Source organism: Rhodovulum euryhalinum (genome assembly GCF_004342445.1).
GTDB lineage: Bacteria > Pseudomonadota > Alphaproteobacteria > Rhodobacterales > Rhodobacteraceae > Rhodovulum > Rhodovulum euryhalinum.
Window position 1 is genome coordinate 167,401 of sequence record NZ_SLWW01000005.1, and the last position, 54,678, is coordinate 222,078.

A 54,678-nucleotide genomic window follows, 5' to 3' on the forward strand; every position below is an offset into this window, starting at 1 on the left:
ATCGCGGTGAAGAGCGAGGACTGACCCGAGAGGGTGACAAGCGCAGTGGCGGCGGTGAAGAGGATCAGTGCCTCGAAATGGTTGTTCAGCGCGCGTTGCAGCCGGGCGGTGCGGGGCGAGAGCGGCCGGTCGGGCGGCGTGTCGCGCGGGCCCGCGGTGTAGTTGGCGCCCAGTTCCATATTGGCGGGGATCGCCAGAAGAATGAGCTGGACGGCCTGGAGCAGGATGGCGAGGGCGAGGGCGGTGAGTTCGGGGGTCATTCCGTCGCGTCCCGGGCTTGACCCGGGACCTCCTTGGGGTGGGTCGGAGCGAGGCCCCGGATCAGGTCCGGGGCGGGGTTGGGTTGGGCGGTGAGGTCGGGGGTCATCTCACCTCAACACCTGAAAGTACGGTCCAAACGGCAAACGAGAACGCCGCAAGCGACAGCCAAGCGATGATCAAATAGGCGGGAATTACAAACCAATCCGCTAGGGCGGTCCGGCCTGTATATGGATTAGAAGTCAGCGCCACAACATACGCCAGTGCAATTACCAAGAAGGCCAGCACAATGCCCGCTAGAAAGCTCAACATGGCAAGTTTGATTGCCCCGAGTGTGACCAAGAAGGCAGTCTGTGCTGATGAATTTCCTAAGAAAGTCAGGAGGACGACGAACCCGCCACTATTTAGGGTCATGAGGGTCTTTAACGCGAACATTCCAAGTTCGCGCCGTTCCTGAATGGACGAACGATACCATTCTCCTCTGACTTTTTCCTCCGTGATTTCTTCCATCACAAATCCATCAACAGCCTTCTCGGATCCTCCAGCGCCTCCTTCACGCGGACGAGGAAGGTCACCGCGCCCTTGCCGTCCACGATCCGGTGGTCGTAGCTGAGCGCGAGGTACATCATCGGGCGGATGACGATCTGGCCTGCGACCACCACGGGGCGGTCCTGGATCTTGTGCATGCCGAGGATGCCCGATTGCGGGGGGTTCAGGATCGGCGAGGACATGAGCGAGCCGTAGACCCCGCCATTCGAGATGGTGAAGGTGCCGCCCTGCATCTCGGCCATGGACAGCTTGCCGTCGCGGGCGCGGATGCCGAGTTCCGCGATGCGCTTCTCGATCTCGGCGAAGCCCATGGAATGGGCGTTCCTGAGCACCGGGACCACCAGCCCCGAGGGGGTGCCGACCGCGATGCCCATGTGGACGAAGTTCTTGTAGACAATGTCGGTGCCGTCGATCTCGGCGTTGACCTCGGGCACCTCGGAGAGCGCGTGGCAGCAGGCCTTGGTGAAGAAGGACATGAAGCCCAGTTTCACGCCGTGCTTCTTTTCGAAGAGATCCTTGTATTCGCGGCGCAGTGCCATGACGCCGGACATGTCGATCTCGTTATAGGTGGTCAGCATCGCCGCGGTGTTCTGCGCGTCCTTGAGGCGGCGGGCGATGGTCTGGCGCAGGCGCGTCATGCGCACCCGTTCCTCGCGGGCGGAATCCTCGGCCGGGATCGGGGCGCGGGCGGCGTCGGGGGCGGGTTTCGGCGGTTCGGCGGGCTTGGGGGCGGGTTTCGGGGCCTCGGCGGCGCGCATGACATCCTCTTTCATGATGCGGCCGTCGCGGCCGGTGCCCTTGACGTCGTCGGGCGCGAGACCCTTTTCGTCCATCAACTTCTTCGCCGAGGGGGCGTGTTCGACATCGCGCCTGGCCTGCGCGGGCTTGTCGGTGGCGGCTTCGGCCGCGGGTTTCGTGCCGGCCCCGGTGTCGGTCCCGGCCCTGGCAGGTTGCGCCGCGGCGCCGTCGCCCGAGAGCATCAGCGCCAGCCGGGCGCCGGCCGCGACCGTCTCGCCCTCGGCGGCGATGATTTCGGAGAGCGTACCCGAGGCAGGCGCCGGAACCTCGACCGAGACCTTGTCGGTTTCCAGTTCGCACAGCATCTCGTCGCGCTCGACCCGGTCGCCGGGGGCCTTGAACCAGGACGCGACGGTGGCCTCGGCCACGCTTTCGCCAAGGGTGGGGACCATCACGGCGATTTCCTTGCCCGAGGGCGCGGGGGGGGCGTCGGGCTCGGCGGGGCTGGCCTTGCCCGCGGCGGGTTTCGCGGCACCTTCGGTGATCGTGGCCAGCAGCGCGTCGACCGAGACGGTCTCGCCCTCGGGGGCGACGATTTCGGCCAGCGTGCCGGCGGAGGGGGCGGGAACCTCGACGGTCACCTTGTCGGTTTCCAGTTCGCACAGCATCTCGTCGGCGGCGACCGCATCGCCCGGCTTCTTGAACCAGGTGGCGACGGTGGCCTCGGCGACGCTTTCGCCCAGGGTCGGAACGCGGACTTCAATGGACATGGGACTTAACCTTCGATTGTCAGCGCATCGTTGACGAGCGCGGCCTGCTGGGCCTTGTGCTGGCTGGCGAGCCCGGTGGCGGGCGAGGCGGCGGCGGGGCGGCCGGCATAGACCGGGCGGTGGTGGCGGGCGTTGATGCGGGTGAGCACCCATTCGAGGTTCGGCTCGATGAAACTCCAGGCGCCCTGGTTCTTGGGTTCCTCCTGGCACCAGACGATCTGCGCCTCGGGGAAGCGTTCAAGCTCCTTCACCAGACTCAGCGCCGGGAAGGGGTAGAACTGTTCGATCCGCAGGATGTAGACATCGTCCAGCCCGCGGGCATCGCGTTCCTCCAGCAGGTCATAATAGACCTTGCCCGAGCAGAGCACCACGCGGCGGATCCCGGCGTCGGGTTTCAGCCTGATCTCGGACCGGCCGAGATCGGCATCGTCCCAGAGCACGCGGTGGAAGGACGATCCGGTGATGAAATCGCTGGCCTCGGACACCGCAAGGCGGTGGCGCAGAAGCGATTTCGGGGTCATCAGGATCAGCGGCTTGCGGAAGCTGCGGTGCAGCTGGCGGCGCAGGATGTGGAAGTAGTTGGCGGGCGTCGAGCAGTTGGCGACGATCCAGTTGTCCTCGGCCGACAGTTGCAGAAAGCGTTCCAGCCGGGCCGAGGAATGTTCCGGGCCCTGGCCCTCGTAGCCATGGGGCAGCAGCACCACGAGGCCCGACATGCGCAGCCACTTGCGTTCGCCCGATGAAATGAACTGGTCGAACATGATCTGCGCGCCGTTGGCGAAATCGCCGAACTGGGCTTCCCAGGTCACCAGGGCGTTGGGTTCGGACAGGGAATAGCCGTATTCGAACCCCAGCACCGCGTATTCCGAGAGCATCGAGTCGATGACCTCGTAGCGGGCCTGGCCCTTGCGGATGTGGTTCAGGGGATAATAGCGTTCCTCGGTGTTCTGGTCGACCAGCGCGGAATGGCGCTGGCTGAAGGTGCCGCGGGTGGAATCCTGCCCCGCGAGGCGCACCGGATAGCCCTCGGTCAGCAGGCTGCCGAAGGCCAGCGCCTCGGCGGTGGCCCAGTCGAAGCCCCGGCCCGACGAGAACATCTCTTTCTTGGCGTCGAGCAGGCGGCCCACCGTCTTGTGAACCTCGAAGCCCTCGGGGACCAGCGTCAGCGCCTGGCCCAGTTCCTGCAACGTCTCCTCGCCGATCGCGGTGTCGCCGCGCTGGTAATCGTCGGCGCCGCCGCGCTGGATGTGGCTCCAGCGGCCGTCCAGCCAGTCGGCCTTGTTCGGCTTGTACTCCTTGCCGGCCTCGAACTCGGCGTTCAGATGCGACTGGAACGCGGCCTTCATGTCCTCGATCTCGCCCTCGGGGATCAAGCCGTCCTGCACCAGGCGTTCGGTATAGAGTTGCAGGGTCGTCTTGTGCTTCTTGATCTTCTGATACATCAGGGGGTTGGTGAACATCGGTTCATCCCCCTCGTTGTGGCCGAAGCGGCGATAGCAGAACATGTCGATCACGACGTCGCGGCCGAACTTCTGGCGGAACTCGGTGGCGACCTTGGCGGCGTGGACCACCGCCTCGGGGTCGTCGCCGTTGACGTGGAAGATCGGCGCCTCGACCATCAGCGCGATGTCGGTCGGATAAGGTGACGAGCGGCTGAAATGCGGCGCGGTGGTAAAGCCGATCTGGTTGTTCACCACGATATGCATGGTGCCGCCGGTGCGGTGGCCCACCAGCCCCGACATGCCGAAACATTCCGCCACGACGCCCTGCCCGGCGAAGGCCGCGTCGCCATGCAGCAGGATCGGCAGCACCGTGCGCCGTTCGCGGTCGCCCGCCTGTTCCTGCTTGGCCCGGGTCTTGCCCAGGACCACGGGGTTCACCGCCTCCAGGTGTGACGGGTTCGCGGTCAGCGACAGGTGGACCACGTTGCCGTCGAATTCGCGGTCGCTTGAGGCGCCGAGGTGGTATTTCACGTCGCCCGAGCCGTCCACATCCTCGGGCTTGAAGCTGCCGCCCTGGAATTCGTGGAAGATCGCGCGGTAGGGCTTGCCCATCACGTTGGCCAGCACGCTGAGCCTGCCCCGGTGCGGCATGCCGATCGCGATTTCCCGGACCCCCAGCGCGCCGCCGCGCTTGATGATCTGCTCCATCGCCGGGATCAGCGCCTCGCCCCCGTCAAGGCCGAAGCGCTTGGTGCCCATGTATTTCACATGCAGGAACTTCTCGAAGCCCTCGGCCTCGACCAGCTTGTTCAAGATCGCGCGGCGTCCCTCGCGGGTGAACTTGATTTCCTTGCCGTAGCCCTCGATCCGTTCCTTCAGCCAGGCGGATTGCTCGGGGTCGGAGATGTGCATGTATTGCAGCGCGAAGGTGCCGCAATAGGTGCGTTTCACGATGGCCAGGATCTCGCGCATCGAGGCGACCTGAAGCCCCAGCACGTTGTCGATGAAGATGGGGCGGTCCATGTCGGCATCGGTGAAGCCGTAGGAGCCGGGGTCGAGTTCGGGATGCGGCGTGGGGTTGCGCAGGCCCAGCGGGTCCAGATCGGCCACCAGATGGCCGCGGATGCGGTAGGCGCGGATCAGCATCAGCGCCCGGATACTGTCCAGAACCGCGCGCTTGACCTCGTCATCGGTGACCTCGACGGCCTTTTCCCGCGCCTTTTCGCGGATCTTCTCCTCGGCGGCCTTCGCCTCGCTCATGACGGGCAGGCCGGGCCATTGCCCGTCAAGGGCGGCGGTCAGGTCGTCATTGGGGGCGGGCGGCCAGTCGCGGCGCGCCCAGCTGGGCCCGGCGGCCTCGCGCTTGACCGACACCTCGTCATCGCCGAGATCCGCGAAGAAGCGGCGCCACTGTTCATCCACGTTCTCGGGGTCGTTGGCGTAGCGGGCGTAAAGCTGCTCGACATATTCCGCGTTGTGTCCCTGCAGGAAGGACGAGTCGTGGAAGGCGGTGTTGGGGCTTTGCTCGGTCATGGTTGGTCCTCCCTCGCGCGTGGGGTGCGGCGCGGCCGGTTCCCGTCGGCCGCGCGCGTCCCTGGGGTTATGCCTCGATGGCTTTCAGAACGGCCTCGCCGAGGCGCGCAGGGCTGTCGGCCACCACAATCCCGGCGGATTTCATCGCCTCGATCTTGTCCTCGGCGCCGCCCTTGCCGCCGGCGACGATGGCGCCCGCATGGCCCATGCGCCGCCCGGCCGGCGCGGTGCGGCCCGCGATGAAGCCCGCCACCGGTTTTCTGCGGCCCTTCTTGGCCTCGTCCTTCAGGAACTGGGCGGCTTCCTCTTCGGCCGATCCGCCGATCTCGCCGATCATGATGATCGACTGGGTTTCATCGTCGGCGAGGAACCATTCGAGCACGTCGATATGTTCGGTCCCCTTGATCGGGTCGCCGCCGATGCCGACGCAGGTGGACTGGCCAAGGCCCACATCGGTTGTCTGCTTGACCGCCTCGTAGGTCAGCGTGCCCGAGCGCGAGACGACGCCGACGCTGCCGCGGTGGTGGATATGGCCGGGCATGATGCCGATCTTGCAGGCGCCGGGCGTGATGACGCCGGGGCAGTTCGGCCCGATCAGCACGGAACTGGACCCTTCCAGCGCGCGCTTGACCGTCATCATGTCGAGCACCGGGATGCCTTCGGTGATGCAGACGATCAGCGGGATTTCCGCGTCGATAGCCTCGAGGATCGAGTCCGCGGCGAAGGGCGGCGGCACGTAGATCACCGTGGCGTTCGCCCCGGTCTTCGCCACCGCCTCGTGGCAGGAATCGAAGACCGGCAGGTCAAGGTGCTTCTGCCCGCCCTTGCCCGGCGTGACGCCGCCGACCATTTTCGTGCCGTAGGCGATCGCCTGTTCGGAGTGGAAGGTGCCCTGGGAGCCGGTGAAGCCCTGGCAGATGACTTTGGTGGTTTCGTTGACGAGAACGGCCATGCTTTGTTTCCTTAGTATCGAGGTGATCTTCGATTTTGCAATTCAAATTGCAGAAACCATCGCCCCACCAAGTTTTTTGCCTTCCGACGCACCTCGCCCGTTGTAAATTCGTCGAGATACTTCAAAGGCTTTTTCAGAATTCTGCCAAATGGTAAGGGTCTCAATCTGCGCCCTCCGAAATGACTTGGCCACTTCCGCGCAAGCCGCAGAGGGATTTGAGAAATCGCCCAAGTCTCTGTAAAGGTTTCCTGATTGGCGGAACAATACTGCATGCACAGGCCCATCGCGAAGTAGGCAAACATCATTAATCTCATCAAGAGAGATAACGGTTTTCCTGCTTTGGGCTCGGTTTCTAGAGAGGGCCAAAGATATAAGACCGAGAAGTCCGCCGATGGCCAGTGCATAGAGCATTTGTTACCCCTTCACCGCCTTCACGATCTTCTCCGCCGCATCCGACAGATCGTCCGCCGCGATCACGTCGAGACCTGATCCGTTGAGGATCGCCTTGCCCTTCTCGACATTCGTGCCTTCGAGCCGGACGACGAGGGGCACCTTCAGGCCCACCTCCTTGACCGCCGCCACCACGCCCTCGGCGATCACGTCGCAGCGCATGATGCCGCCGAAGATGTTGACCAGGATGCCCTTCACGTTCGGGTCGGACGTGATGATCTTGAACGCCTCGGTCACCTTCTCGCGGGTGGCGCCGCCGCCCACGTCGAGGAAGTTGGCCGGCTCCGCACCGTAAAGCTTGATGATGTCCATCGTCGCCATCGCCAGCCCGGCGCCGTTGACCATGCAGCCGATCTCGCCATCCAGCGCGATGTAGTTCAGGTCGTATTTCGACGCGGCCAGTTCCTTGGGGTCTTCCTCGGTCTCGTCGCGCAGCGCCAGGATGTCGTCGTGGCGGTAGAGCGCGTTGGAATCGAAGGCCATCTTGGCGTCGAGGCATTTCAGATCGCCCGCGTCGGTCACCACCAGCGGGTTGATCTCGATCATCTCGCAATCCTTGTCGAGGAACAGCTTGTAAAGCTGGCCGATCAGGGTCGAGCACTGCTTGATCTGCTTGCCCTCCAGCCCCAGCGCAAAGGCGATGCGGCGGCCGTGGTAGGGCTGATAGCCGGTCACGGGGTCGATGGTGAAGGACAGGATGCGGTCGGGCGTCTTGGCCGCGACCTCCTCGATATCCATGCCGCCCTCGGTGGAGCAGACGAAGGCGATGCGCGAGGATTGCCGGTCGATCAGCATGGCGAGGTAAAGTTCGCGCGCGATGCCCGAGCCGTTCTCGATATAGACGCGACCGACCTGCTTGCCCACGGGGCCTGTCTGGTGGGTGACCAGCGTGCGGCCCAGCATCTTTTTGGCCTCTTCGGCGGCCTCGCCGATCGACTTCGCCAGCCGCACGCCGCCCTTCTCGCCCGCCTCGGGTTCGACGAAATGGCCCTTGCCGCGGCCGCCGGCATGGATCTGCGCCTTGACGACCCAGAGCGGCCCGTCGATCTCACCCGCGATGGTCTTGGCCTCTTCGGCCCGGGTCACGACATGGCCGTTCGACACCGGCGCGCCATAGCTGCGCAGCAGAGCCTTGGCCTGGTATTCGTGGATGTTCATCAAGCTGTCCCGTGCTGGTGCGATTTGTCGCGTCTAAGCATGGAACGGGCCGCAGTGGAACGGTTTTCGGCGGGCGTTGGCCGGATTTCGCCAAGTTTCTGGCGTTTGTGATCACGCCCGAGAAAAGTGTGATCACAAAGCGGTCCGGCCGTCCCCGCAGGGCCCGGCGCGGTATGCTGCGGCGCATCCCCGCCCGGGCCCGGGAACGGAAAGGGGCCGGTCGCGGCGGACCGGCCCCCCGATGCTGACGCCGGCCGTCAGGCCAGTGTTTCGTCGATTCCCTTGCAGGCCTCGACCAGACCCCTCACCGCGTCCACCGACTTGTCGAACATCTCCTGCTCGGCGCGGTCGAGCTTGATGTCGACGATCCGCTCTATGCCGCCGGCGCCGATGATCGTGGGCACGCCGACATACATCCCCTTGAGGCCAAGCGCCCCGTCGACCCAGGCCGCGCAGGGCAGAAGCCGCTTCTGGTCCTTCAGATAGGCCTCGGCCATCTCGATGGCGCTGGTCGCGGGGGCGTAATAGGCCGACCCGGTCTTGAGCAGGCCGACGATCTCGGCACCGCCGTCGCGGGTGCGCTGGATGATCGCGTCCAGCTTTTCGCGGGTGGTCCAGCCCATGTCCACCAGATCGGGCAGCGGCACGCCGCCCACAGTGGAATAGCGCGCCAGCGGCACCATCGTGTCGCCGTGCCCGCCCAGGACGAATGCGGTGACGTCCTTCATCGACACGTTGAATTCCAGGCTGAGGAAGTGGCGAAAGCGCGCGCTGTCCAGCACGCCCGCCATGCCGACCACCTTTTCGGGCGGCAGGCCGGAATATTGCTGCAGCGCCCAGACCATCGCGTCCAGCGGGTTGGTGATGCAGATCACGAAGGCGTCCGGCGCGTTGTCGCGGATGCCCTCGCCCACGGATTTCATCACCTTGAGGTTGATGCCCAGCAGGTCGTCACGGCTCATCCCCGGCTTGCGCGGCACGCCGGCGGTGACGATGCACACATCCGCCCCGGCGATGTCGGCATAGTCGTTGGTTCCCTTCAGCCGGGCGTCGAACCCTTCGGAGGGGCCGGATTCGGCGATGTCCAGCGCCTTGCCCTGCGGCACCCCGTCGGCGATGTCGAAAAGTACGACGTCGCCCAGTTCCTTGATCGCGGCGAGATGGGCGAGCGTTCCGCCAATCTGCCCCGCGCCGATGAGCGCGATCCTGGGTCTGGCCATGTGTCTGGTCCCTGATCAGTTGTTTTCGGCGCGATGGGTAAGGCTTTGGCGCCGCTCGCGCAAGGCCGCCGCGGCGCGGGGCGGGGGCGGGCCGCGGTGCCGCGGGGCGGGCAAGCCGGGCAAAGCGCTTGTGATGCAAGGGGTTCAGGGGGGGCGTGGCCGGGGATTTCCGTGGGCCCGGTGTGCCCCGACAGGACCGATCCCGCGATGCCGGTCCGGGCACGGGGGTCTTTGTCCGCGCGGGGCGTCGGCTGATTCTGGCGGGGGCAAGGACGCCCGCCCGGCCGCGCGGGCCGGGCGGGCAGGGGGGGGCGCTCAGGCGCCTTCGCCGGGGATCAGGGTCTCGGCCAGCGCCTGATAGGCCTCGCCGCTGGCGATCAGGCATGTGGTGCCAGAGGCCATCGTGCCGGTGATCGTCCAGCTGCCGGTTTCGGCATTGGCGAACAGTTCCACCACGGCGTTGTTGGCCGCCAGCCCCATCGCCTGGCGCGACTCGCCATAGCGGTCGGCCAGCAGGGCTATGACCGCCTCGCGCGGGCCGCATTGGCGGGGGCTCTCGGCCGGGGCCGGGCCGGGCAGGGCCAGGATCAGGGTGGCAAGGGCAAGGTGGCGTTGCATGGGGTCACTCCTGCGGGGGGATGGGTGTCGGCTCAAGCCTGCGCGAGAAATCCCAAGAAACGCCTATACCGGCGTACGCCGTTTTCTGCGGCGCGGCATAAAAGGGGTTGCGCAATATGTCCTGGCTGTGGTGTCTGGCGCAACAAAATGACCCGAGGGGAGAATCAATGGATCTTCGCGCCCGCCCGTTCCGTTCCGTCCTCTACATCCCGGCCTCGAAGGCGCGGGCGCTGGAAAAGGCCAAGACGCTGCCCGTGGATGCGATCATCTTCGACCTGGAGGATGCCGTCGCCGCCGAGGAGAAACCGGCCGCCCGCAAGCTGCTGGCCGAGATGCTGGCCGAGGGCGGGTTCGGGCCGCGCTTCTGCATCGTGCGGATCAACGGGCTGGATACCGAGTGGGGCGCCGACGACGTGGCCGCGCTGCGCGGGGCGGGGGCGCATGCGGTTCTGCTGCCCAAGGTCGAGACCACCGCGCAACTGGATGCGCTGGGCGACGCGATCCCGGGGGTGGAACTCTGGGCGATGATGGAAACCCCGCGCGGCGTGCTGAATGCCGACGCGCTGGCCGCCCATCCGAGGCTGGGCGGGTTCGTGATGGGGACCAACGACCTGATCAAGGAACTGCGCTGCCGGCCGCGCCCCGACCGGATGCCGCTGCTCACCAGCCTCGGCCAGTGCCTGCTGGCCGCGCGCGCCCACGGCATCGTGGCGATCGACGGGGTCTATAACGCCTTCCGCGACGAAGAGGGGCTTCGGGCGGAATGTGCGCAGGGCCGCGACCTGGGCTTTGACGGCAAGAGCCTGATCCACCCCGACCAGGTCGCCGCCGCCAACGCCGTCTTCGCGCCCACCGTGGCCGAGATCGACCTGTCGCGGCGCCAGATCGCCGCCTTCGACGAGGCGCGCCGGAAGGGTCTGGGGATTGCCGTGGTGGATGGCCGGATCGTCGAGAATCTGCATATCGTCACCGCACGTGAAACGCTGGCCAAGGCGGCAGCGATTGCGGAACTGGAGACTGTGACATGACCCTTATCATCCTTGGCGTTCTGCTCTGGAGCTTTGCCCACCTGTTCAAGCGGCTGTTCCCCGGCCCGCGCGCGGCGCTGGACGAACGGCTGGGCGCGGCCTCGAAGATCATCTTCGCGGTGCCGCTGGTGCTGTCGGTCGTGCTGATGGTGATGGGGTATCGTGGCAACACCGCGCCCGAGATCTATCAGACGCCCGGTTTCATGGTGCATGCGAACAACACGCTGATGCTGCTGGCGGTGGTGTTCTTCGGGCTGGGCAATTCGAAAAGCCGGGCGCGGCAACTGTTCCGCCACCCGATGCTGTATGGTTTCGCCACATGGGCGGTGGCGCATCTGCTGGTCAATGGCGATCTGGCGTCCATCGTGCTGTTCGGCGGCCTGCTGATCTGGGCGATTGCCGAGGTCGTGCTGATCAACGCCAAGGAGCCGGTCACGCACTGGCGCGGCGGCAGCCTGGGGGGCGACATCAAGCTCGGGGTGATCTCGATCCTGCTCTATCTCGTCATCATCTGGGTGCATAACTGGCTGGGCGTCTGGCCGCTGCCGCTGCCGAGTGCCGGGTGATGCGCGCCTATCGCTTGCTGACCGAGGACGATACCGCCGCCTTCTGCCACAAGGTGACCGAGGCGCTGGCCAAGGGGTGGGAGCTTTACGGCTCCCCCGCCTATGCCGCGGACCCCGAGACGGGCCGGATGCGCTGTGCGCAGGCGGTGATCAAGGATGTGACGGGGGAATATGCCCCCGGCCTCAAGCTGGGAGAGTTGTAAGGTTCATGGTCAAGACCAACCCGGGCCGTTTCTTCGAGGATTACCATGTCGGGCAGGTGATCGCGCATGCGGTGCCGCGCACCGTTTCTGGCGGCGAACGCGCGCTTTACCACGCGCTTTATCCGGCGCGGCATGCGCTTTATTCCTCGGACGCCTTCGCGCAATCCTGCGGGCTGCCGAACGCGCCGATGGACGACCTGATCGCGTTCCACACGGTGTTCGGCAAGACCGTGCCCGACATCAGCCTCAACGCCATCGCCAATCTCGGCTATGCCGAGGGGCGCTGGCACCGGCCGGTCTGGCCCGGCGATACGCTGCGGTCCGAGTCCGAGGTGATCGGGCTGAAGGAGAATTCCAACGGCAAGTCGGGGGTGGTCTGGGTCCGGACCCGGGGTCTGAACCAGAAGGGCGACCTGGTGCTGGACTATGTCCGCTGGGTGATGGTGCGCAAGCGCGATGCGGACGCGCCCGCGCCCGAGACGGTGGTGCCGGAACTGGCCGACAGCGTGGCGCCGGGCGATCTGGTGGTGCCCGATGTGCTGACTTTCACCGGCTATGATTTCACTCTGGCGGGCGAACCGCATCGCTGGGGCGATTACGCCGTGGGCGAGATCATCGACCACGTGGATGGCGTGACGGTCGAAGAGGCCGAGCACATGCTGGCCACCCGGTTGTGGCAGAACACCGCCAAGGTGCATTTCGACGCCACGGTGCGCGAGGATGGCAAGCGGCTGATCTATGGCGGCCATGTCATCAGCCTGGCCCGCGCGCTGTCGTTCAACGGGCTGGCCAACGCGCAGATGATCGTCGGCCTGAACGCGGGCGCGCATGCCAATCCCTGTTTCTCGGGCGACACGGTCAAGGCCTGGACACAGGTGCTGGACAAGGCCGAAACCGCCGCGCCGGGCGTGGGCGCGCTGCGGCTGCGGCTGGTCGCGGTCAAGGCGGGCGGCCTGCCAGGGGTGCTGCGCGGCGAGGACGGCAGATACCTGCCCCATGTGCTGCTTGACCTCGACTACTGGGCGCTGATTCCGCTTTGACCGGCGGGCGCCGGGATTTGTGATCACTTGGTGCTTGGCTGTGATCACAAAGGGTGGATTTTTCGCGCCCGCAGCGAAAAATCCACCCCGAATCCCGGTCGAAGCCGTGACATGGATGCAAAAACCGTTATCACATCTGCCCATAGCTGCGCCCCAGGACAAGAGGGATCCCATGGCTGACTTCAACCGCGGAAACCGGCCGCTTTCCCCGCATCTTCAGGTCTATCGCCCGCAGATCACCTCGGTGACCTCGATCTTTACCCGGATCACCGGCAACGCGCTGATCGTGGCGGCGATCCTCATCGTCTGGTGGTTCCTCGCCGCGGCCAAGGGCCCCGAGGCGTTCGCCCGCGCCGACTGGGTGCTGACCTCGTGGATCGGCGACCTGGTGATGACGCTGTCGGTTTGGGCGCTGTGGTATCACACCCTGGCGGGCATCCGGCACGTGATCTGGGACGCGGGCCGCGGGCTGGAACTGAAGACCGCCGAGCGGCTTGGGCTGGCCGTGATCGGCGGCTCGGCCCTGCTGACCCTGCTTACCATCATCGTCGTCTGAGGGGGCCGATCATGCGTTACATCACCGCCCGCAAGCGCGCCCTGGGGCTTGGTTCGGCCAAGACCGGGACAGAACATCACTGGTTCATGATCGTCAGCGGGATCGCGCTGGTCGGGCTGGTCCTGGCCTTCGTGCTGATCTTCGGCCGGGCGCTGGGCAGTTCGCACGAAGAGGTGGTCGCCACCTTCTCGCGGCCGTTCCCGGCGATCGTCGCGCTGCTGACCATCTGGGTCGGCATGGCCCATTTCCGCAAGGGTGCGCAGACCGCGATCGAGGATTACAGCCGCGGCATCACCCAGAAGGCGCTGCTGATCCTGACGATCTGTGTCAGCTACTCGGTCATGGCGGCCGGTCTTTACGCGGTCCTCAGGATCGCGATCTGAATCTACGGAGAGCAGGGCACATGGCCGCTTACGAATACGAGACGCATGACTACGACGTGGTGGTGGTGGGCGCCGGCGGCGCCGGCCTGCGCGCCACTCTGGGCATGGCCGAACAGGGCCTCAGGACGGCCTGCATCACCAAGGTCTTCCCGACCCGGTCGCATACCGTGGCCGCCCAGGGCGGCATCGCCGCGTCGCTGGGAAACATGGGCCCCGACCACTGGCAGTGGCACATGTACGACACCGTCAAGGGCTCCGACTGGCTCGGCGACACGGACGCGATGGAATACCTCGCGCGCGAGGCGCCCAAGGCGGTCTATGAACTGGAACATTACGGCGTGCCGTTCTCGCGCACCGAAAAGGGCAAGATCTACCAGCGCCCCTTCGGCGGGCACACGACCGAGTTCGGCGAGGGCCCGCCAGTGCAGCGCACCTGCGCCGCGGCCGACCGCACCGGCCACGCGATCCTGCACACGCTGTATGGCCAGAGCCTGAAGCAAAAGGCCGAGTTCTTCATCGAGTATTTCGCCATCGACCTGATCATGTCCGAGGACGGCGTCTGCCAGGGCGTGGTGGCGTGGAAGCTGGACGATGGCACGATCCACGTCTTCGCCGCCAAGATGGTGGTGCTGGCGACCGGCGGCTACGGCCGGGCCTATTTCAGCGCGACCTCGGCCCATACCTGCACCGGCGATGGCGGCGGGATGGTGGCGCGCGCGGGGTTGCCGCTCCAGGACATGGAGTTCGTGCAGTTCCACCCCACCGGGATCTACGGCGCCGGGTGTCTCATCACCGAGGGCGCCCGCGGCGAGGGCGGCTATCTGACCAACAGCGAAGGCGAGCGTTTCATGGAACGCTACGCCCCCACCTACAAGGACCTTGCCTCCCGCGACGTGGTTTCCCGCTGCATGACCATGGAGATCCGCGAGGGCCGGGGCGTCGGCCCGAACAAGGACCACATCCACCTGAACCTCAGCCACCTGCCGCCCGAGGTGCTGGCCGAACGCCTGCCCGGCATTTCCGAAAGCGCCAAGATCTTTGCCGGGGTCGATGTCACCAAGCAGCCGATCCCGGTCCTGCCGACCGTCCATTACAACATGGGCGGCATCCCGACGAACTATTGGGGCGAGGTGCTGAATCCGACGCCCGAAAACCCCGACAACATCGCCCCCGGCCTGATGGCGGTGGGCGAGGCCGGCTGCGCCTCGGTGCATGGCGCGAACCGGCTGGGGTCGAACTCGCTGATCGACCTGGTGGTGTTCGGCCGCGCCGCTGCGATCCGGGCCAAGGACGTGGTCGACCCGAAAACGGCGGTGCCCACCCCGAACAAGGCGTCCATAGACGCGGCGCTGTCCCGCTTCGACGGGCTGCGCCATGCAAAGGGCAGCCTGCCGACCGCCGATCTGCGGCTGGAAATGCAGAAGACGATGCAGGCCGATGCCGCCGTCTTCCGCACCGACAGGACACTGGCCGAGGGCTGCCAGAAGATGGCCGCCGTCGCGGGCAAGATGGACGACATCAAGGTCACCGACCGGTCGCTGATCTGGAACTCGGACCTGATGGAGACGCTGGAACTGACCAACCTGATGCCCAACGCGCTGGCCACCGTGGTCGCCGCCGAGGCGCGCAAGGAAAGCCGCGGCGCCCATGCCCACGAGGATTACCCCGACCGCGACGATGCCAACTGGCGCAAACATTCGCTGGCCTGGGTCGAGGGGCCGGCCGTGCGCCTGGCCTATCGCCCGGTCAAGCTGGAACCGCTGTCGACCGCCGAAGAGGGCGGCATCGACCTGAAGAAGATCGCGCCCAAGGCGCGGGTTTACTAAAATGTGGCCGTTCAAAAGGCGGCTATCGAGCTACCGTTGGCGGGTAAGTTTCTTCAAACTTGATGAGAAACGAGGATACGAAGTCGTAAGTGACAGCTTTCCGAAGATTCTAGGCTATCTTCAGGGTACGTTGGATCAGGCCAGTGGTATTGCAGACGGTTGGTCTGTTCAGGTCGAAAACCGATCCGGAGTTGGTCTGAACGTTACAGATGAACTTTTTGATGAATCTGAACCATCCAAGGCCCTGTTTAAACAAGCAATGTTCCTTGATGGGACCAAAGACTATGCCAGAGAAGAGCCGCGCTTTATCGAGTATCAGCCGACAGGGAAAAGAAGGGAACTTCCAATCTTTAAGCATGATGATCGCTCAATCGAGGAACGTCTACGAGCGGCGAGTGCTGACGAGCCGGAAGACGAAAAGCCCAATATCTTCTCAGTGCTCCGTGAAGCTCTGTTGAAACAGTAATCCTCGATTGTAGGAACGCGAAATGGTCGAACTGACGCTTCCCGCGAACTCGGTGATCCGCACCGGCAAGACTTGGCCGAAACCGGCGGGCGCCACCAATGTCCGCGAATTCCGCATCTACCGCTGGGATCCGGATACCGGCGAAAACCCCCGCGTCGACAGCTATTTCGTCGATCTCGACGCCTGCGGGCCGATGGTCCTGGACGCGCTGATCAAGATCAAGAACGAGATCGACCCGACGCTGACCTTCCGCCGCTCCTGCCGCGAGGGGATCTGCGGGTCCTGCGCGATGAACATCGACGGGATCAACACGCTCGCCTGCACCTACGGCATGGACGAGATCAAGGGGCCGGTGAAGATCTATCCCCTGCCGCACATGCCCGTGGTCAAGGACCTGATCCCGGACCTCACGCATTTCTACGCCCAGCATGCAAGCGTGATGCCCTGGCTGGAAACCGAAAGCAACGAACCGGCCAAGGAATGGCGCCAGTCGCCCGAGGACCGCAAGAAGCTGGACGGGCTCTACGAATGTATCATGTGCGCCAGTTGTTCGACGGCGTGTCCGTCCTACTGGTGGAACGGCGACAAGTATCTCGGCCCCGCCGCGCTGCTGCACGCCTATCGCTGGATCATCGACTCGCGCGACGAGGCCACGGGCGAGCGGCTGGATGCGCTTGAGGATCCGTTCAAGCTCTACCGCTGCCACACCATCATGAACTGCACCAAGACCTGCCCCAAGGGCCTGAACCCGGCCAAGGCGATCGCCTCGATCAAGAAGATGATGGTGGAACGCGCGATCTGAGGCAGGAGAGGGAACGGTGCGGGTCTTCGGGGCAGATTTCACCTCGGCGCCGTGCCCAGGCAAGCCGATCACGCTGGCGCGCTGCAGTCTGGAGCGCGACAGGCTTGTCTGCGATGGTTTCGACCGGATCGAAACTCTTGACAGGTTCGAGGCGGCGCTGGTCGCACCCGGTCCCTGGGTAATGGGGGCGGATTTTCCCTTCGCCTTCGCCCGTGGCTTGCCGACGGCGCTTGGCTGGCCAGAGGGAGACTGGCGTGCCTTCGCCGCGCATCTTGCCGCGATGGACCGAGTGACCTTCGAAACGGCGCTGACCGATCACCGGAACGCTCAACCCGCGGGGCGCAAATACCTCTTTCGGCAGTTGGACCGGCGGACGGGGGGCGCAGCGCCCAACAACATAGTCAATCCCCCGGTGGGCAAGATGCTGTTCGAAGGGGTTAGGCGGCTCTACGCCGCCGGGGTGTGCTTGCCCGGACTCGCCCCGGGTGACCCCGAGCGGCGCGTTGTCGAGGCCTACCCGGCCGTCAGTGTCCATTCTCTCATTGGCCCCGGTCGTTACAAGGATGGTCGACCTGCCACGCGAACCGAGGAGGCAACGCGGCGGCGCGCGCTGCTGGCTGCTCTCGCAGGGGATGCAGGGGGCCTTCGCTTCGGGTTCGTCACCCAGGCACCGTCCGACTTCGCCGACGACGACATTTCCGGCGACCTGATCGACGCGCTGGTCTGCGCGGTGCAGGCAGCCTGGGCGTATCGCGCGGGGCTCACAGAGCGGGAGGGGCCGGGCGCGCGCGGCGCGGCGTTTGATCCGGCCGAGGGCTGGATCGCGGATCCCGAGGCGTTCCATCCGCCGTTTGCATCGTCGACAGAACCCAACACCCTCTCCGGCGCCGCCGACCGCCGCGCCGCACCCCCGGTGATCTGCTACCCGCCCGGGACGCTGCCCGCCCCGGACATGTCGCTCTACGCCGCCGCGCGTGCGGGCGCGGCAAGGACCGGCGCGGTGCTGGTGCCTGCGCGCGAGGCGCGCTGTTTCCGCGTGCCGGCCGGGCAGTTCTTCCGCATCACCTGCCCCGAGGGGCCGCAGGTGGGCGACCTGAACCTCTGGGCCGCGGCCGACCTGTCGGAACGGTTCTATTCCGGCAAGACCCGCGCGCTGCACGGCACGCACCTGACCGTTGGCCACCGGCTGTGGTCGTCCTTCCCGACGCTCCGGCCGATGGCTACGATCACCGCCGACACGCTGGGCTGGTACGGGTTCGACGCCGATGGCGCCGGGGTGCATGACGTGATCGGCACCCGCTGCGATCCCTATACCAACGCGCTGCTGACCGGGGCGCAGTATCACCACCACTGCCATTCCAACCTGATCCGCGCTCTGGCTGCCGAGACCGGGATGGGCGCCGCTGGCGCCGAATCTCATGTCCACGACGTGTTCAACGTCTTCATGTGCACCGGCTTCACCCGCGACACGCACCAGTATTTCACCAAGGCCAGCCCCGTGCGCGCGGGCGACCATGTCGAGTTCTTCGCCGAGATCGACCTGCTGGGCGCGCTCAGCGCCTGCCCCTGGGGCGATTGCGGCACGAACAGCCCGGCCAGCGCCGCCTGCCACCCGCTGCTGGTCGAGGTCTTCACGCCCGCACCCGGCGTGCTCGACGGCTGGACGCCGCCCGCGCCGAACCGCTACGACCAGAGCCACGGGCTCTGAGCCCCGTCCCTTCTTCTTGGGATAAATACTCATGGCACGCCGTGGCCACCGGCGGGCCGCGGGTCAGGCGAAGGCCGCCTCCAGCGCGATCTCGACCATGTCGCCAAAGCTGCGCTCGCGGTCCCCGGGGGGCATCGCCGCTCCGGTTGGCAGGTGGTCCGACACCGTCAGCAGCGCCAGCGCGCGGACGCCGTGGCGCGCGGCGAGGATGTAAAGCTCGGCCGCCTCCATCTCGACGGCCAGTACGCCGTGGCGGGTCATCTGTTCGTTCAGATCCGGGCGTTCGTCATAGAACACGTCCGAGGAATAGATGCCGCCGACATGGGCCGTGATGCCTCGCGCGACCGCCGCCCGGTGCGCCGCGGCCAGCAGGCCGAAATCGGCGCAGGGGGCAAAGTTCAGCTCGCGGAAGATCGCCGCCGAGGGGGTCGAAACGGTCGAGGCCGTCATCGCCAGCACGAGGTCGCGCAACTTCACATCGTGTTGCATCGCGCCCGCCGAGCCGATGCGGATCAGCGTCCTGGCGCCATAGTCGCGGATCAGTTCGTTGACGTAGATCGACAGCGACGGCATGCCCATGCCGGTGCCGTGGATGGTGACGCGGTTGCCACGCCAGTTACCGGTAAAGCCCAGCATGCCGCGCACCCGGTTCACGCAGACCGCATCGGTCAGGAAGGTCTCGGCCGCCCATTTCGCCCGCAAGGGATCGCCGGGCAGCAGCACGGTTTCCGCGATCTCGCCCGGGGCCGCGCCGATATGGATGGTCATCTGGCCACCTTCCTTGCCTGTGCAGAGCTGGCGGAGGGTGCGGGCGCGGCGGCGGGGCAGGGCGCCGTCATTGCGCGGCGGGGGCCTCGGCGCCGGTGGTCAGCACGCCGTTGCGCCAGGTGCCCGAGCGTACTTCGCCATCGGAATAGCGCATGACGCCCTCGCCCTCGTACTTGCCCATGGCAAAGGTGCCCTCGTAGACGTCGCCATTGGCGTAGGTCGCGGTGCCCTGGCCGTCGAACTTGCCGTCCTTCCAGCCGCCGGTATAGCTGAACCCGTCCTGCATGGTGATCGTGCCCTGGCCCTCGCGCTGGCCCCGGACGAAGCCGCCCGAATAGACCGAGCCATCGGCATAGGTCGCCGTGCCCTCGCCGTGGCGCAGCCCGTTCTGCCAGTCGCCGGTATAGGCATAGCCGCCCGCATGGGTCATCGTGCCCTGGCCGTCATAGGCGGCGTCCTTGAACGCGCCCTCATAGACCAGCCCGTTGGGGAAGGTCGCCTTGCCCTGGCCCTCGATCACGCCGGCCTTCCACGCGCCCTCGTAGGTGGACCCGTCGGCATAGGTCACCTTGCCGGTGCCGTCCGGCAGATCCTCGCGGAACTGGCCGACATAGACCGACCCGTCGGGATAGGTCAGTGTTCCCGTGCCCTCGATCCGCCCCGCGACCCAGTCGCCCTCATAGCGATAGCCGTCGGCGCCGCGGAACACGCCCTTGCCGTGGCGCTTGTCGTTCCGGTATTCGCCTTCGTAGACGTCGCCATTGGCATAGGTGACCTTGCCCGTGCCGTGCCGTTCGCCGTTGACGAACAGCCCCTCGTAGATATCGCCATTGGGCTGGGTGAGTGTGCCGAGCCCGTTCATCTCGCCATCCTTCCAGGCGCCGGCATAGGTCAGCCCCTCGGGCGTGGTCAGCGTGCCCTTGCCGGCGCGCTGGTTCTGCTTCATCTCGCCTTCGTAGACGCGCCCGCCGGGATAGGTGATCCTGCCCTTGCCCTCCTTGACGCCGTTGACCCAGGTGCCCTCGTAGACATAGCCGTTCGGGCTGGTCATGGTGCCGACGCCATGGTGTACGGCGTTGCGGAAATCGCCTTCATAGCGCACCGCGTTGGCATAGACGGCGACACCGGTGCCGGTGATCTTGCCGTCCTCCCACTCGCCCTCGTAGGTGCCGCCATCGGCAAAGGTGATCTTGCCCAGGCCATGCGGCTTGCCGTCCAGGAACTGGCCCTCGTAGACCGATCCGTTGACCAGCCGGGCGATGCCCTCGCCCTCGATCCGGCCGTCGATCCATTCGCCGGTGTATTCATAGCCGTTCGGCAGCCGGTAGGTGCCGCGCCCGTGCTGCTTGCCGTCCTTGAAGGTGCCCTCGTAGATGCCGCCATCGTCATATTGGCGGGTGACGACATCGCCCCCGTCCTGCGCCGCCGCGGCCCCCGCGCCCAGAAGGACGCCCGTCACCGCCAGACGTGCCAGTGCCTTGCCAGCCTTGTGCACCCGAGCCCCCTCTGCCGTGCCCCGATCTTGTGAAAGCGCCCAAACCGTAATTGAGCGGGGCGGGGCTTACAACGGTTTTCGCCATATCCCGGCTTTCACTTGCCCGTCAGTCTGCTAAGTCACGGACGTGCATCACGGGGACGCCCATGGCCGAGAGGTTTCGCCTGACACTGGCGCAGTTGAACCCCACCACGGGGGCGCTGGCCGAGAACGCCGCAAAGGCCCGCGCCGCCTGGGACGAGGGGCGCCGCGCGGGCGCCGACATGGTCGCGCTGCCGGAGATGTTCCTGACCGGCTACCAGGTGCAGGACCTGGTGCTGAAACCCGCCTTCACCGCCGATGCCATGGCCCATGTCGAGGCGCTGGCCCGCGACTGCGCCCAGGGCCCCGCGCTGGGGATCGGGGCGCCCTTCGCCGCGCACGGGCATCTCTACAACGCGTATTACATCTGCCAGAACGGTGCGGTCGCCGCCCGCATCTTCAAGCACCACCTGCCCAATGACGGCGTGTTCGACGAGATGCGCGTCTATGACAGCGGGCCGATCAACGGGCCCTATGCGGTGGGTCCGCTGCGCATCGGCACGCCGATCTGCGAGGATGCATGGTTCGAGGACGTGGCCGAGGCGCTGGCCGAGACCGGGGCCGAGATCCTGCTGGTACCGAACGGCTCGCCCTATTACCGCGACAAGTTCGATCGCCGGTTGTCGATCATGGTCGCCCGCGTGGTCGAGACCGGCTTGCCGCTGGTCTATCTCAACCTCGTGGGCGGGCAGGACGACCAGGTGTTCGACGGCGGCAGCTTCGTGCTGAATCCGGGCGGCCAGCTCGCGGTCAAGATGCCCGTCTTCGACGAGGCGCTGACCCATGTCGATTTCACCCGTACCCCGCAGGGTTGGCGCGCCGAAACCGGGGCGCGCGCGGTTCATCCCGACGCATGGGAGCAGGACTACCGCGCGATGGTGGCCGCGCTGGGCGATTACCTGCGCAAGAGCGGGTTTTCCCGTGTGCTGCTGGGGTTGTCGGGCGGTGTCGATTCCGCACTGGTGGCCGCCATCGCCGCCGATGCCATTGGCTCCGAGAACGTCCGCTGCGTGATGCTGCCCTCGGAATACACCTCGGCCGCCTCGCTGGAGGATGCCGCCGCGGTCGCCCGTGCGCTGGGCTGCCGTCTGGACGAGGTGCCGATCGACGGGCCCCGCGCCGCGGTGGCCGAGGCGCTGGCGCCGCTTTTCGCAGGCACCGCGCCCGACGTGACCGAGGAGAACATCCAGTCCCGCCTGCGCGGGCTGATCCTGATGGCGCTGTCCAACAAGTTCGGCGAGATGCTGCTGACCACCGGCAACAAGTCCGAGGTGGCGGTAGGCTATGCCACGATCTATGGTGACATGGCGGGCGGCTACAACCCGATCAAGGATCTCTACAAGACCCGCGTCTTTGAAACCTGCCGCTGGCGCAACGCCAATCACCGCGACTGGATGCAGGGTCCGGCGGGCGAGGTGATCCCGCCCCGCGTGATCGACAAGCCGCCCTCGGCCGAGCTGCGCGCCGACCAGAAGGACGAGGACAGCCTGCCGCCCTATCCCGTGCTGGACCGCATCCTTCAGGGCCTGATCGACAACGAGAAATCGGTGGCCGATCTGGTGGCCGGGGGCTTTGACCGCGAGACCGTGCAAAAGGTCGAGCGGCTGATCCATCTCAGCGAATACAAGCGGTTCCAGTCGGCGCCGGGCGCCCGCCTGACGCCGCGCGCGTTCTGGCTGGACCGCCGCTATCCCATCGTCAACCGCTGGCGCGACCCGACCTGAGCCCGGCGCGGGGCCGGTGCCGGCTCAGCCGATCTGCCCCCGGCCCGAGGCGCGGGTGCGCTGTTGCCATTGCCGAAAGGCCCGCGCCTCGATCTTGAGGGCATCGCGCGGCCCGGACCGGCGCAGCATGTCGACTGCGCGGCCCAGCGCGTCGGCGTCGACATCCCACTTCTTCGCCACTTCCTTCAGCAGGCTCTGGCCGTCGATGTCGAACCCGCGCGCCATGGACCATTCGGCAATCCGGCAGAAATCCTCGGCCGCCGTCTCCAGCCTGATCCGGTCGGGGGTGAACGGGGAAACCGAGGGGATACCCCGCAGGTCGGGCTCGGCATCGAAGGCGCCCGACAGCCAGCCAGCCAGCGCGTCCAGCGTCCGCCGCGACGGCCGCGTCTCGGCCACAAGCAACGCTATCAGGCCCGAGAGATCCCCCTCGGCCGCGCGCCAGACCTCGACCGGGTCCGAGAACTCTTCAATCATAGCCGCCCCCTTCGGAAGCAGGAGCGAAGGATGCGCCCGAACGGCCGCGCCGTCATTGATGGAGATCAATCCACCCGCGCGCGGCCCCGGGGGCGCGATCACGCGGCGGCGATCGCAGTCACCATGCAGCGGGCGAGCAGCGCCTCGGTGTCCTCGCGGGTGCACAGGGCGGTGGCGTCGGTCATCACCGCGGCGCTGGCCGCCGCCGTCCCCCAGCGCAGGGCGGTTTCAAGATCCTCGCCGCGGGCCAGCGACAGGGCGAAGGCGCCCAGAAAGCTGTCGCCCGCCCCCACCTTCGAGCGCACGGGAACCGGCGGCGTCGCCGCGTGCAGCCGCAGCCCTTCGGCTGCCAGCACCGACCCGTCCGAGCCGCGCGCGACCGCCACCACCGTGGCTATGCCGCGTTCCACCAGTCCGGCCGCGAAAGTGGCGCTCTCGGCGCGGGTCTCCAGCGTCCGGCCCGCCAGCGCCTGCGCCTCGCTCCGATCCATCCGCAGCAGAAAGGGCGGGGCGTCGGTGCCCTCGGCCAACCGGATCAGCGCCGGGCCCGAGGTGTCGACGATCAGCCGCGCGCCGCGTTTCGCAAGCTTGCTGCCGATGCAGCAGGCGATGTCGTCGGGCACCCCCCGCGGCACGCTGCCCGACAGCACCACATAGCCGTTCTCGGGCACCGAGGTGGTGATCGCCGCAAGGATCGCCTTCAGCCCCGCCGCGTTCCATTCCGGCCCCGGCAGGACAAAGCGGTACTGCTCACCGGTGCCCGCGTCGGTCACGGCAAGGCTGAGCCGCGTCTCGCCCGGGGCCTGCAACGGGATCAGCCGGATTCCCTCGCGTTCCAGCAGGGCGCGCAGCTTGTCGCCGTTATGCCCGCCCAGCGCCACCAGCGCCCGGCTTTCGCCCCCCAGCAGCCGGATCGCCCGCGCCACGTTGATGCCGCCCCCGCCCGGATCGGTGACCGGGGCCGCGCAGCGCAGCTTGTCGCCCGGCACGACATGGGCGACCGAGGTCGACAGGTCCACGGTCGGGTTCAGCGTGACGGTCAGGATGTCGTCCATGGCCCCCCGGGGTCTGGCTGGCAGGTTGCCGGAGAGTGCCACCCCCGGCCCGGCCCGCCAACCCCGTATCGGGTCGCAGCGCGGTCATCCGCCCACGCCGCGCCCGCCGCCGGTGCCTCAGCCCAGCATCATCTGATAGCTGGCGGGGACATAGCGGAACCCGTCCCCCCGCGTCTCGACAAAGCCGAAGCCGGGAAACGGCATATGATAGCCGACAAAGGGCATCCTGTCGGCCGCCAGCATGTCCAGCAGCCGCCGCCGCGTCGCCGCCGCTTGCCCCTTGTCGCGGTCGAACCGCACCTCCCAGTCGGGATAGCCCAGCGACCACACATAGTGGTTGGCGAAATCCGCCCCGATCAGCAGGCTCTTGCCCTCGCTTTCCAGTACATAGGCCATGTGCCCCGGCGTGTGCCCGAAGGCCGCCATCGCGGTGACGCCCGGGGCGGGGCTGCCGCCATCGTCCAGGAACGTCATCTTCTCGGCCAGTGGCCGCACCTTGGCCTCGAAAGTCTCGTCGCCCGCCATGTCCCAGGCGTCGAACTCGACCTGGCCGGTGTAATAGGCCGCATTGGCAAAGGTCTCGCCGGCGGCGCCGGACAGCCCGCCGATATGGTCGCCATGCATGTGGGTGATCACCACCTTGTCGACCTGGTCCGCGGAATACCCCGCCGCCGTCAGCGCGGCCGAGGTGCCCTCGGGCGTCAGCCCGGTGTCGAACAGGATCAGTTCGGACCCGGTATTGACCACGGTCGGGGTAAAGAAGAACTGCGTCTTGTCCGCCGGGATCATGTTCGCCGCCGACACCGCGGCAAAGTCCTCGGGGCTGGCGTTCATCCCGAAGATCGTCTGCGGATCCTCGACGGTGCGGGTGCCCGCCAGCAGCGTGGTCACCTCGATCCCGCCCAGGGCAAAGCGGTGGAACGGCGGCAGCGCCGCGCCCAGCATCGGGGCCGTGGCGCGGGCCGGGCGGGCGGCGGCCACCAGCGGCAGCGCGGCGCCCGCCATCAGCGCCTGGCGGCGGGTGAATGTCATCTCGGTCATCGGGCATCTCCCTTGTCTGCTCCCGGGGGCAAGCATAGCGGGATCGGCACTGCTTTCCATGTCAACACGCCGCGAGCGCGGCCCGCAATGCGGCGGACGCTATTCCCACCAGCGGTCGATCGTGGCGATGTCGTCGTCGGACCAGCCGAAATGATGCGCGAATTCGTGCACCAGAACATGGGCGACCAGCGCGGGCAGGTCCACGTCCTCGCGTTCGATCCATTCGTCCAGGATCGGCCGGCGGAACAGCCAGATCGTGTCGGGCCGGTCGGGCTGGTCCATCACCGATTTCTCGGTGAGCGGGATGCCGTCGTACAGCCCGGTCAGTTCGAACGGATCGTCGATCTCCATCTCGGCCAGCACGTCGTCGGCGGCGAAATCCTCGACCCGGATCGCCACAGTCCTCGCCGGGCCACGGAACGGCTCGGGCAGGGCGTCGCGTGCCGCGAAGGCCATGGCGGCGATCTCGTCCAGACTGGGGGGCGTTGTGTGGGGGTGCATGTCCGTCTCGGCGGCTGTCTCTGTGCCCCTCATATGGACAAAACCGCCCGTCTGTGAAAGAGCGTCGGCGCAACAGGAGTGTGCCCATGACCACCGTCACCCGCTTTGCCCCTTCGCCCACCGGTTTCCTGCATGTGGGCAACCTGCGCACGGCGCTGTTCAACTTCCTCATCGCGCGCAAGACCGGCGGGCAGTTCATCCTGCGGCTCGACGACACCGATGCCGAGCGTTCGACCCAGGAATTCGCCGACGGGATCATGGAGGATCTCGACTGGCTGGGGCTGGGCTGGGACAGGCTGGAACGGCAATCGGCCCGGCTCGACCGCTATCATGCCGCCGCCGACGACTTGCGCGCGGCGGGCAGGTTCTACGAATGTTTCGAGACGCCCACCGAGCTTGATCTCAAGCGCAAGAAGCTGCTGAACATGGGCAAACCGCCCGTCTATGACCGCGCCGCGCTGGCGCTGTCGGACGCGGACCGCGCGCGGCTCCGGGCCGAACGTCCGGGCCACTGGCGCTTCCTGCTGAATCAGGCGCGGATCGAATGGACCGACGGTATCCTTGGCGACATCTCGATCGACGCGGCCAGCGTGTCCGACCCTGTGCTGATCCGCGGCGACGGGCAGGTGCTTTATACGCTGGCCTCGGTGGTGGACGATGTCGAGATGGGCGTTACCCATATCGTGCGCGGCTCGGACCACGTGACCAACACCGCTACCCAGATCCAGATCATCGAGGCGCTGGGCGGGCAGGTGCCGTCCTTTGCCCACCATTCGCTTCTGACCGGCGCGCAGGGCGAGGCGCTGTCGAAACGCCTTGGCGTGCTGTCCCTGCGTGATCTGCGCGCACAGGGGGTGGAACCCATGGCGCTGTTGTCGCTGATGGCGCGGCTCGGTTCGTCCCAGCCGGTGGACCTGGCGGGCAGCATCGAGGAACTGGCCGAAGGGTTCGAGCTTGGCCAGTTCGGCGCAGCCCCCACCAGCTTCAACGCGGCCGACCTGTTCCCCCTGACCGCCCGCCACCTGCACGGCCTGCCCTATTCAGCCGTCCGGGACGAGATCGCGGCGCTGGGCGTGCCGGATGATCTGGCCGAACGGTTCTGGTCGGTGGTGCGCGAGAATATCGAGACCCGGACCGGGATCGCCGAATGGTGGACGCTCTGCCGCGATGGTGCCGCGCCGCTGGTCGAGGACGAGGACCGCGATTTCGTAGCCGAGGCGTTGTCGATGCTGGGCGAACCGCCCTATGACGCGGACACATGGGCGGCGTGGACCGCAGCGGTGAAGGACAAGACCGGCCGCAAGGGCAAGGGCCTTTTCATGCCGCTGCGCAAGGCCGTGACCGGTCGCGCCAAGGGGCCCGAGATGGCCGACCTGCTGCCGCTTCTGCAGAAGAAACCCGGCTGAGGCGGCGGACCGCATGCAAGTCCCCGCCCCGGCGCGGGGCCGGGGCGTGTCGGGCCAGTCCGATGAAAATCCGACGGTATTCCGATTTCGGACACCGGCCGTTTCAGGGCGCCGCCTCAGATATTCTCGAAGCGCGGCATGCCCAGGACGTGATAGCCGCCATCCACGGTGATGATCTCGCCCGTGGTGCAGGCCCCGAAATCCGAAGCCAGGTAAACCGCTGTTCCGCCTATACATTCCAGCGTCGCATTGGCCCTGAGCGGCGCGTTCATCTCGGTATGCCGGAACGTCTTGCGCCCCCCCGCGATCGCCGCGCCCGCCAGCGTCTTCATCGGCCCCGGGCTGATCGCATTCACCCGGATCCCCTCCGGCCCAAGATCCGACGCCAGGTACCGCACCGTCGATTCCAGCGCCGCCTTGGCCACGCCCATCACGTTGTAGAACGGTGTCACCCGGTTCGAGCCCTGGTAGGTCAGCGTCAGGATGGTGCCGCCGTTCGGCATCAAGGGCTGCGCGCGCCGCGCCACGTCGATCAGCGAATAGCATGAAATCGCGAGGGAATTCTTGAAGTTCTCGCGCGTGGTGTTGATGAAGCGGCCGGTCAGCTCGGTCTTGTCGGAATAGGCGATGGCGTGGACCACGAAATCCAGCGTGCCCCATTCGCCGCGCAGCCGGTCGAAGCAGCGGTCCAGCGAGGCGTCGTCGGTCACGTCGACATCGACCAGAAAATCCGAGCCGACGCTGGCCGCCAGCGGCTCTACCCGCTTGCCGAAACTCTCGCCCTGATGGGAAAAGGCAAGTGCCGCCCCCTCGTCGGCCAGCGCCCTGGCGATGCCCCATGCGATCGAGCGGTCATTGGCGACGCCCATCACGAGGCCGCGTTTCCCCTTCATCAGGTCAGGCATGGGGCGTCATCCGTGATACTTGGACATGACAAGGGTCGCGTTCGTCCCGCCAAAGCCGAAGCTGTTGGACAGCACGCTGTCAAGCTCGACCCCCTCGCGCAATTCGGTCACGATCTCGCCCGCGCGGATTTCGGGGTCGAGTTCGGTGATGTTGGCCGAGGCCGCGATGAAGCCCTTGTCCATCATGATCAGCGAATAGATCGCCTCGTGCACGCCGGTCGCGCCCAGGCTGTGGCCGGTCAGCGACTTGGTGGACGCGATGGGCGGCATCGCCTCCTCGCCGAAGACGGCGCGCACAGCCTTCACCTCGGTCACGTCACCGGCCACGGTCGAGGTGCCGTGGGCGTTGATGTAGTCGATCTTGCGGCCCTGGGGCAGGGTGGCCAGCGCCAGTTTCATCGAGCGTTCGCCGCCCTCGCCCGAGGGTGCGACCATGTCATAGCCGTCGGACGTCGCGCCATAGCCCGTGACCTCGGCATAAATCTTCGCACCGCGCGCCCGCGCGTGTTCCAGCTCCTCCAGCACCACGGTGCCGCCGCCCCCCGCGATCACGAAGCCGTCGCGGGTGGCGTCGAAGGGCCGCGAGGCGGTTTCGGGCGTGTCGTTGTATTTGGAGCTCATCGCGTTCATCGCGTCGAACAGGCAGGACAGTGTCCAGTCCACCTCTTCGCCGCCGCCGGCAAAGACGATGTCCTGCTTGCCCATCTGGATCAGTTCGACCCCGTTGCCGATGCAATGTGCGCTGGTCGAGCAGGCCGAGGTGATCGAGTAGTTCACGCCCTTGATCCGGAATGGCGTGGCGAGGCAGGCCGAGTTGGTCGACGACATGCAGCGCGTCACCATGAACGGGCCCATCCGCTTGGGGCTGCCCTTTTCCTTGACGATCTGGTGGGCGGTGAAGAAGTTCGAGGTCGACGGCCCGCCCGAGCCCATGATCAGGCCCGTGCGGTCGTTCGAGACATCGGACGACTCCAGCCCCGCATCCGCGATCGCCTGGTCCATCGCGATGAAGTTGTAGGCTGCGCCCGCCCCCATGAAGCGCAGGTTGCGCTTGTCGATCAGCGCCTCCAGGTCGATCTGCGGGATGCCCGCGACCTGGCTGCGGAACCCGTTTTCGGCATAGACCGGCTCGAACCGGATGCCGGACCGGCCGGCGCGCAGGCTGGCCTCGACCTCGGCGGCGGTGTTTCCGATGGGTGAGACGATGCCCAGCCCCGTGATGACGACGCGGCGCATGGCGCTCTCCTTCTCTGGCGACTCAGCTTTCCGACAGGGCGACCTTCATGTCTTTGACATGATAGATCGTTTCCCCGTCGGCTTCGACCCGGCCATCGGCCACACCCATGGTCAGCCGCCGGGTCTGCACGGCCTTGGTGAAATCCACGAAATAGGTCAGCATCTTGCGGTCGGGCCGGACCATGCCGGTCAGCTTGACCTCGCCCACGCCCAGCGCATAGCCACGCCCCGGCCAGCCGCGCCAGCCCAGGTTGAACCCGGTCAACTGCCACAGCCCGTCCAGCCCAAGGCAGCCCGGCATGATCGGGTTGCCGGGGAAATGGCACTGGAAGAACCACAGGTCCGGGTGGATATCGAATTCCGCCACCACATGGCCCTTGCCATGGGGGCCGCCATCGGCGCTGATCTCGGTGATCCGGTCCATCATCAGCATCGGCGGTTCGGGCAGTTGCGCGTTGCCGGGGCCGAACAATTCGCCCCGCGCGCATTTCAGCAGATCGTCCCGGTCGAAGCGCGTCGGATAGTCGGTCATGCGGGACCTGCCCCCTTGCCTGCGGCGTTTTTTGCGTCACGCCCCCTGTAGCACCGGCCCTCGCCGAGTGGCAATAGTGCCCGGATGCCGCGCCAAAGCGACGCTGTAGTCCGGAATCATTTGAATTCTCAACTGCGGGACGCCATATATTTCGTATGGCACAACTTAACGAACATCCCACCCATCCGGACGCGATCGACCGCAGCAGCCGCTGGCTGTCCAAGGCTGGTCTGCGCCCGACGCGCCAGCGCGTGAGCCTTGCCGCCCTGCTGATCGGCGATGGCAAGGATCGTCACGTCACGGCCGAGACGCTTTATGCCGCGTCCTGTGCGACCGGTGAAAGGGTTTCGCTTGCGACCGTCTACAACACGCTTCGGGCCTTCTGCGATGCAGGCCTGATGCAGGAAGTCATGGTCGATGGCACGAAGAGCTATTTCGACACGCGCGTCGACGACCACCCGCATTTCTTCTGGGAGGACGAGGGCCGCCTGAGCGACGCCCCCCATGGCTCGATCGAGATCACGCGCCTGCCCGAAGCTCCGGCCGGGTCCGAGATCTCGAAGGTGGACGTGGTCATCCGGCTGCGCCGGATCTGACGCCTAGCGCACCGCACGGACCAGCGCGATCGTCAGAACCGCGACGATCGCGCCCATTCCGTTGAACACGAGGTCCAGCCCGGTGTTGTAGTAGCCCCCGACATTGGTGTCGGGGATCGTCAGCACCGCGATGAATTCGATGATCTCGTTCAGTGCCCCCAGCCCCATCGCGCCGAAGGCCGGATAGGTCAGTGCCGTCCAGCTTCCTTCCGTGTCGGGAAAGTGCCGAACCATCAGGTGCCACAGCATCCAGGCCGTCACGCCGAACCCGTAGGCATGCACCAGCTGGTCGTATTTCAGGACTTTCAGTTCCCCATCGCCCCCGGCGTGCCAGATCATCCAGTTGTAAAGAACGCTGTCACCCACCGGCACGCCGCCGCCCGCCATGTGGGCGAGCCCCCAGAGGCTGAGCGCCCACAGCAGCGCTGCGGGAAACTCGGCCTTGCGCAGGCCGGTGGCGGCCAGCGCGATCATTCCCAGCATGGTCAGCACGTACCAGATGAACTCGTAGTTCCCGCGCGAGAAGAACCACACCGTGAAGCCCGCGACATAGGCCATGGTGAACCCGAAGACGGCCCATTCGCGGCGCTTGATGATCATCCGTTCCTCCTCAGAACCATTGTCCGGGCTCCATCAGCCCCAGATCCAGCAATTGCTGCGAATTCCATTCGAAAGGCACCGAGCCGCGCCACCTGAAATCGGGAATCTCGAAGGTCGAGCCCGCGTTGGTCTTCAGCGCCTTGGCGGTGCGGAACGAACAGATCGCCGCCGTCAGGTTGTGGTGCCAGGGGCAGGCATAGGTGTTGTATTCCGCGTCGTCGAACAGATGCCCGTCCAGCAGGTGCAGCCCCGGTTTCGCGCGGAACAGGCCGATCCGGTCGATCCGGCGCCGCGTCATGGGCACATGTTCCTCGAACCGCCACCTCAGCCCGCCATGGAAATCGAGCTGCCGTTCCTTCGGGTGGCCATGGTTCGCAGGGTCCGGGCGGGCCAGCGCGTAATAGCCCGACCGGTCGATCATCGCCGTCTCGCGCGAGACGGCGTCGGGAAAGCGGTCGAGGTCGCCGGCATAAAGGTCGATCACGTAGGTCAGCATCGCGTCCCGCCGTTCCTCGGCGTGAAAGGCCAGCATCTCGCCCACGGTCCGCGTCTCGCAGAACGGGTAGAACAGGTATTCTGCGTTGTAGCAGTAATAGAGCCACAGCCCCGGTGCGGCCGCGATCACCCGGTTGATGGCCGTGGGCACCGCGTTGTCGGCCCAGATGTCAAGGCTGACGCGATGGACCCGCGCCGCAAGATCCGGGGACAGCTCCAACGCATCCGGGGCGAACAGGATGATCGCCCTGAACCCCAGCCCGGCATGGTGGCGGATCGTGCTGTCCACCTCGGTCAGATCCTCGACGAAGATCAGCGCGACGGGACCCTCCGCCAGCGCCGTGCGCCCGCGTTTCAGGAAATCGTCCAGGCCCTTGTACCGCTCCGGCGCCATTGGCTGGCCCCTGTTGCCCCTGCTGGTTGTGCGCGAGGGTCCGACAAACCCGCCGCCGATGCAAGCGTTGCGGGTAGGGGCGGGTATCGTGTAGGACACCGGCTCAGGCCTTGGGGCCAGATCGTCGGGAACGCGCCATGACTACGCCCAGAAAGCTCTTCATCAAGACCTATGGCTGTCAGATGAACGTCTATGACAGCGAGCGGATGGCCGAGGCGCTGGGTGCGTCGGGCTATGTCACGACCGACACGCCCGAGGCGGCCGACATGATCGTGCTGAATACCTGCCATATCCGCGAGAAGGCCGCCGAAAAGGTCTACTCCGAACTCGGGCGGCTCAAGGCGCTGAAGGCAGCCAATCCCGATCTGAAGATCGGCGTGGCGGGCTGCGTCGCGCAGGCCGAGGGCGCCGAGATCCTGCGCCGCCAGCCTCTGGTCGATCTGGTGGTGGGGCCGCAAAGCTATCACCGCCTGCCCGAACTGGAGGCCCGCGCGCGGTCTGGCGCCAAGGCGCTCGACACCGACTTCCCCGAAGAGGACAAGTTCGACCGGCTGGGCGGGCGGCCCAAGGCGGCGCGTGGCCCGACCGCATTCCTGACGGTGCAGGAGGGTTGCGACAAGTTCTGCGCCTTCTGCGTGGTGCCCTATACCCGCGGCGCCGAGGCCAGCCGCCCCGCCGCGCGCATCCTCGACGAGGCGCGCGACCTGGTAGACCGCGGTGTGCTTGAAATCACGCTTCTGGGCCAGAACGTCAACGCCTATCACGGGGAGGGCCCGGACGGCACCTGGGGTCTCGCCCGCCTGATCCGGGAACTGGCGCGGATCAAGGGGCTGGAGCGGCTGCGCTATACCACCTCGCACCCGAACGACATGGAGGACGACCTGATCGCCGCCCATGGTGATTGCCCGGAACTGATGCCCTACCTGCACCTGCCGGTGCAGTCGGGTTCCGACCGCATCCTCAAGGCGATGAACCGCAAGCATACCGCCGAGGACTACCTGGCGCTGATCGGGCGCATCCGCGCCGCCCGGCCCGATATCCTGATCTCGGGCGATTTCATCGTGGGCTTTCCGGGCGAGACCGACGCCGATTTTGAGGCCACCATGGCGCTGGTGCGCGAGGTTCGTTACGGCCAGTGCTATTCCTTCAAGTATTCGCCGCGGCCCGGCACCCCGGCGGCCGAGCGCGACCAGTTGCCCGAGGACGTGAAATCCGACCGGCTCGCCCGGTTGCAGGCCCTGCTGAACGCCCAGCAGGAAGAGGCGCAGCGCGCCATGGTGGGCCGCACCGTCGGCGTTCTGTTCGAGAAACCGGGCCGGATGCCCGGCCAGATCGTCGGCAAGTCAGATCACCTGCAGGCCGTCCATGTCGAGGCGGGCGCGGACTGGCTGGGCCGGATCGCGCGGGTCGAGATCACGGCGACCTCGCCGAACTCGCTGGCCGGACGGCTGGCGGCCGGATAGGGCGGCGGCGTCAGATGATGGCGCCGCGCACCTTGGCCGAGACCCATTCGCCGACCACCACGAAGACCAGGATGACCAGCAGGATCAGGCTGACCTGCGGCCAGGCGAGCACGTTCAACGAGGACTGCAATTGCAGCCCGATGCCCCCCGCGCCGACCAGCCCCAGCACGGTCGATTCCCGGATGTTGATGTCCCAGCGGAACACCGAGATGCCCGCGAACGCTGGCATGATCTGCGGCACGATCCCGTAGGCCATGACCTGCCATCGGCTGGCCCCTGTTGCGGTGATCGCCTCGACCTGGGTCTGGTCGATCTCCTCGATCGCCTCGTACAGCAGCTTGGCGCAGAAGCCGATGGACCGGATCGCGATGGCGAGAACCCCGGCAAAGACCCCGGGGCCGATGATCGCGATCAGCAACAGCGCCCAGATCAGCGCGTTGATCGAGCGGGTCGCGACGATGATCAACAGCGCCACGGGCCGGATGAACAGCCGCGACGGCGTGGTATTGCGCGCCGCCATGAAGGCCACGGGCACCGCCATCAGCAACGCCAGCAGCGTGCCCAGGGTCGCGATGTTCAGCGTGTCCCAGATCGGGCGGCCAAGCTGCGTGATGTATTCCCAGCGCGGCGGCGTCGCCCGGGTCCAGATATCGCCCGCGATGTTCGGCGCGTCCCAGACGAAGAACCAGGTGGTCGCCTCGGAAATCTGCTGCCAGCAATAGACGAAGATCGCCGTCCCGGTCAGCCATGCCGCCCAATGTGTCAGCGCCTGCCCGCGCGAGCGGCGGCGCCAGATCTGCCTGTCCTCGCGTTCAAGAACGGGCATTACTGCACCCTCGCGCGGATCACACCCGACAGGTATTCCAGCGCCATGACGATCACGATGATCAGGATCAGGATCGCGGCCGCGGTGTCGTATTCGTAGCGGTCGAAGGCGGTGTTCAGCGTGGCGCCGATCCCGCCCGCGCCGACAAGGCCCAGAATGGCGCTTTCGCGGAAATTGATGTCGAGCCGGTACATGGAAAGCCCGATCAGCCGCGGCATCACCTGTGGCTGGACGCCGTAGTTGATCCATTGCAGCCAGCGCGCGCCCGAGGCGCGGATCGCCTCGGCCTGGGCACGGTCCATCGCTTCGATATCCTCGGCCAAGAGCTTTGATAGGAACCCGATGGTGGCGAAGCTGAGCGTGAGAAAGCCCGCCAGCGGGCCAAAGCCGAAGATCGCCACCAGCAGGATCGCCACGATGATTTCCTGAAGCGCGCGGCTGATCGCGACGATGCCGCGGCAGATCAGGTAGACCGGCAGGGGGGCGATGTTGCGCGCCGCCCCCAGCCCGATGGGAATGGAAATCGCGATGCCAACGACCGAGGCCGCCACCGTCATCACGATGCTTTCCACCATGCCGGACCAGATGTCGCCGCCGCGACTGATGAAATCGGGACTGGTAAAGGCCATGACGAAGGCCGCGCCGCGGTCCAGCCCTTCATAGACGCGGGCCCAGTTCACCGGCACGGTGGAGACCGCCGCCACCAGGTAGGCGGCAAAACCCGCCAGCAGCGTCCAGCGCAGCCAGGCACGCTTGATGAAGGGTGGTTTTTTCCAGCCCTTCCCCAGAAGGGCGTTCAACTCGCTGCTCATTCCGCGGCCTCGGCCGGTTCTTCGTCGTCCTCGACCTTCTGGATCGTGGCCTCCCAGTCCTCTTCGCCGTAGATCGAGGTCAGCACCTCGGGCGTGAGGCCGGTGGGCGCGCCGTCGAAGGCGATCTCGCCCAGGCGCAGGCCGACGACGCGCGAGACGAACATCTGCGCCAGCGCTACGTCGTGGATGTTGATGATCGCTGCCAGCCCCCGTTCGGAGCAAAGCTCGCAGATCAGCCGCATGATCTGGCGGCTGGTCTTGGGGTCGAGGCTGGCGGTGGGTTCGTCGACGAGCAAGAGCTTGGGGTTCTGGATCAGCGCCCGGCAGATGCCGACGCGCTGGCGCTGCCCGCCCGACAGTTCGTCGGCGCGCTTGTCGGCCATTGCCAGCAGGCCCACCCGGTCGAGCAGGCGGAACGCCTCGTCCACGTCCGTTTGCGGAAACCGGCGGGTGAAGCTGCGCCAGAAGCCGACATAGCCCAGGCGCCCGGACAGGACGTTCTCCATCACCGTCAGCCTTTCGACGAGGGCATATTCCTGAAAGATCATCCCCATCTCGCGCCGCGCCCGGCGCAGCGCCCGGGCGGACAGATGGGTCAGTTCGGTGTCGCCCAGCCAGACCTTGCCTGCCGTGGGCTCGACCAGCCGGTTGATGCAACGGATCAGCGTCGATTTTCCAGCGCCCGACGGGCCGATCAGTGCCATCACCTGGCCCGGGGGCACCGAAAGGTCGATCGCCTTCAACGCCTGGTCGCCGGTCCTGTAGGTCTTGGTCAGCCCCTCCAGCCGCAGCATCCCCGCCTCCCTTGTCGTTGGTGGGGGACGGCGCAGATGGGCGCCGCCCCCGGCCGTTGTCATTCGCAGGCGTAGCTGACGCCGGTGGCCGCGTCGATCTTGCGGATCACTTCCCAGAACTCCTGGTAGGTGATCGGCAGGAACTGACCCTCGCCGGATTTCGAGAACTCTTCTTCCAGCGTGGTGCCTTCCCACTGGAAGCTGAAGAAGGCGTTCTGGATCTTCTCCTGCAGATCGGGGGTCAGGTTGTAGACAAGGCCGTAGCCGGTGGTGGGGAAGGTCTGCGACTTGTAGATCGAGACGATCTGTTCCGGGGTCACCACGCCGCGTTCCATCATCCGGCCCATGACCGAGTTCGCGATCGAGGCAGCGGGGTAGTCTTTGTTCGCGACACCCAGGATCGAGTTGTCATGCTTTCCCGAGAAGACCGGTTCGAAGTCGCGCTCGGCCTCCAGGCCGAAATCGGCCTTGAGGATTGCAGACGGTGCCTTGAAGCCAGAGTTCGAGGTCGGCGAGGTGAAGGCAAGCTGCTTGCCCTTGATGTCCTCGACCTTCTCGATGCCCGAGCCCGGATAGGTGATGATCTCCATCTCGTAGCCGAAGCTGCCATCGGGGGCCGCCATCATGGTGAACGGGCGGAAGCCCGCACAGTTCACGGCCAGCGGGTTCGACCCGGTGTTGAAGCCCGCGATGTGCAGCCGGCCGGACCGCATCGCCTCGATCTGGGCGGCGTTCGACTGGACCGGGAAGAACATGACCTTCTTGCCGGTCTCTTTCTCGAGATGGGTCAGGAAATCGGCCCAGGCGGTCGCGTAGACGGCCGGGTCCTCGACCGGGGTATAGGCGAAGACCAGCGTGTCGGGGTCGATGAGTTGTGCCGAATCGGTGGGAATGTCGGCGATCAGGTCGCCGTCGCGGTCGCAGAACCGTTCGTCGAGATCGCCGCGGGGGCAATCCTCTTGCGCGCTGGCAGGGCCGGCGAAGGCCGTGAGCGCCGCGGCCGCCGCGACGGAGGCCAGCAGTCGAGTGAGCGAGGTCATTGGTCAGTCTCCCTGGTCTGTTGAGGCCCGGTTGCCCTAGGCTCTTGTTGTTACGGTCCCGTGACAGCATCTGGCACCGCCGTTCGGGGGCACGCCGTACGGATCGTCTGCCGGGGCTGGCCGACCGCCACGGCTTTCACCGCATCCCTCCTCCGGGGCGGTGGTGCGTCCTTCCCCATCCGACAAGGAAACCTTGGGTTTTCCTAAAATTGCAAGAATTTTCATTGCGTGAGGTTACCGAATTCAGTTTGATTCAGTTGAAAAACAATTGGTCCCCGCCATGTCGAAAACTGGCCGGCCGAACGGGGCCAGGATGGATTCGGGGCAACCGGGCGCCCATAGACGAGCAGGACCCGCATGGTGGAGGAGGCGGCACAAGAACCCGGCGCGCAGATCGCCGCGCTGCCCCTGCGCTGGGACCGGCGCGGGGCGCTGCGGGTTCTGATGGTCACCTCGCGCGGCACGGGGCGATGGATCATGCCCAAGGGCTGGCGCATTGATGACGACCGGCCGTGGGAAACCGCCGCGATCGAGGCGCTGGAGGAGGCGGGCGCGGTCGGCCATGTCGGCACCGAAGCGATCGGCTCCTACAGCTATCTCAAGCTGCGCGACGACGGATCGGCCGTGGTCTGCGAGGTCGTGGTCTTCCCGATGCTGGTGGACAAGCTCAAGCGAGACTGGAAGGAACGGCGCCAGCGCAGGCGGCGCTGGTTCAAGGCCAAGGCGGCCGCGCGCCGGGTGGATGAACCCGACCTGGCCGCGCTGTTGCAGCGGCTCGCCGACAAGCCCCGCAAGCGGCCGGATCTGAAGGCGCTGCGCCGGGCGTCCTGACGCCCGCCACCGACTGCGCCGTTCCTCCGCCGCTCGGCAGATGGCGCGTTCCGTCCGGGTTCAGTTGAATTTTGTAGCAATTCCGTCAAATGACGCAGCTATCGCTTGCGATGTGGCCGGGCGGTTGGCACCATATCTGCGCGGCATTCAGCCAACGGAGTCGTTTTTGGGAATCAGCGCCCTGACCCCCCCGACGGAATCGACCGACGTTCACGAGACGCTGCTCGAGTTCCCCGACAACCGTCTTCTCATAGATCTGTGCGGCGAATTCGACCGCAACCTTGCCCAGGTCGAGCACAAGCTCGGGGTTCACATCCTGCGGCGCGGCAACCTTTTGGCCGTGGTGGGCGAGGGGAGCGCGCGCGGGCGGGCGGCTTCGGTGCTGCAACAGCTTTACGCGCGGCTCGAGGCAGGCAAGGGGGTCGATGCCGGCGACATCGACGGGACGATCCGGCTGGGCGACTCGGCCGATGGAACGGGGACGCAGCCGGGCGACCAACTGGAGATGTTCCAGCGAGGCCGGGTCGAGATCCACACCCGCCGCAAGCTGATCGAACCCCGCACCGAGGCGCAGAAGGCCTATGTCCGCGCGCTTTACGAGAACGAGCTTTGCTTTGGCATCGGGCCTGCGGGCACCGGCAAGACCTACCTGGCCGTCGCCGTCGCGGTGAACATGTTCATCGGCGGGCATGTCGACCGGATCATCCTCAGCCGCCCCGCGGTCGAGGCGGGCGAGCGGCTGGGATTCCTGCCCGGCGACATGAAGGAGAAGGTCGATCCCTACATGCAGCCGCTCTATGACGCACTGAACGATTTCCTTCCGGGCAAGCAGGCCGCCAAGCTGATCGAGGAGAAGCGCATCGAGATCGCGCCGCTCGCCTTCATGCGGGGGCGCACGCTGGCCAACGCCTTCGTGGTGCTCGACGAGGCGCAGAACGCCACGACGATGCAGATGAAAATGTTCCTGACCCGGCTGGGCGAGGGCTCGCGCATGGCGGTGACCGGCGACCGGAGCCAGGTCGACCTGCCGCGCGGCGTGGCCAGCGGGCTGGCGGATGCGGAGCGCCTGCTGACGGGGATCGAGAAGATCTCGTTCAGCTACTTCACCTCGAAGGACGTGGTCCGCCACCCGCTGGTCGCCCGGATCATCGAGGCCTATGACGCCGACGATGCCAAGGGCTAGGGCCCGCGTCCTTCACCGACCGCAGACGGAAGTCTAGATCGACCGTCGCCCGATTCGGGTCTTATCCTTTTCCATCCCCGGGGCTGACCTGTCCGGGGCAACGGGTGGCATGACCGCCGCCCGAGGGAGGGAGAAACAAGATGTCTCACAAATATGTGGGCGGGTGCGAGCATGTCCGCACATGGTCCGACCACGATCCGATCGACAACCACACTTGCCACTGCTCGGTCTGCAAGCGGGTAACGGGGCAGCCGACGACCCATGTCGTTTTCTTCAGCCACGGCGATCTGAAGGCGGCGAACGAGGGCAACATGAACCGCCAGCCGTTCAACAGCGAGAACCCGGACGGTCCGCTGGAGCTGTGCACCTGCAAGACCTGCGGCGCGCCGATCATGCTGGACGACAAGCAGCACCGGATCCGGGTGATCGTGCCGAACCTGATGGGCTATCAGTCGCGCGGGCTCGAGGCGAGCTATCACGCCTTCTACGATCCCAAGACCGGCGTGGCGAAACCCAGCGACGGGCGCCCGGTCTACGAAGGGTTGCGGCCGGAATTCGTCTGGCCCGCCGCCTCCTGAGCCGAAGAGGCGCAGATCCTGCGACCGGCACCGGCATGATCCGGTTGCCCTTCGCTCCCGGATGGTTCCGCGCGGCCCTTTGCCGACCTTGGGCCGCCAGCCCACGCACCGGGCGCGGAACCCGGGTCCGCGGGACTCTCCGGTCCTGCGGACCCCACGGCGCGTGTACGCCCCCTTACGCGCGCCGCCGATCCCCGCTAGACCGGGGCCCATGACCGTCGAGATTCTGTTCGAGGACCCGCGCTGGGAGGCGGCCGGCCTTGCCCCGGTGGCCGAGGCCGCCTGTGCCGCGGCGCTCGAGCATCTCGGGCTTGACCCGGATGCGTGGGAGATCAGCCTTCTGGCCTGCGATGACGACCGCATCGCCGGGCTGAACGCCGAATTCCGCGGCAAGCCCCGGCCGACCAACGTGCTGTCCTGGCCCGCCGAAGACCTTGCCGCGGAAACCGATGGCGCGCCGCCGCTTTGCCCAGCGCCACCCGTCGGCGGTATGCCCGCCGAACTTGGCGACATCGCCATCAGCTATGACACCTGCATCCGCGAAGCCGGGGTGCAGGGCATCGCCTTTAACGACCATGTTACACATCTTGTGGTACATGGCTGCCTGCACCTGTTGGGTTTCGACCACATCCGTCCGCAAGATGCTGCCCGGATGGAGGGGCTGGAAGTGGAAATACTTGCCAAGCTCGGGATCGCTGACCCATATGGCTGAATGTGGGCGGTGTGCCCGCGCATTTTGGTAAGGATTGATGGGCGACGAGACCGACGGGTCGTCTAGCGCCGCGCAGGGCGCGCTGGAGACCGACAATCTGGAGAGCCGGGGTATTCTGGGCCGGCTCGTGGCGGCGATCATGCCAGGGTCCGCCGACGCTTCCGATGAGGATGAACCGAACGGCGCCGCGGCGCGGGTCGGTGTGCCGCTTGGAATCGGCAATCTCAGCCGTCTGCGGGTCGAGGACGTGGCGATCCCAAAGGCCGAGATCGAGGCGGTGCCGCTTGACATCGACAAGGACGAGTTGGTGCGGGTGTTCCGCGAAACCGGGATGACCCGGCTGCCTGTCTATGACGGAACGCTGGACACGCCCGTGGGCATGATCCACCTCAAGGATTTCGCCCTGCGCCACGGCTTCAACGGCAAGGGTACGCCCTTCGTGCTCAAGGAGATGATCCGTCCGCTGCTGTACGCGCCGCCCTCGATGCCGATCGGGGTGCTGATGCAGAAGATGCAGAGCCAGCGGATGCACATGGCGCTGGTGATCGACGAATATGGCGGCGTCGACGGCCTTGTGACCATCGAGGACCTGATCGAACAGGTCGTGGGCGAGATCGAGGACGAGCACGACATCGACGAGGGTGCGCTCTGGACGGTCGAGAAACCCGGCGTCTACCTTGCCCAGGCCCGCGCACCGCTCGACGCCTTCGAGGCCGAGGTCGGGATGCGGCTGGTCGAGGCGGATGACGAGGAAGAGATCGACACGCTGGGCGGGCTGGTCTTCATGATGACCGGCCGGGTACCCACGCGCGGCGAGGTGATCCGCCACGACAGCGGCGCCGAGTTCGAGGTGATCGACGCCGATCCGCGCCGGATCAAGCGGTTGCGGGTGCGGCTGCCGGCAATGGGGGCGGCCTGACCCGATGACCGCGCGTCTGGCCCGGGCCGTGCACGCGCTCTGGACCGCGCCGGTTCGGGCGTTTGCGCTGGGCCTTTCGGCTGCGCTGGGCCAGGCGCCTTTCGGGCTGTGGCCGCTGGCGGTTGCCGCGTTCTTCGGCCTGACATGGCTTGTCACGCACGCGCCGGGCCCGCGGCGGGCGGCGCTGATCGCCTGGGCGGGGGGCGCGGGGCATTTCGCGCTGGCGCTGTCCTGGATCGTCGAGCCCTTTCTTGTCGACATCCGCACCCACGGCTGGATGGCGCCCTTTGCTATAGTTGCGATGGCGGGGGGGCTGGCGCTGTTCTGGGGGCTGGCGGGGGGCTTTGCTGGCTGGGCCGGGCAGGGGGTGCGGCGCCGGGCGCTGGCCTTCGCCGTGGCGCTGGCCGCTGTCGAACTGGCGCGCGGCTACGTGCTGACGGGCTTTGCCTGGGCGCTGCCGGGGCATATCTGGATCGGCGCGCCGCAGATGCAGTTGGGCGCACTTGCCGGGCCGGTCGGGCTGACGCTGCTGACCACGTTCGCCGCCGCGCTGCCACTGATCCTGCCGCTGGGCCCCGGGCGGGCGGCGGGCGCCGTGATGGCCGCGCTGATGGTCACGGGCGCGGGGCTCTGGGGCGCGCTGCGGCTTGAGATGCCGATGCCGCCCGATGCCGATCCGCCGCATATCCGCCTGATCCAGCCCAATGCAGCCCAGCACCTGAAATGGCGGCGCGACATGATCCCGGTCTTCTGGGAACGCCAGCTTGCCTTTACCGCAGCCCCCGCCGAGCAGCCGCCCGACCTGATCATCTGGCCCGAGACCGCGGTGCCGTGGCTCCTGAACGACGCGGGCGGCGCGTTGGAGCGGATCGCGGACGCGGCGGGGGACGTACCTGTGATGCTGGGCATCCAGCGCCGCGAGGACGCGCGGTTCTACAACAGCCTCGCCGTGCTGGACCCGGGCGGGGCGGTGTCCCGGGTCTATGACAAGCACCACCTCGTGCCCTTCGGCGAGTACATCCCGCTGGGCCCGGTCCTGGGACGGTTGGGCATCAAGGGGCTCGCCGCGCGGGACAGCTATGGCTATGCGGCCGGGCCGGGGCCGACGGTGCTGGATCTCGGGACGCGGCTTGGCACCGCGCTGCCGCTGATCTGCTACGAGGCGGTCTTCCCGCAGGATCTGCGCGGGCCTGAGCGGCCGCGCTGGCTGGTGCAGATCACCAATGACGCCTGGTTCGGGGACCGGACAGGGCCCTATCAGCATCTCGCGCTGGCCCGGCTGCGGGCGGTGGAACAGGGGCTGCCGCTGGTCCGCGCCGCCAATACCGGCGTCTCGGCGGTGATCGACGCGCGCGGGCGGATCACCCACAGCCTGGCGCTGAACACCGCGGGGCATGTGACGGCGCCGCTGCCGCCCGCGCTGCCGCCCACGCCCTATGCCGGGATGGGGGACATGCCCGCCGCCCTGGCGCTGGCCGCGATGCTTGCCGCCTTGGTCGCAGTCCGGCGGCGGAAATAGCCATTGATTCCGCCGGGGGCGCGGCGTAAGCGATGCTTCGAACCGCCACAACGGCTTCCTGGCGTGGCGGGGATTGTCCCAACGGAGCACTTTCCATGACCCGCCAGAACTACCTCTTCACCTCCGAATCCGTGTCGGAGGGCCATCCCGACAAGGTCTGCGACCGGATTTCCGACGCGATCCTCGACGCCTTCCTCGCCGAGGAGGCCCATGCTCGCGTCGCCTGCGAGACCTTTGCCACCTCGGGAATGGTGGTGATCGGCGGCGAGGTCGGCTTGTCCGACCGGGCCCGGCTGAAACATTTCATGGGCAGCATCGGCGAGATCGCCCGCGACTGCATCAGGGACATCGGCTACGAGCAGGAGAAGTTCCACTGGAACACCTGCCACGTGCTGAACTTCCTGCATGAGCAATCGGCCCATATCGCCCAGGGCGTCGACCGCGACGGCGCGGGCGACCAGGGGATCATGTTCGGGTTCGCCACCGACGAGACGCCCGAGCTGATGCCGGCGCCGATCCAGTATTCCCACGCGATCCTGCGACGGCTGACCGAGGTGCGGAAATCCGGCAAGGAACCGACCCTGCGCCCGGACGCCAAATCGCAGCTGACCGTGCGCTATGAAGGCGGCAAGCCGGTGGCGGTCGACTCGATCGTCCTGTCCACCCAGCACGAGTTCGAAAGCCAGACTTCGGATGACATCCGCCAAATCGTGGAACCCTATATCCGCGAGGTGCTGCCCGAAGGGTGGCTGCACGATGCGACCGAATGGCACGTGAACCCGACCGGCACCTTCGTGATCGGGGGGCCCGACGGCGACGCGGGCCTGACCGGGCGCAAGATCATCGTCGACACCTATGGCGGCGCGGCCCCCCATGGCGGCGGCGCGTTCTCGGGCAAGGACCCGACCAAGGTGGACCGCTCGGCGGCCTATGCCGCGCGCTATCTCGCCAAGAACGTGGTGGCGGCCGGGCTTGCGAAGAAATGCTGCCTGCAGCTGTCCTACGCGATCGGCGTGGCGAAGCCCCTGTCGATCTACGTGGACAGCTATGGGACCGGCGAGGTGCCCGACGAGGTGATCGAGCGTGCGGTGGCCAAGGTCATGGACCTGACGCCGCGCGGCATCCGCGAACACCTGGTGCTGAACCGGCCGATCTATGCCCGCACCGCTGCCTATGGCCATTTCGGGCGCGCCCCCGAGGCCGATGGCGGGTTCAGCTGGGAACGCACCGATCTGGCGGCGGAACTGAAGGCCGCCGTCTGAGGGATTGCGCCGGGCTGACGCCCGTCGCCCGGGGGGCGCGCGCCTTGCGGCGCGCGCCCCCTTCGCGTTTCGGCGGGGGCGGCGCCCTTGACGCGCGGGGCCTGGCGGATTAGGGCGCGGCGCATGAGCGAGCGCCGTCCCAGCCCCGACAGCCCGCGCCGGGAATGGCGCAACTTCTACGGCCGCCGGCATGGCAAGACCCTGCGCGACCGGCACAAGGCGTATCTCGACGCCGATCTCGCCGCGCTCTCTCCCGGGCCGGTTGACTGGGAGGCAAACCCCGAAAGGCGGCCGCTCGACCTGGCCGCGCGGTTCGGCGGGCGCGAGGTCTGGCTGGAGATCGGCTTTGGCGGCGGCGAGCACATGGTCCACCAGGCCGCACGTTACCCCGAAGTGGGCATCATCGGCTGCGAGCCCTTCATCAACGGGGTCGCCATGCTGTTGGGCAAGCTGCGCGAGGCGGGGGTGGACAACGTGGCGGTTCACCCGGGTGACGTGCGCGACCTGTTCGACGTGCTGCCAGAGGCGAGCATCGCGCGCGCCTTCCTGCTCTATCCCGACCCATGGCCCAAGACGCGCCATCACCGCCGCCGCTTCGTGACGCCGGGTTTCCTGGAGCCGCTTGCCCGGGTGATGCGGCCGGGCGCAGACCTGCGGGTGGCGACCGACATTCCGGATTACGTGCGCCAGACGCTGGCCGAGGTGCCGCGGGCGGGGTTCGAGCCGCTGGCCAAGGCACCGGCGGACTGGCGGCAGCCATGGGAGGATTGGCTGTCCACCCGCTATGAAAGGAAGGCTCTGCGCGAGGGGCGCGTGCCGCACTACCTGACCTTCCGGCGGCGCTGAGGCGCGCTTGCCCGCGTATGGGACCGGATGGCGGGCGGTGCAGGAGTATTTGGGCCAAGAAGAAGCCCACCGGTCGCGCGCCGGCCCCGGGCGGAGGCTGGACGCCCCGTGGCACATTCGCTAATCCCGGTCCTGCCAGATCCGCCGCAAGGAGCCCGCGCATGTCCGCCCATGGCGACCCGATCCCGATGATTGCCCGCCGTACCGGCCCCCTGAACGGGATTGCCGATGTGCCCGGCGACAAGTCGATCAGCCACCGCGCGCTGATCCTCGGGGCGCTGAGCGTGGGCGAGACGCGGATCACCGGGCTGCTCGAAGGGCAGGACGTGCTGGATACCGGCCGGGCGATGCGCGCCTTCGGCGCCGAGGTGCTGCACCTCGGCCCGGGCGAATGGCTGGTGAACGGCGTGGGGGTCGGCGGTTTTGCCGAGCCCGGCGACGTGATCGATTGCGGAAATTCCGGGACCGGTGTTCGGCTGATCATGGGGGCAATGGCGACCTCGCCTGTGACCGCTACCTTTACCGGCGACGCCTCGCTCAGGAAGCGTCCGATGGGCCGGGTGACGGACCCGCTGGCGTTGTTCGGCGCGGCCGCCTACGGGCGCACGGGAGGGCGGCTGCCGATGACGGTGGTGGGCGCGGCCGACCCGGTGCCGGTGCGCTATGCGGTGCCGGTGCCGTCGGCGCAGGTGAAATCGGCGGTGCTGCTGGCCGGGCTCAACGCGCCCGGCGAGACCGTGGTGATCGAGCGCGAACCGACCCGGGACCATACCGAGCGGATGCTGGCGGGCTTCGGCGCGACGCTCGGGATAGAGGATACCGAAGAGGGGCGCGTCATCGCCCTGACGGGCCAGCCGGAACTGAGGCCCCAGACCATTGCCGTGCCGCGTGACCCGAGTTCCGCGGCCTTCCCGGTCTGCGCGGCGCTGATCGTCGAGGGCTCGGACGTGCTGGTGCCCGGCATCGGGCTGAACCCGACGCGGGCGGGGCTGTTCGACACGCTGCGCGAGATGGGGGCGGACCTCAGCTATGAGAACCCGCGCGAGGAGGGCGGCGAGCCGGTGGCCGACCTGCGCGCGCGGTTCTCGCCTGCGATGCGGGGCATCGAGGTGCCGCCCGAACGCGCGCCCAGCATGATCGACGAATACCCGATCCTGGCGGTCGTCGCGGCCTTTGCCGAGGGGCCGACGACCATGCGCGGTGTCAGGGAGTTGCGGGTGAAGGAAAGCGACCGGATCGCGGCTATGGCGGATGGGTTGACCGCCTGCGGCGCAAGGGTCGAGACCGGCGAGGACTGGATGGTGGTGCATGGGATGGGGCCGGGCGGACTGCCCGGGGGGGCGACCTGCGCCACCCATCTGGACCACCGGATCGCGATGTCCTTCCTGTGCGCGGGGCTCGCCGCGCGCAACCCGGTCACGGTGGACGACGCCGGGCCCATCGCCACCTCTTTCCCGGTCTTCGAGCCGCTGATGGAAAAGCTTGGCGCCGCGTTCGCGCGGGCCGGGGCATGAGGTTCACGGTCGCCATCGACGGGCCTGCCGCGGCGGGCAAGGGGACGATTGCGCGCGCCGTGGCAGCGCGGTTCGGCCTTGCCCATCTCGACACTGGGCTGCTGTATCGCGCGGTGGGCGCGCGGGTGCTGGAGGGGCTTGATCCGGTAGAGGCGGCGCGGGCGCTGGCCCCGGCCGATCTGGATCGCCCGGACCTGCGTGCGTCCGAGGTCGCCCAGTCCGCCAGCCGCGTCGCCGCGATCCCCGAGGTGCGGGCGGCACTGGTTGCGTTCCAGCGCGCCTTTGCCGCGCGGGACGGGGGCGCGGTGCTGGACGGGCGCGACATCGGCACGGTGATCTGCCCCGGGGCCGAGGTGAAGCTTTACGTGACCGCCAGCGCCGAGATCCGCGCCCATCGCCGCTGGCTGGAGGAGGGCGGCGACGAGGCCCGGGTGCTGGCCGAGGTGCGCGAGCGGGATGCGCGCGACAGCGGGCGCGCCGACGCGCCGCTCCGGGCCGCCGAAGACGCTGTGGTGATCGACACCACGGCGCTGAGCATCGACGAGGCAGTCGCGGTCGCCCTGGCCCATGTCTCGGACCGTCTTCAGGGGCGGCCGCGCGGATAGGCCCACGGTGGGACCGGTGCAAACCGGCCCATTCCCGGGTTTCACAGGCCGCAAGGGCGTCCGGGGCCGTCGCGCGCCCCGCCCTTGGCGACATGGACGCCCCGAAAACCCCGGGCGGTCCGGTTTTCCGGGGCGTTCCGCTTGTCAGCGGGGGCACGCTCGGGCTATAGGCCCCCAATCAACGAACGAGTCGCCGTGCCCCGGTCTTCGGGGCGCGACGGCGTTTTGTTCGAAGCCATGAAAGACCGGCGGAGCCAACCGCCTGGCCGGAAACAGATCACAAGGACCAACTGCACATGTGCGCAAAGAACGCTATGGACGAATTCGAAGCCCTTCTTAACGAGAGCTTCGAAATGGACACGCCGCAGGAAGGCAGCGTCGTCAAGGGCCGGGTCATCGCCATCGAGGCGGGCCAGGCCATCATCGATGTCGGCTACAAGATGGAAGGCCGCATCGATCTCAAGGAATTTGCCAATCCGGGCGAGGCCCCCGAGATCGCCGTGGGCGACGAGGTCGAGGTCTATCTCGACCGGGTCGAGAATGCCCGTGGCGAGGCCGTGGTCAGCCGTGACAAGGCCCGCCGCGAAGAGGCGTGGGACCGTCTGGAGAAGGCCTATGCCGAGGATGCCCGCGTCGAGGGCGCGATCTTCGGCCGCGTCAAGGGCGGCTTTACCGTCGATCTGGGCGGCGCCGTGGCGTTCCTGCCGGGCAGCCAGGTCGATGTGCGCCCGGTGCGTGATGCCGGCCCGCTGATGGGTCTGAAGCAGCCCTTCCAGATCCTCAAGATGGACCGCCGCCGCGGCAACATCGTGGTCTCGCGCCGCGCCATCCTGGAAGAATCGCGTGCCGAGCAGCGCGCCGAGATCATCGGCAAGCTGACCGAGGGCGATGCCATCGACGGCGTGGTCAAGAACATCACCGAATACGGCGCCTTCGTGGACCTCGGCGGTGTCGACGGCCTGCTGCACGTCACCGACATGGCCTGGCGCCGGGTCAACCACCCGTCCGAGATCCTGTCGATCGGCGAGACCGTCAAGGTTCAGGTCATCAAGATCAACAAGGAAACCCACCGCATCAGCCTGGGCATGAAGCAGCTTCTGGAAGATCCGTGGGATGCGGTCGAGCGTAAATTCCCGCTCGGCTCGGTCCACAAGGGCCGCGTGACCAACATCACCGACTACGGCGCGTTCGTCGAACTGGAGCCGGGCGTCGAGGGTCTGGTGCACGTGTCCGAGATGTCCTGGACCAAGAAGAACGTCCATCCCGGCAAGATCGTCTCCACTTCGCAAGAGGTCGACGTCATGGTGCTGGAGATCGACACCGCCAAGCGTCGCGTGTCGCTGGGCCTCAAACAGACGATGCGCAACCCGTGGGAGGTCTTTGCGGAAACGCATCCCGTCGGCACCGAGGTCGAGGGCGAGGTCAAGAACATCACCGAATTCGGCCTGTTCATCGGCCTGGACAACGACATCGACGGCATGGTCCACCTCTCGGATCTCAGCTGGGACCAGCGCGGCGAAGAGGCGATCCAGAACTACCGCAAGGGCGACATGGTCAAGGCCGTCGTCACCGAGGTCGACGTCGAGAAGGAACGCATCTCGCTGTCGGTCAAGGCGCTGGACGGCGATCCGTTCGCCGATGCCATCGGCGGCGTGAAGCGCGGCTCGATCATCACGGTGAGCGTGACGATGATCGAGGAAGGCGGGATCGAGGTGGAATACGAGGGCATGAAGTCCTTCATCCGCCGCTCGGACCTGTCGCGCGACCGGTCGGAGCAGCGCCCCGAGCGGTTCCAGGTCGGTGACAAGGTTGACGTGCGCGTGACCAACATCGATTCCAAGTCGCGTCGCCTGGGCCTGTCGATCAAGGCGCGTGAGATCGCCGAAGAGAAGGAAGCCGTCGAACAGTATGGCAGCTCGGATTCGGGCGCCTCGCTGGGCGACATCCTGGGCGCCGCGCTCAAGGGCGAAGGCAAGTAAGCAGGCACCGGTACGGCCGGTTCCGGAACGGCCCCGCATCCCGGTGCGGGGCCGTTTGCATTTGCCCGAATCACGAAACCGCGAGGCGATGGGGCCTGCCCCGCCGGCCCTGTCGGCGCCCTGTTTCGACGCGCGAAACGGCGGACAATTGCGCCGTCCGACGCGGCTTTCCGCCGCTTCCCCTACGGTTTTCAAAGGCTTTCTGTTTCTCCGAAGGACAAAACATGCCTATAGTCCGCAAGCCTCGGCCGCGCTGGCGAGAATGGCATGGAACAGGGACGTTGCAGCGATGATCCGATCCGAATTGATCCAGAAGATTGCCGAAGAGAACCCGCATCTTTACCAGCGCGACGTCGAGCGGATCGTGAACACGATCTTCGAAGAGATCATCGCGGCCATGGCGCGCGGCGATCGGGTGGAATTGCGCGGCTTCGGCGCGTTCTCGGTCAAGAAGCGTGACGCACGGACGGGGCGAAACCCGCGCACCGGCGAGTCGGTCGATGTGTCCGAGAAATACGTGCCTTTCTTCAAGACGGGGAAGCTGCTACGCGATCGGTTGAACGGAAAGTAAACGGGTCAGACCATGCGCGCCATTCGCTATCTCTTCCTTCTCGTTCTGGCCATCGGCCTTGTCGTCGTGGCCATGGCCAACGGCCAGCCGGTCACGCTGAACCTGCTGCCCGAGGAACTTGCGACCTTCTCGGGGGTTGCGTTGTCCATCGAACTGCCGCTTTACGCGGTGGGCTTTGGCGGGCTGCTGGCGGGGCTTCTGATCGGCTTCATCTGGGAGTGGCTGCGCGAGAGCAAGTACCGCTCGCAGGCCAGCCGGCAGCGGCGCGAGGCGGCCAAGCTCAAGCGGGAACTCGACAAGGTGAAGTCCGACAAGCACAAGAGCGAGGGGCGCGATGAGATCCTCGCGCTGCTTGAGAAGGGCGGCAAGACCGGCTAGACGACGCCATGGCGTCGGATATCAGGGTCAAGATCTGCGGGCTGACGGATGCCCCTTCGGTGGCGGCGGCAGTTTCCGCCGGAGCGGCCTATCTGGGCTTCGTGTTTTTCCCGAAATCGCCGCGCAATCTCGACATCGAGACCGCCCGCGCTCTGGCCGCCGACGTTCCGCCCGGGCTTGCCAAGGTGGCGCTGACGGTGGATGCGGAGGATGCCATGCTTGCGGCGATCCTCGAGCGGGTTCCCATCGATATGCTGCAGCTTCACGGCCACGAGACACCCGGGCGCGTCGCCGGGATCCGCGCCCGCTTTGGCCTGCCGGTGATGAAGGCGGTCGGTGTGGCGGACGAGGCCGACCTCGCGCAGATCACGGACTATGCCCGCGTGGCCGACCAACTGCTGGTCGACGCGAAACCGCCCCGTGACGCCGTGCTGCCCGGCGGCAACGGGCTGTCGTTCGACTGGCGGCTGATCGCGAACCGGCGCTGGCCGGTGCCGTGGATGCTGGCGGGCGGGCTGACGCCCGACAACGTGGCCGAGGCGATCCGGCTGACCGGCGCGCGGCAGGTGGATGTGTCCTCGGGCGTGGAAACCGCCCCCGGGGCCAAGGATGCGGCGCTGATCGAACGGTTCATCGCCGCAGCGCGCAGGGAGGATGTGCAATGAAGGGACTTGTCGGACTGGTCGCAGCCCTTGCGATTCTGGGCCTCGCCATGGCTTTCACCAAGCCCACCGATGCTGATTTCGAGGCCGCGCTCGAGGCGCAGCTTCTGGCCCGGATCGATGCCGCCGACCCGGAGGCGCAGGCCGACCCGGTCGAGGCGATCCTGATGGCGACCTGCAAGATGGGCCGCGAACAATGCGCGCAACTGATCCGCGCGCTGATCTCGCTGGACTACGAAGACAAGGTGCTGTTCTCTCGCGCGCGCGTCACGCTGGGCGACGCCCAGGGCACGACCTGCACCGGCATCCTGACGCGCATCTTCTGCAACGAGGTCAGATGATCGCCCCCTGACGGGAGCGAAAGGGGAGGGGAAAATGGCCATCATCATCCGCCAGGCGCGGCGCGCGGAACTGGGCCGCATCGTCGGGCTGTTCGTCGAGGACCAGGCCGACGCGATCCTCGAAGCGCTCAACATGGACGTCTACGAGGTGGCCTTCGACGCGATGGAGGCCGAGCGTGACAACCTGCTGATCGTGGGCGAGGAGAATGGCCGCATCGTGGCCTGCTACCAACTGGCCTGCCTTTCGGGGCTGGTCGATCACGGGGCGCGCAGGGCGCTGGTGGCGGGGCTGAGGGTCGCGGCCGACCGCGCCGGGCAGGGGATCGAGGCGCGGATGCTGGAGGATGCAAAGTCCCGCGCCCGCGCGCTACGCTGCCGGTTGATCGAGATCGCAGAGATGCCCGAGACCGCGGCCGACCTGCTGGACGGGCTCGGCTTTACCGCGTCGGGGACAACCTATAGACAGAGGCTCGACTGAGAGGAGCGCGAGAGATGGCCGACGACCTGATCAATTCCTTCATGACGGGCCCCGACGAGAAGGGCCGGTTCGGCATCTTCGGCGGGCGGTTCGTGTCGGAAACGCTGATGCCGCTGATCCTCGAGCTTGAGGCGCAGTACGAGCATGCCAAGACCGACCAGAGCTTCTGGGACGAGATGGAGTTCCTGTGGAAGCACTATGTCGGCCGCCCCTCGCCGCTCTATTTCGCGGAACGGCTGACGGAACGGCTGGGCGGTGCCAAGGTCTACATGAAGCGCGACGAACTGAACCACACCGGCGCGCACAAGATCAACAACGTGCTGGGCCAGATCATCCTGGCCCGCCGGATGGGCAAGACCCGGATCATCGCGGAAACAGGCGCGGGCCAGCACGGGGTGGCCACGGCGACGGTCTGTGCCAAGTTCGGGCTGAAATGCGTGGTCTACATGGGGGCCACGGATGTCGAGCGGCAGAAGCCCAACGTCTTCCGCATGCGTCTTCTGGGGGCCGAAGTGGTGCCGGTCACCTCGGGGCGGGGCACGCTCAAGGACGCGATGAACGACGCGCTGCGCGACTGGGTGACGAACGTGCGCGACACCTTCTACTGCATTGGCACGGTGGCCGGCCCGCACCCCTATCCGGCGATGGTGCGCGACTTCCAGTCGATCATCGGCAAGGAGGCCAAGGCCCAGATGCTGGAGGCCGAGGGGCGGCTGCCCGACATGCTGGTGGCGGCCATCGGCGGGGGGTCGAACGCTATGGGGCTGTTCTATCCGTTCCTCGACGACAAGGAGGTCCGGATCGTCGGTGTGGAAGCGGGTGGCCACGGGGTCGACGACCGGATGGAGCATTGCGCCTCGCTGACCGGGGGGCGGCCGGGCGTGCTGCACGGCAACCGGACGTATCTTTTGCAGGACGATGACGGTCAGATCCTCGAAGGCCATTCGATTTCCGCGGGGCTCGACTATCCCGGGATCGGGCCGGAACATGCCTGGCTGCACGAAACGGGCCGCGCCGAATATGTGGCGATCACCGATTCCGAGGCGTTGGCGGCGTTCCAGTTGTGCTGCGAGACCGAAGGCATCATTCCCGCGCTGGAACCCAGCCACGCGCTGGCCCATGTCGCCAAGATCGCGCCTGATCTGCCCAAGGACCACATCATCTGCATGAACATGTGCGGCCGGGGCGACAAGGACATCTTCACCGTGGCCCGCCATCTGGGCCACGACATGGGCGGGTTGTAAGCGCACTCAGGCCAGGGCGTAGAGCCTCAGCACGTCAAGCGGCACGATCTCCAGCGCGGCCTGGTGGGTGGCGGTCAGGTCCACCCGCGGGGCGCAGCCTTCGTCGTGCGCCTGCAGGAAACGCCCGGCGCAAAGGCACCAGCGGTCGCCGGGCCTCAGCCCCGGAAAGCCGAATTCGGGGCGGGGCGTCGACAGGTCGTTGCCCACGTATTTCGAATAGGCCAGGAACTCGGCCGTCATCACCGCGCAGACCGTGTGGCTGCCGGTGTCGCCGGGGCCGGTGTCGCAACAGCCATTGCGAAAGAACCCGGTCATCGGCGCGTTCGAACAGGGGGCGAGGCTGCCGCCAAGGGCGTTCACCGAAGGGGCCTTGTGATCGGGCATCGGGGGTCTCCTACCGGAAGCGGTCGGCGAGTTTCTGAAGCGCCGAGCGGGTGTCTTGGGCCGCTGGGGTGTCGGGCCTGGCGGGGGCGGGGGACGGGGCCTTGACCTTTTCCGGCGCGGCGGCGCGATCCGAACTGCGCGGCGGTGCGGTGCGCAACGCGACCGCGTTCAGGAACCGCGCCCCGTCGCCTTCGGCGAGCGCCGCCGCCCCCTCCGAAATCCCGCGCATGAGATCATCGAGCCAATCCGCGTCGGCTTTCGCGAAATCGCTCAGCACATAGGCCGAGACCCGGTCCTTGTGGCCCGGATGGCCGATCCCCAGCCGCACCCGCGCGTAGTCCGGTCCGATATGGGCGTGGATCGAGCGCAGACCGTTATGACCGGCATGCCCGCCGCCCTGTTTCAGCCGGCACTTGCCCGGGGCAAGATCCAGTTCGTCATGGAACACGGTCACGTCTGAGGGAGCCAGCTTGTAGAACTGCACCGCCGCCTGCACCGAATCGCCGGACAGGTTCATGTAGGTTTCGGGTTTCAGCAGGACGATCTTCTCGGTTCCCAGCCGCCCCTCGGCCGCCTGGCCCTGGAATTTCGACCGCCACGGCGAAAAACCATGATCCGCGGCGATCCGGTCCACGGCCATGAAGCCGATATTGTGCCGGTTGCCCGCGTATTTCGCGCCCGGATTGCCCAGACCGACGAAGAGACGCATCCGCCTTCGCTCCCCACTTGAACCTCTGTCCTTGATGCCGTGAACTGCGCCGGGATTCCAGTCCGGTGCGATAAAGGGTGGAGACGCGCGATGTATCTGACGATGAACCGGTTCAAGGTGAAATCCGGCCGCGAGGCGGATTTCGAGGCGGTGTGGAAGACCCGCGACAGCCATCTCAAGACCGTGCCGGGCTTTGCCGGCTTCCATCTGCTGAAGGGCCCCGAGCGCGAGGGCTACCGCCTTTACGCCTCGCATACCTTCTGGGACAGCGAGGCCGCGTTCACCGCCTGGACGAAATCCGAGGCGTTCCGGGCGGCGCACAAGGGGGCGAAGGGGCCGTCCGATCTGTACCTCGAACCGCCCGAACTGGAGATCTTCGAGTCGGTGCAGCTCCTCGCCTGAGGCGCGCGTCCGCCTCTTTCTGCGGCGCAGCAATTTTGGATGCCTGCAAAACGGGCAGGACCGCCTGTTGATGGACGGTCCTGTGCGATGGGACAACCATTTCGAAACCTCGCTGGGCCACGCTCGGGGCAAAGCGAGGCGACGAACATGGCACGTTTCCTTTTCCGATCCTTCTGCGGTCCTTCGCGCGGCGCCCCGGTCACGTATCGGGCGGGGGGCGCGGCATCACTGGCGGGCCTGCTGATCCTGCTTGGCGCGTCGCCGGCCGCGGCGGTCGAGATGCCCTTCGATCCGGGCCCCACGCTGGACGAGTTGTCGACGGTTGCCGTTCCGCCGCCCGAGATGTCGGAAACCGCACGGCTCAAGGCGGGCATCCTCTGCGTTGCCTGGGCACGGGACATGATCGGCCAGCACTGGCGGCTGCTCGACGTGCTGGATGGGCCCGGCACCTGGAGTATCGCGCGTCAGCAGCTCTGGCTGCAGGTCGGCTGGGTCGAGGAGTTCGAGACGCGCCACCTGCGCCCGGTGATCGATGCGGCCAGCCAGGAGGATCTGCTCGAAGCCTGGTGGCCCGGGGGCGTCACCACGCCCGCGGGCAGCGAGGGCGCGATCCGCATGCACCGCTTCTGCATGGGGCTGCCAGGGCTTCTGGGAACCGTCGATCCCGACGCGCCGCCGGGATTCTGATCCGGGACCGGGCGAGTTCACGACCACCTGTCCGCCACATGAAAACGGGGCCCCGAAGGGCCCCGCATCCTATGCACGCAAGGCGGTGTCGCCTCAGGCCTCGTCGCCCTCGTCACCGTCGTCTTCGCCTTCGGAGGACCGAAGGCCGGACGGGGCCGAGATGTTCGCGATCACGAAATCGCGCGCGGTGATCGTCGGGCGCGTGCCCTCGGGCAGCGCCACGTCCGAGATGTGGACGATATCGCCGACGTTCAGGGCCGACACATCGACCGTCAGCTTCTCGGGGATCTCACCCGCGGTGACCACCAGTTCGACCTCGGGCCGCACCACGGTCAGCACGCCGCCGCGCTTGAGGCCGGGGGATTTC

60 protein-coding genes, 1 pseudogene and 1 riboswitch (2 of these 62 cut by a window edge) are annotated in these 54,678 nt (G+C 66.9%); of the genes and pseudogenes, 34 read left to right on the forward strand and 27 right to left on the reverse strand.

Annotation, left to right across the window (positions count from 1 at the left end; all coding sequences use genetic code 11):
- The 9 genes from EV655_RS07875 to EV655_RS07915 form a co-directional block, all read right to left on the reverse strand.
- Positions 1–260, reverse strand: the 5' portion of a protein-coding gene (locus EV655_RS07875; protein WP_132543557.1) for an MAPEG family protein. Its footprint begins 136 nt before the window's first position; 260 of the gene's 396 nt are visible here — the first part of the coding sequence; the start codon lies at positions 258–260; its stop codon lies off the left edge, out of view.
- Positions 261–363: 103 nt separating this feature from the next.
- Positions 364–768: a hypothetical protein gene (locus EV655_RS07880; protein ID WP_132543559.1), complete on the reverse strand. Its 405-nt coding sequence runs from the start codon at positions 766–768 to the stop codon at positions 364–366.
- Positions 768–2,315, reverse strand: coding sequence for a 2-oxoglutarate dehydrogenase complex dihydrolipoyllysine-residue succinyltransferase (gene odhB / locus EV655_RS07885; protein WP_132543561.1), 1,548 nt, complete (start codon positions 2,313–2,315; stop codon positions 768–770). The genes EV655_RS07880 and odhB overlap by 1 nt, the downstream gene beginning before the upstream one ends.
- A 5-nt stretch (positions 2,316–2,320) precedes the next feature.
- Entirely contained in the window at positions 2,321–5,290 is a 2,970-nt protein-coding gene (locus tag EV655_RS07890) for a 2-oxoglutarate dehydrogenase E1 component (RefSeq protein ID WP_132543563.1), read from the reverse strand.
- Positions 5,291–5,357: 67 nt separating this feature from the next.
- Entirely contained in the window at positions 5,358–6,242 is an 885-nt protein-coding gene (gene sucD, locus EV655_RS07895) for a succinate--CoA ligase subunit alpha (protein ID WP_132543565.1), read from the reverse strand.
- Positions 6,243–6,284: 42 nt separating this feature from the next.
- Positions 6,285–6,653: a hypothetical protein gene (locus tag EV655_RS07900; protein WP_132543567.1), complete on the reverse strand. Its 369-nt coding sequence runs from the start codon at positions 6,651–6,653 to the stop codon at positions 6,285–6,287.
- A gap of 3 nt (positions 6,654–6,656) precedes the next feature.
- Positions 6,657–7,850 carry an ADP-forming succinate--CoA ligase subunit beta gene (gene sucC, locus EV655_RS07905; RefSeq protein ID WP_132543569.1) on the reverse strand — a complete coding sequence of 398 codons (1,194 nt, stop codon included), beginning with the start codon at positions 7,848–7,850 and terminating at the stop codon, positions 6,657–6,659.
- A gap of 257 nt (positions 7,851–8,107) precedes the next feature.
- Entirely contained in the window at positions 8,108–9,070 is a 963-nt protein-coding gene (mdh, locus tag EV655_RS07910) for a malate dehydrogenase (protein WP_132543571.1), read from the reverse strand.
- Between the two features lie 315 nt (positions 9,071–9,385).
- Positions 9,386–9,688, reverse strand: coding sequence for a hypothetical protein (locus EV655_RS07915; RefSeq protein WP_132543573.1), 303 nt, complete (start codon positions 9,686–9,688; stop codon positions 9,386–9,388).
- Between the two features lie 167 nt (positions 9,689–9,855).
- Here EV655_RS07915 and EV655_RS07920 point away from each other — a divergent pair, with 167 nt between their 5' ends.
- The 11 genes and pseudogenes from EV655_RS07920 (at position 9,856) to EV655_RS18855 (ending at position 18,266) form a co-directional block, all read left to right on the forward strand.
- Complete coding sequence (locus EV655_RS07920) at positions 9,856–10,716, forward strand: HpcH/HpaI aldolase/citrate lyase family protein (RefSeq protein WP_132543575.1); 861 nt, start codon at positions 9,856–9,858, stop codon at positions 10,714–10,716.
- The gene (locus EV655_RS07925; protein ID WP_132543577.1) at positions 10,713–11,282 is read left to right on the forward strand and encodes an NnrU family protein; all 570 of its coding nucleotides are present in this window, start codon (positions 10,713–10,715) and stop codon (positions 11,280–11,282) included. Before EV655_RS07920 ends, EV655_RS07925 begins: the two co-directional genes overlap by 4 nt.
- Entirely contained in the window at positions 11,282–11,485 is a 204-nt protein-coding gene (locus EV655_RS07930; RefSeq protein WP_132543579.1) for a DUF1737 domain-containing protein, read from the forward strand. Before EV655_RS07925 ends, EV655_RS07930 begins: the two co-directional genes overlap by 1 nt.
- 5 nt (positions 11,486–11,490) lie before the next feature.
- Complete coding sequence (locus EV655_RS07935) at positions 11,491–12,525, forward strand: MaoC family dehydratase (RefSeq protein WP_132543581.1); 1,035 nt, start codon at positions 11,491–11,493, stop codon at positions 12,523–12,525.
- 172 nt (positions 12,526–12,697) lie between these two features.
- On the forward strand, positions 12,698–13,081 hold the full coding sequence (gene sdhC, locus EV655_RS07940; protein ID WP_132543583.1) for a succinate dehydrogenase, cytochrome b556 subunit: 384 nt from the start codon (positions 12,698–12,700) through the stop codon (positions 13,079–13,081).
- Positions 13,082–13,092: 11 nt separating this feature from the next.
- A complete protein-coding gene (locus EV655_RS07945) occupies positions 13,093–13,464 on the forward strand; it encodes a succinate dehydrogenase, hydrophobic membrane anchor protein (protein ID WP_132543585.1) in 372 nt (123 codons plus the stop codon).
- 20 nt (positions 13,465–13,484) lie between these two features.
- A complete protein-coding gene (gene sdhA / locus EV655_RS07950) occupies positions 13,485–15,290 on the forward strand; it encodes a succinate dehydrogenase flavoprotein subunit (RefSeq protein WP_132543587.1) in 1,806 nt (601 codons plus the stop codon).
- Between the two features lies 1 nt (position 15,291).
- Positions 15,292–15,756 carry a hypothetical protein gene (locus tag EV655_RS07955; RefSeq protein WP_132543589.1) on the forward strand — a complete coding sequence of 155 codons (465 nt, stop codon included), beginning with the start codon at positions 15,292–15,294 and terminating at the stop codon, positions 15,754–15,756.
- A gap of 22 nt (positions 15,757–15,778) precedes the next feature.
- The gene (locus tag EV655_RS07960; RefSeq protein WP_132543591.1) at positions 15,779–16,558 is read left to right on the forward strand and encodes a succinate dehydrogenase iron-sulfur subunit; all 780 of its coding nucleotides are present in this window, start codon (positions 15,779–15,781) and stop codon (positions 16,556–16,558) included.
- A 421-nt stretch (positions 16,559–16,979) separates the two neighbouring features.
- A pseudogene (locus EV655_RS19085) lies at positions 16,980–17,306 on the forward strand (DUF429 domain-containing protein); the annotation flags it as partial.
- Positions 17,307–17,471: 165 nt separating this feature from the next.
- A complete protein-coding gene (locus tag EV655_RS18855; protein WP_243645029.1) occupies positions 17,472–18,266 on the forward strand; it encodes an urea carboxylase-associated family protein in 795 nt (264 codons plus the stop codon).
- A gap of 63 nt (positions 18,267–18,329) precedes the next feature.
- Here EV655_RS18855 and deoD read toward each other — a convergent pair whose 3' ends face one another.
- Both deoD and EV655_RS07975 read right to left on the reverse strand, forming a co-directional pair.
- Entirely contained in the window at positions 18,330–19,034 is a 705-nt protein-coding gene (deoD, locus tag EV655_RS07970) for a purine-nucleoside phosphorylase (protein WP_132543595.1), read from the reverse strand.
- 67 nt (positions 19,035–19,101) lie between these two features.
- Positions 19,102–20,529 carry an MORN repeat-containing protein gene (locus EV655_RS07975; RefSeq protein WP_132543597.1) on the reverse strand — a complete coding sequence of 476 codons (1,428 nt, stop codon included), beginning with the start codon at positions 20,527–20,529 and terminating at the stop codon, positions 19,102–19,104.
- 146 nt (positions 20,530–20,675) lie between these two features.
- Here EV655_RS07975 and EV655_RS07980 point away from each other — a divergent pair, with 146 nt between their 5' ends.
- The gene (locus EV655_RS07980) at positions 20,676–22,334 is read left to right on the forward strand and encodes an NAD+ synthase (RefSeq protein ID WP_132543599.1); all 1,659 of its coding nucleotides are present in this window, start codon (positions 20,676–20,678) and stop codon (positions 22,332–22,334) included.
- A gap of 24 nt (positions 22,335–22,358) precedes the next feature.
- Here EV655_RS07980 and EV655_RS07985 read toward each other — a convergent pair whose 3' ends face one another.
- From EV655_RS07985 to EV655_RS08000, 4 genes are all read right to left on the reverse strand, one after another.
- The gene (locus tag EV655_RS07985) at positions 22,359–22,811 is read right to left on the reverse strand and encodes a hypothetical protein (protein ID WP_132543601.1); all 453 of its coding nucleotides are present in this window, start codon (positions 22,809–22,811) and stop codon (positions 22,359–22,361) included.
- Positions 22,812–22,909: 98 nt separating this feature from the next.
- Positions 22,910–23,866: a 1-phosphofructokinase family hexose kinase gene (locus tag EV655_RS07990; RefSeq protein ID WP_132543603.1), complete on the reverse strand. Its 957-nt coding sequence runs from the start codon at positions 23,864–23,866 to the stop codon at positions 22,910–22,912.
- Between the two features lie 117 nt (positions 23,867–23,983).
- Positions 23,984–24,898, reverse strand: a complete 915-nt coding sequence (locus EV655_RS07995; RefSeq protein WP_132543745.1) for an MBL fold metallo-hydrolase — start codon at positions 24,896–24,898, stop codon at positions 23,984–23,986.
- Between the two features lie 108 nt (positions 24,899–25,006).
- Positions 25,007–25,408 (reverse strand): metallopeptidase family protein, encoded by a 402-nt coding sequence (locus tag EV655_RS08000; RefSeq protein ID WP_132543747.1) that lies wholly within the window; start codon positions 25,406–25,408, stop codon positions 25,007–25,009.
- Between the two features lie 86 nt (positions 25,409–25,494).
- Here EV655_RS08000 and gltX point away from each other — a divergent pair, with 86 nt between their 5' ends.
- On the forward strand, positions 25,495–26,814 hold the full coding sequence (gene gltX / locus EV655_RS08005; RefSeq protein ID WP_132543605.1) for a glutamate--tRNA ligase: 1,320 nt from the start codon (positions 25,495–25,497) through the stop codon (positions 26,812–26,814).
- Positions 26,815–26,930: 116 nt separating this feature from the next.
- Here gltX and EV655_RS08010 read toward each other — a convergent pair whose 3' ends face one another.
- Genes EV655_RS08010 through fabA form a run of 3 tightly spaced genes read right to left on the reverse strand, consistent with a single transcriptional unit; the run spans position 26,931 to position 29,487 of the window.
- Positions 26,931–27,719, reverse strand: a complete 789-nt coding sequence (locus EV655_RS08010; RefSeq protein ID WP_132543607.1) for an enoyl-ACP reductase FabI — start codon at positions 27,717–27,719, stop codon at positions 26,931–26,933.
- Between the two features lie 6 nt (positions 27,720–27,725).
- A complete protein-coding gene (gene fabB, locus EV655_RS08015; protein ID WP_132543609.1) occupies positions 27,726–28,955 on the reverse strand; it encodes a beta-ketoacyl-ACP synthase I in 1,230 nt (409 codons plus the stop codon).
- A 22-nt stretch (positions 28,956–28,977) separates the two neighbouring features.
- A complete protein-coding gene (gene fabA, locus EV655_RS08020; RefSeq protein WP_132543611.1) occupies positions 28,978–29,487 on the reverse strand; it encodes a bifunctional 3-hydroxydecanoyl-ACP dehydratase/trans-2-decenoyl-ACP isomerase in 510 nt (169 codons plus the stop codon).
- A gap of 155 nt (positions 29,488–29,642) precedes the next feature.
- Here fabA and irrA point away from each other — a divergent pair, with 155 nt between their 5' ends.
- Positions 29,643–30,083, forward strand: coding sequence for an iron response transcriptional regulator IrrA (gene irrA / locus EV655_RS08025; RefSeq protein WP_132543613.1), 441 nt, complete (start codon positions 29,643–29,645; stop codon positions 30,081–30,083).
- A 3-nt stretch (positions 30,084–30,086) separates the two neighbouring features.
- On the opposite strand, the gene EV655_RS08030 is transcribed toward irrA, so the two are convergent.
- Together EV655_RS08030 and EV655_RS08035 are read right to left on the reverse strand one after the other, a co-directional pair.
- Positions 30,087–30,683, reverse strand: a complete 597-nt coding sequence (locus tag EV655_RS08030) for a DUF2238 domain-containing protein (RefSeq protein ID WP_132543615.1) — start codon at positions 30,681–30,683, stop codon at positions 30,087–30,089.
- Positions 30,684–30,693: 10 nt separating this feature from the next.
- Entirely contained in the window at positions 30,694–31,572 is an 879-nt protein-coding gene (locus EV655_RS08035; protein ID WP_132543617.1) for a glycosyltransferase family protein, read from the reverse strand.
- 137 nt (positions 31,573–31,709) lie between these two features.
- Between EV655_RS08035 and miaB the strand changes: the two genes are divergently transcribed.
- A complete protein-coding gene (gene miaB / locus EV655_RS08040) occupies positions 31,710–33,035 on the forward strand; it encodes a tRNA (N6-isopentenyl adenosine(37)-C2)-methylthiotransferase MiaB (protein WP_132543619.1) in 1,326 nt (441 codons plus the stop codon).
- Between the two features lie 10 nt (positions 33,036–33,045).
- On the opposite strand, the gene phnE (EV655_RS08045) is transcribed toward miaB, so the two are convergent.
- From phnE (EV655_RS08045) to phnD, 4 genes are read right to left on the reverse strand one after another with little or no spacing between them, the layout of a single operon-like run.
- A complete protein-coding gene (gene phnE, locus EV655_RS08045; protein WP_132543621.1) occupies positions 33,046–33,861 on the reverse strand; it encodes a phosphonate ABC transporter, permease protein PhnE in 816 nt (271 codons plus the stop codon).
- Entirely contained in the window at positions 33,861–34,673 is an 813-nt protein-coding gene (gene phnE, locus EV655_RS08050) for a phosphonate ABC transporter, permease protein PhnE (RefSeq protein WP_132543623.1), read from the reverse strand. The genes phnE (EV655_RS08045) and phnE (EV655_RS08050) overlap by 1 nt, the downstream gene beginning before the upstream one ends.
- Complete coding sequence (gene phnC / locus EV655_RS08055) at positions 34,670–35,467, reverse strand: phosphonate ABC transporter ATP-binding protein (protein WP_132543625.1); 798 nt, start codon at positions 35,465–35,467, stop codon at positions 34,670–34,672. The genes phnE (EV655_RS08050) and phnC overlap by 4 nt, the downstream gene beginning before the upstream one ends.
- Positions 35,468–35,526: 59 nt before the next feature.
- A complete protein-coding gene (gene phnD / locus EV655_RS08060) occupies positions 35,527–36,507 on the reverse strand; it encodes a phosphate/phosphite/phosphonate ABC transporter substrate-binding protein (RefSeq protein ID WP_132543627.1) in 981 nt (326 codons plus the stop codon).
- 360 nt (positions 36,508–36,867) lie between these two features.
- On the opposite strand from phnD, the gene EV655_RS08065 reads away from it, so the two are divergent.
- The 17 genes from EV655_RS08065 (at position 36,868) to trpB (ending at position 52,129) form a co-directional block, all read left to right on the forward strand.
- Positions 36,868–37,338, forward strand: a complete 471-nt coding sequence (locus tag EV655_RS08065) for an NUDIX hydrolase (RefSeq protein ID WP_243645025.1) — start codon at positions 36,868–36,870, stop codon at positions 37,336–37,338.
- 166 nt (positions 37,339–37,504) lie between these two features.
- Positions 37,505–38,521 carry a PhoH family protein gene (locus tag EV655_RS08070; RefSeq protein ID WP_243645026.1) on the forward strand — a complete coding sequence of 339 codons (1,017 nt, stop codon included), beginning with the start codon at positions 37,505–37,507 and terminating at the stop codon, positions 38,519–38,521.
- Positions 38,522–38,661: 140 nt separating this feature from the next.
- Complete coding sequence (locus tag EV655_RS08075) at positions 38,662–39,099, forward strand: GFA family protein (RefSeq protein WP_132543633.1); 438 nt, start codon at positions 38,662–38,664, stop codon at positions 39,097–39,099.
- 211 nt (positions 39,100–39,310) lie between these two features.
- Positions 39,311–39,811 carry an rRNA maturation RNase YbeY gene (gene ybeY, locus EV655_RS08080; protein ID WP_132543635.1) on the forward strand — a complete coding sequence of 167 codons (501 nt, stop codon included), beginning with the start codon at positions 39,311–39,313 and terminating at the stop codon, positions 39,809–39,811.
- A gap of 37 nt (positions 39,812–39,848) precedes the next feature.
- Positions 39,849–40,730 carry a hemolysin family protein gene (locus tag EV655_RS08085; protein ID WP_132543637.1) on the forward strand — a complete coding sequence of 294 codons (882 nt, stop codon included), beginning with the start codon at positions 39,849–39,851 and terminating at the stop codon, positions 40,728–40,730.
- Between the two features lie 4 nt (positions 40,731–40,734).
- Positions 40,735–42,249 carry an apolipoprotein N-acyltransferase gene (lnt, locus tag EV655_RS08090; RefSeq protein WP_132543639.1) on the forward strand — a complete coding sequence of 505 codons (1,515 nt, stop codon included), beginning with the start codon at positions 40,735–40,737 and terminating at the stop codon, positions 42,247–42,249.
- A 39-nt stretch (positions 42,250–42,288) separates the two neighbouring features.
- Positions 42,289–42,338, forward strand: a riboswitch (SAM-SAH riboswitch).
- Between the two features lie 6 nt (positions 42,339–42,344).
- Positions 42,345–43,511, forward strand: coding sequence for a methionine adenosyltransferase (gene metK / locus EV655_RS08095; RefSeq protein ID WP_132543641.1), 1,167 nt, complete (start codon positions 42,345–42,347; stop codon positions 43,509–43,511).
- 123 nt (positions 43,512–43,634) lie between these two features.
- A complete protein-coding gene (gene trmB / locus EV655_RS08100; RefSeq protein ID WP_132543643.1) occupies positions 43,635–44,357 on the forward strand; it encodes a tRNA (guanine(46)-N(7))-methyltransferase TrmB in 723 nt (240 codons plus the stop codon).
- A 161-nt stretch (positions 44,358–44,518) separates the two neighbouring features.
- Positions 44,519–45,871 carry a 3-phosphoshikimate 1-carboxyvinyltransferase gene (gene aroA / locus EV655_RS08105; RefSeq protein WP_132543645.1) on the forward strand — a complete coding sequence of 451 codons (1,353 nt, stop codon included), beginning with the start codon at positions 44,519–44,521 and terminating at the stop codon, positions 45,869–45,871.
- Entirely contained in the window at positions 45,868–46,476 is a 609-nt protein-coding gene (locus EV655_RS08110) for a (d)CMP kinase (protein ID WP_132543647.1), read from the forward strand. Before aroA ends, EV655_RS08110 begins: the two co-directional genes overlap by 4 nt.
- Before the next feature lie 296 nt (positions 46,477–46,772).
- Entirely contained in the window at positions 46,773–48,455 is a 1,683-nt protein-coding gene (gene rpsA, locus EV655_RS08115) for a 30S ribosomal protein S1 (RefSeq protein ID WP_132543649.1), read from the forward strand.
- 289 nt (positions 48,456–48,744) lie between these two features.
- Entirely contained in the window at positions 48,745–49,026 is a 282-nt protein-coding gene (gene ihfB, locus EV655_RS08120; RefSeq protein WP_132543651.1) for an integration host factor subunit beta, read from the forward strand.
- 12 nt (positions 49,027–49,038) lie between these two features.
- Positions 49,039–49,404, forward strand: coding sequence for a lipopolysaccharide assembly protein LapA domain-containing protein (locus EV655_RS08125; protein WP_132543653.1), 366 nt, complete (start codon positions 49,039–49,041; stop codon positions 49,402–49,404).
- A gap of 8 nt (positions 49,405–49,412) precedes the next feature.
- Complete coding sequence (locus tag EV655_RS08130; RefSeq protein WP_132543655.1) at positions 49,413–50,069, forward strand: phosphoribosylanthranilate isomerase; 657 nt, start codon at positions 49,413–49,415, stop codon at positions 50,067–50,069.
- Positions 50,066–50,407: a hypothetical protein gene (locus tag EV655_RS08135; RefSeq protein ID WP_132543657.1), complete on the forward strand. Its 342-nt coding sequence runs from the start codon at positions 50,066–50,068 to the stop codon at positions 50,405–50,407. Before EV655_RS08130 ends, EV655_RS08135 begins: the two co-directional genes overlap by 4 nt.
- A 34-nt stretch (positions 50,408–50,441) precedes the next feature.
- The gene (locus EV655_RS08140) at positions 50,442–50,885 is read left to right on the forward strand and encodes a GNAT family N-acetyltransferase (RefSeq protein ID WP_132543659.1); all 444 of its coding nucleotides are present in this window, start codon (positions 50,442–50,444) and stop codon (positions 50,883–50,885) included.
- 14 nt (positions 50,886–50,899) lie between these two features.
- Positions 50,900–52,129, forward strand: coding sequence for a tryptophan synthase subunit beta (trpB, locus tag EV655_RS08145; RefSeq protein WP_132543661.1), 1,230 nt, complete (start codon positions 50,900–50,902; stop codon positions 52,127–52,129).
- 6 nt (positions 52,130–52,135) lie between these two features.
- On the opposite strand, the gene EV655_RS08150 is transcribed toward trpB, so the two are convergent.
- The gene (locus EV655_RS08150) at positions 52,136–52,513 is read right to left on the reverse strand and encodes a DUF2237 family protein (protein WP_132543663.1); all 378 of its coding nucleotides are present in this window, start codon (positions 52,511–52,513) and stop codon (positions 52,136–52,138) included.
- Positions 52,514–52,523: 10 nt separating this feature from the next.
- Positions 52,524–53,222 (reverse strand): aminoacyl-tRNA hydrolase, encoded by a 699-nt coding sequence (pth, locus tag EV655_RS08155; protein WP_132543665.1) that lies wholly within the window; start codon positions 53,220–53,222, stop codon positions 52,524–52,526.
- A gap of 90 nt (positions 53,223–53,312) precedes the next feature.
- Between pth and hmuQ the strand changes: the two genes are divergently transcribed.
- A complete protein-coding gene (hmuQ, locus tag EV655_RS08160) occupies positions 53,313–53,624 on the forward strand; it encodes a heme-degrading protein HmuQ (protein ID WP_132543667.1) in 312 nt (103 codons plus the stop codon).
- A 147-nt stretch (positions 53,625–53,771) separates the two neighbouring features.
- Positions 53,772–54,311, forward strand: a complete 540-nt coding sequence (locus EV655_RS08165; RefSeq protein ID WP_132543669.1) for a hypothetical protein — start codon at positions 53,772–53,774, stop codon at positions 54,309–54,311.
- Positions 54,312–54,404: 93 nt separating this feature from the next.
- Here EV655_RS08165 and EV655_RS08170 read toward each other — a convergent pair whose 3' ends face one another.
- Positions 54,405–54,678: the end of a 50S ribosomal protein L25/general stress protein Ctc gene (locus EV655_RS08170; RefSeq protein ID WP_132543671.1), read on the reverse strand. It continues 350 nt past the right edge of the window; the window shows 274 of its 624 coding nt (coding positions 351–624); the start codon falls outside the window, past its right edge — the gene reads right to left on this strand; the stop codon is at positions 54,405–54,407.

Coding starts and splice junctions, on each gene's coding strand:
- fabA (WP_132543611.1), bottom strand. CDS start 29,487: ATGACCGACTATCCGACGCGCTTCGACCGGGACGATCTGCTGAAATGC.
- lnt (WP_132543639.1), top strand. CDS start 40,735: ATGACCGCGCGTCTGGCCCGGGCCGTGCACGCGCTCTGGACCGCGCCG.
- phnD (WP_132543627.1), bottom strand. CDS start 36,507: ATGACCTCGCTCACTCGACTGCTGGCCTCCGTCGCGGCGGCCGCGGCG.
- EV655_RS07930 (WP_132543579.1), top strand. CDS start 11,282: ATGCGCGCCTATCGCTTGCTGACCGAGGACGATACCGCCGCCTTCTGC.
- EV655_RS07990 (WP_132543603.1), bottom strand. CDS start 23,866: ATGGACGACATCCTGACCGTCACGCTGAACCCGACCGTGGACCTGTCG.
- EV655_RS07900 (WP_132543567.1), bottom strand. CDS start 6,653: ATGCTCTATGCACTGGCCATCGGCGGACTTCTCGGTCTTATATCTTTG.
- EV655_RS08000 (WP_132543747.1), bottom strand. CDS start 25,408: ATGCACCCCCACACAACGCCCCCCAGTCTGGACGAGATCGCCGCCATG.
- deoD (WP_132543595.1), bottom strand. CDS start 19,034: ATGACCATCCATATCGGCGCGGCCCCGGGCGAGATCGCGGAAACCGTG.
- EV655_RS08140 (WP_132543659.1), top strand. CDS start 50,442: ATGGCCATCATCATCCGCCAGGCGCGGCGCGCGGAACTGGGCCGCATC.
- EV655_RS08010 (WP_132543607.1), bottom strand. CDS start 27,719: ATGCCTGACCTGATGAAGGGGAAACGCGGCCTCGTGATGGGCGTCGCC.
- miaB (WP_132543619.1), top strand. CDS start 31,710: ATGACTACGCCCAGAAAGCTCTTCATCAAGACCTATGGCTGTCAGATG.
- EV655_RS08035 (WP_132543617.1), bottom strand. CDS start 31,572: ATGGCGCCGGAGCGGTACAAGGGCCTGGACGATTTCCTGAAACGCGGG.
- gltX (WP_132543605.1), top strand. CDS start 25,495: ATGACCACCGTCACCCGCTTTGCCCCTTCGCCCACCGGTTTCCTGCAT.
- fabB (WP_132543609.1), bottom strand. CDS start 28,955: ATGCGCCGCGTCGTCATCACGGGGCTGGGCATCGTCTCACCCATCGGA.
- sdhA (WP_132543587.1), top strand. CDS start 13,485: ATGGCCGCTTACGAATACGAGACGCATGACTACGACGTGGTGGTGGTG.
- ybeY (WP_132543635.1), top strand. CDS start 39,311: ATGACCGTCGAGATTCTGTTCGAGGACCCGCGCTGGGAGGCGGCCGGC.
- EV655_RS07995 (WP_132543745.1), bottom strand. CDS start 24,898: ATGACATTCACCCGCCGCCAGGCGCTGATGGCGGGCGCCGCGCTGCCG.
- odhB (WP_132543561.1), bottom strand. CDS start 2,315: ATGTCCATTGAAGTCCGCGTTCCGACCCTGGGCGAAAGCGTCGCCGAG.
- EV655_RS08165 (WP_132543669.1), top strand. CDS start 53,772: ATGGCACGTTTCCTTTTCCGATCCTTCTGCGGTCCTTCGCGCGGCGCC.
- sucC (WP_132543569.1), bottom strand. CDS start 7,850: ATGAACATCCACGAATACCAGGCCAAGGCTCTGCTGCGCAGCTATGGC.
- EV655_RS08125 (WP_132543653.1), top strand. CDS start 49,039: ATGCGCGCCATTCGCTATCTCTTCCTTCTCGTTCTGGCCATCGGCCTT.
- EV655_RS07925 (WP_132543577.1), top strand. CDS start 10,713: ATGACCCTTATCATCCTTGGCGTTCTGCTCTGGAGCTTTGCCCACCTG.
- EV655_RS07945 (WP_132543585.1), top strand. CDS start 13,093: ATGCGTTACATCACCGCCCGCAAGCGCGCCCTGGGGCTTGGTTCGGCC.
- EV655_RS07955 (WP_132543589.1), top strand. CDS start 15,292: ATGTGGCCGTTCAAAAGGCGGCTATCGAGCTACCGTTGGCGGGTAAGT.
- EV655_RS07915 (WP_132543573.1), bottom strand. CDS start 9,688: ATGCAACGCCACCTTGCCCTTGCCACCCTGATCCTGGCCCTGCCCGGC.
- EV655_RS08085 (WP_132543637.1), top strand. CDS start 39,849: ATGGGCGACGAGACCGACGGGTCGTCTAGCGCCGCGCAGGGCGCGCTG.
- aroA (WP_132543645.1), top strand. CDS start 44,519: ATGTCCGCCCATGGCGACCCGATCCCGATGATTGCCCGCCGTACCGGC.
- EV655_RS07890 (WP_132543563.1), bottom strand. CDS start 5,290: ATGACCGAGCAAAGCCCCAACACCGCCTTCCACGACTCGTCCTTCCTG.
- sdhC (WP_132543583.1), top strand. CDS start 12,698: ATGGCTGACTTCAACCGCGGAAACCGGCCGCTTTCCCCGCATCTTCAG.
- EV655_RS08135 (WP_132543657.1), top strand. CDS start 50,066: ATGAAGGGACTTGTCGGACTGGTCGCAGCCCTTGCGATTCTGGGCCTC.
- phnE (WP_132543621.1), bottom strand. CDS start 33,861: ATGCCCGTTCTTGAACGCGAGGACAGGCAGATCTGGCGCCGCCGCTCG.
- sucD (WP_132543565.1), bottom strand. CDS start 6,242: ATGGCCGTTCTCGTCAACGAAACCACCAAAGTCATCTGCCAGGGCTTC.
- EV655_RS07960 (WP_132543591.1), top strand. CDS start 15,779: ATGGTCGAACTGACGCTTCCCGCGAACTCGGTGATCCGCACCGGCAAG.
- rpsA (WP_132543649.1), top strand. CDS start 46,773: ATGTGCGCAAAGAACGCTATGGACGAATTCGAAGCCCTTCTTAACGAG.
- ihfB (WP_132543651.1), top strand. CDS start 48,745: ATGATCCGATCCGAATTGATCCAGAAGATTGCCGAAGAGAACCCGCAT.
- phnC (WP_132543625.1), bottom strand. CDS start 35,467: ATGCTGCGGCTGGAGGGGCTGACCAAGACCTACAGGACCGGCGACCAG.
- phnE (WP_132543623.1), bottom strand. CDS start 34,673: ATGAGCAGCGAGTTGAACGCCCTTCTGGGGAAGGGCTGGAAAAAACCA.
- trpB (WP_132543661.1), top strand. CDS start 50,900: ATGGCCGACGACCTGATCAATTCCTTCATGACGGGCCCCGACGAGAAG.
- irrA (WP_132543613.1), top strand. CDS start 29,643: ATGGCACAACTTAACGAACATCCCACCCATCCGGACGCGATCGACCGC.
- metK (WP_132543641.1), top strand. CDS start 42,345: ATGACCCGCCAGAACTACCTCTTCACCTCCGAATCCGTGTCGGAGGGC.
- EV655_RS07880 (WP_132543559.1), bottom strand. CDS start 768: ATGGAAGAAATCACGGAGGAAAAAGTCAGAGGAGAATGGTATCGTTCG.
- EV655_RS07920 (WP_132543575.1), top strand. CDS start 9,856: ATGGATCTTCGCGCCCGCCCGTTCCGTTCCGTCCTCTACATCCCGGCC.
- pth (WP_132543665.1), bottom strand. CDS start 53,222: ATGCGTCTCTTCGTCGGTCTGGGCAATCCGGGCGCGAAATACGCGGGC.
- EV655_RS08075 (WP_132543633.1), top strand. CDS start 38,662: ATGTCTCACAAATATGTGGGCGGGTGCGAGCATGTCCGCACATGGTCC.
- EV655_RS07985 (WP_132543601.1), bottom strand. CDS start 22,811: ATGATTGAAGAGTTCTCGGACCCGGTCGAGGTCTGGCGCGCGGCCGAG.
- EV655_RS08150 (WP_132543663.1), bottom strand. CDS start 52,513: ATGCCCGATCACAAGGCCCCTTCGGTGAACGCCCTTGGCGGCAGCCTC.
- trmB (WP_132543643.1), top strand. CDS start 43,635: ATGAGCGAGCGCCGTCCCAGCCCCGACAGCCCGCGCCGGGAATGGCGC.
- mdh (WP_132543571.1), bottom strand. CDS start 9,070: ATGGCCAGACCCAGGATCGCGCTCATCGGCGCGGGGCAGATTGGCGGA.
- EV655_RS08110 (WP_132543647.1), top strand. CDS start 45,868: ATGAGGTTCACGGTCGCCATCGACGGGCCTGCCGCGGCGGGCAAGGGG.
- EV655_RS08030 (WP_132543615.1), bottom strand. CDS start 30,683: ATGATCATCAAGCGCCGCGAATGGGCCGTCTTCGGGTTCACCATGGCC.
- EV655_RS08130 (WP_132543655.1), top strand. CDS start 49,413: ATGGCGTCGGATATCAGGGTCAAGATCTGCGGGCTGACGGATGCCCCT.
- hmuQ (WP_132543667.1), top strand. CDS start 53,313: ATGTATCTGACGATGAACCGGTTCAAGGTGAAATCCGGCCGCGAGGCG.
- EV655_RS07935 (WP_132543581.1), top strand. CDS start 11,491: ATGGTCAAGACCAACCCGGGCCGTTTCTTCGAGGATTACCATGTCGGG.
- EV655_RS07980 (WP_132543599.1), top strand. CDS start 20,676: ATGGCCGAGAGGTTTCGCCTGACACTGGCGCAGTTGAACCCCACCACG.